At 75.1% G+C, this 54,980-nt stretch carries 55 protein-coding genes; 23 read left to right on the forward strand and 32 right to left on the reverse strand.

Annotation, left to right across the window (positions count from 1 at the left end; translation table 11 throughout):
* Positions 1-18 precede the first annotated feature (18 nt).
* Both ACIOFR_RS09625 and ACIOFR_RS09630 read right to left on the reverse strand, forming a co-directional pair.
* Complete coding sequence (locus ACIOFR_RS09625; RefSeq protein WP_400994157.1) at positions 19-942, reverse strand: DsbA family protein; 924 nt, start codon at positions 940-942, stop codon at positions 19-21.
* Entirely contained in the window at positions 939-1,412 is a 474-nt protein-coding gene (locus tag ACIOFR_RS09630; RefSeq protein ID WP_400994160.1) for an RrF2 family transcriptional regulator, read from the reverse strand. Before ACIOFR_RS09630 ends, ACIOFR_RS09625 begins: the two co-directional genes overlap by 4 nt.
* Positions 1,413-1,594: 182 nt before the next feature.
* Between ACIOFR_RS09630 and ACIOFR_RS09635 the strand changes: the two genes are divergently transcribed.
* Positions 1,595-2,146: a cupin domain-containing protein gene (locus tag ACIOFR_RS09635; protein WP_400994162.1), complete on the forward strand. Its 552-nt coding sequence runs from the start codon at positions 1,595-1,597 to the stop codon at positions 2,144-2,146.
* A 55-nt stretch (positions 2,147-2,201) separates the two neighbouring features.
* Here the strand turns inward: ACIOFR_RS09635 and ACIOFR_RS09640 are convergent, their stop codons facing one another.
* The 3 genes from ACIOFR_RS09640 to ACIOFR_RS09650 form a co-directional block, all read right to left on the reverse strand.
* Positions 2,202-3,320, reverse strand: a complete 1,119-nt coding sequence (locus ACIOFR_RS09640) for a chemotaxis protein (RefSeq protein WP_400994165.1) — start codon at positions 3,318-3,320, stop codon at positions 2,202-2,204.
* Between the two features lie 329 nt (positions 3,321-3,649).
* The gene (locus tag ACIOFR_RS09645) at positions 3,650-4,477 is read right to left on the reverse strand and encodes a tyrosinase family protein (RefSeq protein ID WP_400994167.1); all 828 of its coding nucleotides are present in this window, start codon (positions 4,475-4,477) and stop codon (positions 3,650-3,652) included.
* A gap of 45 nt (positions 4,478-4,522) precedes the next feature.
* Positions 4,523-4,927, reverse strand: coding sequence for a tyrosinase cofactor (locus ACIOFR_RS09650; protein ID WP_400994170.1), 405 nt, complete (start codon positions 4,925-4,927; stop codon positions 4,523-4,525).
* A 389-nt stretch (positions 4,928-5,316) separates the two neighbouring features.
* On the opposite strand from ACIOFR_RS09650, the gene ACIOFR_RS09655 reads away from it, so the two are divergent.
* Positions 5,317-6,963, forward strand: coding sequence for a phospholipase (locus ACIOFR_RS09655; RefSeq protein ID WP_400994173.1), 1,647 nt, complete (start codon positions 5,317-5,319; stop codon positions 6,961-6,963).
* A gap of 146 nt (positions 6,964-7,109) precedes the next feature.
* Complete coding sequence (locus tag ACIOFR_RS09660) at positions 7,110-7,298, forward strand: hypothetical protein (protein WP_400994175.1); 189 nt, start codon at positions 7,110-7,112, stop codon at positions 7,296-7,298.
* 79 nt (positions 7,299-7,377) lie between these two features.
* On the opposite strand, the gene ACIOFR_RS09665 is transcribed toward ACIOFR_RS09660, so the two are convergent.
* Entirely contained in the window at positions 7,378-8,007 is a 630-nt protein-coding gene (locus ACIOFR_RS09665) for a MarC family protein (RefSeq protein WP_400994177.1), read from the reverse strand.
* A gap of 91 nt (positions 8,008-8,098) precedes the next feature.
* Between ACIOFR_RS09665 and ACIOFR_RS09670 the strand changes: the two genes are divergently transcribed.
* Positions 8,099-8,737 carry a LysE family translocator gene (locus ACIOFR_RS09670; RefSeq protein WP_400994179.1) on the forward strand — a complete coding sequence of 213 codons (639 nt, stop codon included), beginning with the start codon at positions 8,099-8,101 and terminating at the stop codon, positions 8,735-8,737.
* 80 nt (positions 8,738-8,817) lie between these two features.
* Positions 8,818-9,264: a YchJ family protein gene (locus ACIOFR_RS09675; RefSeq protein WP_400994181.1), complete on the forward strand. Its 447-nt coding sequence runs from the start codon at positions 8,818-8,820 to the stop codon at positions 9,262-9,264.
* A 45-nt stretch (positions 9,265-9,309) separates the two neighbouring features.
* On the opposite strand, the gene ACIOFR_RS09680 is transcribed toward ACIOFR_RS09675, so the two are convergent.
* The 4 genes from ACIOFR_RS09680 to ACIOFR_RS09695 form a co-directional block, all read right to left on the reverse strand.
* Positions 9,310-9,546, reverse strand: coding sequence for a hypothetical protein (locus tag ACIOFR_RS09680; protein ID WP_400994184.1), 237 nt, complete (start codon positions 9,544-9,546; stop codon positions 9,310-9,312).
* 267 nt (positions 9,547-9,813) lie between these two features.
* Positions 9,814-11,232, reverse strand: coding sequence for an aldehyde dehydrogenase family protein (locus tag ACIOFR_RS09685; protein WP_400994711.1), 1,419 nt, complete (start codon positions 11,230-11,232; stop codon positions 9,814-9,816).
* A 130-nt stretch (positions 11,233-11,362) separates the two neighbouring features.
* Positions 11,363-11,965 carry a hypothetical protein gene (locus ACIOFR_RS09690; protein WP_400994186.1) on the reverse strand — a complete coding sequence of 201 codons (603 nt, stop codon included), beginning with the start codon at positions 11,963-11,965 and terminating at the stop codon, positions 11,363-11,365.
* A 118-nt stretch (positions 11,966-12,083) separates the two neighbouring features.
* Positions 12,084-12,836 carry an SDR family NAD(P)-dependent oxidoreductase gene (locus tag ACIOFR_RS09695; protein ID WP_400994189.1) on the reverse strand — a complete coding sequence of 251 codons (753 nt, stop codon included), beginning with the start codon at positions 12,834-12,836 and terminating at the stop codon, positions 12,084-12,086.
* Positions 12,837-12,886: 50 nt separating this feature from the next.
* Here ACIOFR_RS09695 and ACIOFR_RS09700 point away from each other — a divergent pair, with 50 nt between their 5' ends.
* From ACIOFR_RS09700 to ACIOFR_RS09710, 3 genes are all read left to right on the forward strand, one after another.
* Positions 12,887-13,801 (forward strand): helix-turn-helix transcriptional regulator, encoded by a 915-nt coding sequence (locus ACIOFR_RS09700; RefSeq protein ID WP_400994191.1) that lies wholly within the window; start codon positions 12,887-12,889, stop codon positions 13,799-13,801.
* A 344-nt stretch (positions 13,802-14,145) separates the two neighbouring features.
* Complete coding sequence (locus ACIOFR_RS09705; protein WP_400994194.1) at positions 14,146-15,789, forward strand: M4 family metallopeptidase; 1,644 nt, start codon at positions 14,146-14,148, stop codon at positions 15,787-15,789.
* 163 nt (positions 15,790-15,952) lie between these two features.
* Positions 15,953-17,251, forward strand: a complete 1,299-nt coding sequence (locus ACIOFR_RS09710) for a VWA domain-containing protein (protein WP_400994196.1) — start codon at positions 15,953-15,955, stop codon at positions 17,249-17,251.
* A gap of 60 nt (positions 17,252-17,311) precedes the next feature.
* Here ACIOFR_RS09710 and ACIOFR_RS09715 read toward each other — a convergent pair whose 3' ends face one another.
* Positions 17,312-17,713, reverse strand: coding sequence for a TIGR03618 family F420-dependent PPOX class oxidoreductase (locus ACIOFR_RS09715; protein ID WP_400994198.1), 402 nt, complete (start codon positions 17,711-17,713; stop codon positions 17,312-17,314).
* A 143-nt stretch (positions 17,714-17,856) separates the two neighbouring features.
* On the opposite strand from ACIOFR_RS09715, the gene ACIOFR_RS09720 reads away from it, so the two are divergent.
* The 3 genes from ACIOFR_RS09720 to ACIOFR_RS09730 all read left to right on the forward strand — a co-directional run bounded on the left by ACIOFR_RS09720 (position 17,857) and on the right by ACIOFR_RS09730 (position 20,904).
* Positions 17,857-19,287, forward strand: coding sequence for a DUF2252 domain-containing protein (locus ACIOFR_RS09720; RefSeq protein WP_400994200.1), 1,431 nt, complete (start codon positions 17,857-17,859; stop codon positions 19,285-19,287).
* A 178-nt stretch (positions 19,288-19,465) separates the two neighbouring features.
* The gene (locus ACIOFR_RS09725; RefSeq protein ID WP_400994203.1) at positions 19,466-20,668 is read left to right on the forward strand and encodes a cytochrome P450; all 1,203 of its coding nucleotides are present in this window, start codon (positions 19,466-19,468) and stop codon (positions 20,666-20,668) included.
* A complete protein-coding gene (locus ACIOFR_RS09730; protein ID WP_400994205.1) occupies positions 20,665-20,904 on the forward strand; it encodes a ferredoxin in 240 nt (79 codons plus the stop codon). Before ACIOFR_RS09725 ends, ACIOFR_RS09730 begins: the two co-directional genes overlap by 4 nt.
* 32 nt (positions 20,905-20,936) lie before the next feature.
* Here the strand turns inward: ACIOFR_RS09730 and ACIOFR_RS09735 are convergent, their stop codons facing one another.
* Positions 20,937-21,521 carry a helix-turn-helix domain-containing protein gene (locus ACIOFR_RS09735; protein ID WP_400994713.1) on the reverse strand — a complete coding sequence of 195 codons (585 nt, stop codon included), beginning with the start codon at positions 21,519-21,521 and terminating at the stop codon, positions 20,937-20,939.
* A gap of 67 nt (positions 21,522-21,588) precedes the next feature.
* Here ACIOFR_RS09735 and ACIOFR_RS09740 point away from each other — a divergent pair, with 67 nt between their 5' ends.
* The 3 genes from ACIOFR_RS09740 (at position 21,589) to ACIOFR_RS09750 (ending at position 23,171) form a co-directional block, all read left to right on the forward strand.
* Positions 21,589-22,293 (forward strand): AzlC family ABC transporter permease, encoded by a 705-nt coding sequence (locus ACIOFR_RS09740; protein WP_400994208.1) that lies wholly within the window; start codon positions 21,589-21,591, stop codon positions 22,291-22,293.
* Complete coding sequence (locus tag ACIOFR_RS09745; RefSeq protein WP_400994210.1) at positions 22,293-22,601, forward strand: AzlD domain-containing protein; 309 nt, start codon at positions 22,293-22,295, stop codon at positions 22,599-22,601. The genes ACIOFR_RS09740 and ACIOFR_RS09745 overlap by 1 nt, the downstream gene beginning before the upstream one ends.
* 135 nt (positions 22,602-22,736) lie before the next feature.
* Positions 22,737-23,171, forward strand: coding sequence for a CBS domain-containing protein (locus tag ACIOFR_RS09750; protein WP_400994212.1), 435 nt, complete (start codon positions 22,737-22,739; stop codon positions 23,169-23,171).
* 50 nt (positions 23,172-23,221) lie between these two features.
* Here ACIOFR_RS09750 and ACIOFR_RS09755 read toward each other — a convergent pair whose 3' ends face one another.
* The 6 genes from ACIOFR_RS09755 to ACIOFR_RS09780 form a co-directional block, all read right to left on the reverse strand.
* The gene (locus ACIOFR_RS09755; RefSeq protein WP_400994214.1) at positions 23,222-24,469 is read right to left on the reverse strand and encodes an MFS transporter; all 1,248 of its coding nucleotides are present in this window, start codon (positions 24,467-24,469) and stop codon (positions 23,222-23,224) included.
* 222 nt (positions 24,470-24,691) lie between these two features.
* Entirely contained in the window at positions 24,692-26,593 is a 1,902-nt protein-coding gene (locus tag ACIOFR_RS09760) for an FUSC family protein (protein WP_400994217.1), read from the reverse strand.
* Positions 26,594-26,701: 108 nt separating this feature from the next.
* Positions 26,702-28,177 (reverse strand): glutamate synthase subunit beta, encoded by a 1,476-nt coding sequence (locus ACIOFR_RS09765; RefSeq protein WP_400994220.1) that lies wholly within the window; start codon positions 28,175-28,177, stop codon positions 26,702-26,704.
* Between the two features lie 235 nt (positions 28,178-28,412).
* Positions 28,413-29,429, reverse strand: a complete 1,017-nt coding sequence (locus ACIOFR_RS09770; protein ID WP_400994223.1) for a DUF2278 family protein — start codon at positions 29,427-29,429, stop codon at positions 28,413-28,415.
* 77 nt (positions 29,430-29,506) lie between these two features.
* The gene (locus ACIOFR_RS09775; RefSeq protein ID WP_400994225.1) at positions 29,507-30,337 is read right to left on the reverse strand and encodes a RimK family alpha-L-glutamate ligase; all 831 of its coding nucleotides are present in this window, start codon (positions 30,335-30,337) and stop codon (positions 29,507-29,509) included.
* Positions 30,334-31,212, reverse strand: coding sequence for a RimK family alpha-L-glutamate ligase (locus tag ACIOFR_RS09780; RefSeq protein WP_400994228.1), 879 nt, complete (start codon positions 31,210-31,212; stop codon positions 30,334-30,336). Before ACIOFR_RS09780 ends, ACIOFR_RS09775 begins: the two co-directional genes overlap by 4 nt.
* A gap of 397 nt (positions 31,213-31,609) precedes the next feature.
* Here ACIOFR_RS09780 and ACIOFR_RS09785 point away from each other — a divergent pair, with 397 nt between their 5' ends.
* The gene (locus tag ACIOFR_RS09785; protein ID WP_400994231.1) at positions 31,610-32,257 is read left to right on the forward strand and encodes an AAA family ATPase; all 648 of its coding nucleotides are present in this window, start codon (positions 31,610-31,612) and stop codon (positions 32,255-32,257) included.
* Positions 32,258-32,380: 123 nt separating this feature from the next.
* Positions 32,381-33,142 (forward strand): hypothetical protein, encoded by a 762-nt coding sequence (locus tag ACIOFR_RS09790; protein ID WP_400994233.1) that lies wholly within the window; start codon positions 32,381-32,383, stop codon positions 33,140-33,142.
* A gap of 19 nt (positions 33,143-33,161) precedes the next feature.
* Here ACIOFR_RS09790 and ACIOFR_RS09795 read toward each other — a convergent pair whose 3' ends face one another.
* The 4 genes from ACIOFR_RS09795 to ACIOFR_RS09810 all read right to left on the reverse strand — a co-directional run bounded on the left by ACIOFR_RS09795 (position 33,162) and on the right by ACIOFR_RS09810 (position 39,010).
* On the reverse strand, positions 33,162-33,809 hold the full coding sequence (locus tag ACIOFR_RS09795) for a response regulator (protein WP_400994236.1): 648 nt from the start codon (positions 33,807-33,809) through the stop codon (positions 33,162-33,164).
* A 48-nt stretch (positions 33,810-33,857) separates the two neighbouring features.
* Positions 33,858-35,501, reverse strand: coding sequence for a sensor histidine kinase (locus ACIOFR_RS09800; RefSeq protein ID WP_400994239.1), 1,644 nt, complete (start codon positions 35,499-35,501; stop codon positions 33,858-33,860).
* 129 nt (positions 35,502-35,630) lie between these two features.
* On the reverse strand, positions 35,631-38,099 hold the full coding sequence (locus ACIOFR_RS09805) for a SpoIIE family protein phosphatase (RefSeq protein ID WP_400994242.1): 2,469 nt from the start codon (positions 38,097-38,099) through the stop codon (positions 35,631-35,633).
* Positions 38,100-38,185: 86 nt separating this feature from the next.
* Entirely contained in the window at positions 38,186-39,010 is an 825-nt protein-coding gene (locus ACIOFR_RS09810; RefSeq protein ID WP_400994245.1) for an SDR family oxidoreductase, read from the reverse strand.
* A 355-nt stretch (positions 39,011-39,365) separates the two neighbouring features.
* Here ACIOFR_RS09810 and ACIOFR_RS09815 point away from each other — a divergent pair, with 355 nt between their 5' ends.
* The 6 genes from ACIOFR_RS09815 (at position 39,366) to ACIOFR_RS09840 (ending at position 44,141) form a co-directional block, all read left to right on the forward strand.
* Positions 39,366-40,289: a polysaccharide deacetylase family protein gene (locus tag ACIOFR_RS09815; protein ID WP_400994248.1), complete on the forward strand. Its 924-nt coding sequence runs from the start codon at positions 39,366-39,368 to the stop codon at positions 40,287-40,289.
* A 105-nt stretch (positions 40,290-40,394) separates the two neighbouring features.
* Positions 40,395-40,778 carry a hypothetical protein gene (locus tag ACIOFR_RS09820; RefSeq protein ID WP_400994250.1) on the forward strand — a complete coding sequence of 128 codons (384 nt, stop codon included), beginning with the start codon at positions 40,395-40,397 and terminating at the stop codon, positions 40,776-40,778.
* Positions 40,779-40,880: 102 nt separating this feature from the next.
* On the forward strand, positions 40,881-42,713 hold the full coding sequence (locus ACIOFR_RS09825; RefSeq protein WP_400994252.1) for a xanthine dehydrogenase family protein molybdopterin-binding subunit: 1,833 nt from the start codon (positions 40,881-40,883) through the stop codon (positions 42,711-42,713).
* Complete coding sequence (locus tag ACIOFR_RS09830; protein ID WP_400994716.1) at positions 42,710-43,033, forward strand: hypothetical protein; 324 nt, start codon at positions 42,710-42,712, stop codon at positions 43,031-43,033. Before ACIOFR_RS09825 ends, ACIOFR_RS09830 begins: the two co-directional genes overlap by 4 nt.
* Positions 43,034-43,047: 14 nt before the next feature.
* Positions 43,048-43,518: a (2Fe-2S)-binding protein gene (locus tag ACIOFR_RS09835; protein ID WP_400994254.1), complete on the forward strand. Its 471-nt coding sequence runs from the start codon at positions 43,048-43,050 to the stop codon at positions 43,516-43,518.
* Between the two features lie 38 nt (positions 43,519-43,556).
* Positions 43,557-44,141 carry an RBBP9/YdeN family alpha/beta hydrolase gene (locus ACIOFR_RS09840; RefSeq protein WP_400994256.1) on the forward strand — a complete coding sequence of 195 codons (585 nt, stop codon included), beginning with the start codon at positions 43,557-43,559 and terminating at the stop codon, positions 44,139-44,141.
* Between the two features lie 22 nt (positions 44,142-44,163).
* Here the strand turns inward: ACIOFR_RS09840 and ACIOFR_RS09845 are convergent, their stop codons facing one another.
* On the reverse strand, positions 44,164-44,670 hold the full coding sequence (locus ACIOFR_RS09845) for a nuclear transport factor 2 family protein (protein WP_400994258.1): 507 nt from the start codon (positions 44,668-44,670) through the stop codon (positions 44,164-44,166).
* 189 nt (positions 44,671-44,859) lie between these two features.
* On the opposite strand from ACIOFR_RS09845, the gene ACIOFR_RS09850 reads away from it, so the two are divergent.
* Complete coding sequence (locus ACIOFR_RS09850) at positions 44,860-45,591, forward strand: class I SAM-dependent methyltransferase (protein ID WP_400994261.1); 732 nt, start codon at positions 44,860-44,862, stop codon at positions 45,589-45,591.
* Here the strand turns inward: ACIOFR_RS09850 and ACIOFR_RS09855 are convergent.
* The 9 genes from ACIOFR_RS09855 to ACIOFR_RS09895 all read right to left on the reverse strand — a co-directional run bounded on the left by ACIOFR_RS09855 (position 45,569) and on the right by ACIOFR_RS09895 (position 54,746).
* Positions 45,569-45,856: a hypothetical protein gene (locus ACIOFR_RS09855; protein ID WP_400994264.1), complete on the reverse strand. Its 288-nt coding sequence runs from the start codon at positions 45,854-45,856 to the stop codon at positions 45,569-45,571. The two genes, ACIOFR_RS09850 and ACIOFR_RS09855, sit on opposite strands and share 23 nt — an antisense overlap.
* Positions 45,857-46,151: 295 nt before the next feature.
* Entirely contained in the window at positions 46,152-46,985 is an 834-nt protein-coding gene (locus ACIOFR_RS09860; protein WP_400994267.1) for an RNA polymerase sigma factor, read from the reverse strand.
* Positions 46,986-47,554: 569 nt separating this feature from the next.
* Positions 47,555-48,028: a hypothetical protein gene (locus ACIOFR_RS09865; protein ID WP_400994269.1), complete on the reverse strand. Its 474-nt coding sequence runs from the start codon at positions 48,026-48,028 to the stop codon at positions 47,555-47,557.
* The gene (locus tag ACIOFR_RS09870; RefSeq protein WP_400994272.1) at positions 48,025-49,056 is read right to left on the reverse strand and encodes an SCO0930 family lipoprotein; all 1,032 of its coding nucleotides are present in this window, start codon (positions 49,054-49,056) and stop codon (positions 48,025-48,027) included. The genes ACIOFR_RS09865 and ACIOFR_RS09870 overlap by 4 nt, the downstream gene beginning before the upstream one ends.
* Positions 49,057-49,173: 117 nt before the next feature.
* Positions 49,174-50,610 (reverse strand): NADH-ubiquinone oxidoreductase-F iron-sulfur binding region domain-containing protein, encoded by a 1,437-nt coding sequence (locus ACIOFR_RS09875; protein WP_400994275.1) that lies wholly within the window; start codon positions 50,608-50,610, stop codon positions 49,174-49,176.
* The gene (locus ACIOFR_RS09880) at positions 50,607-51,410 is read right to left on the reverse strand and encodes a hypothetical protein (protein ID WP_400994277.1); all 804 of its coding nucleotides are present in this window, start codon (positions 51,408-51,410) and stop codon (positions 50,607-50,609) included. Before ACIOFR_RS09880 ends, ACIOFR_RS09875 begins: the two co-directional genes overlap by 4 nt.
* Positions 51,411-51,503: 93 nt before the next feature.
* Positions 51,504-52,892 (reverse strand): DUF1996 domain-containing protein, encoded by a 1,389-nt coding sequence (locus ACIOFR_RS09885; RefSeq protein ID WP_400994280.1) that lies wholly within the window; start codon positions 52,890-52,892, stop codon positions 51,504-51,506.
* A gap of 83 nt (positions 52,893-52,975) precedes the next feature.
* Positions 52,976-53,596, reverse strand: a complete 621-nt coding sequence (locus ACIOFR_RS09890; protein ID WP_400994719.1) for a DUF4142 domain-containing protein — start codon at positions 53,594-53,596, stop codon at positions 52,976-52,978.
* Positions 53,597-53,927: 331 nt separating this feature from the next.
* A complete protein-coding gene (locus ACIOFR_RS09895; protein ID WP_400994283.1) occupies positions 53,928-54,746 on the reverse strand; it encodes a PucR family transcriptional regulator in 819 nt (272 codons plus the stop codon).
* Positions 54,747-54,980 lie beyond the last annotated feature (234 nt).

Consider the following 54,980-nt stretch of genomic DNA (forward strand, 5'->3'; position numbering starts at 1 on the left):
ACGCACGATCCTTGCTGCTCAGGAACGGTCCGGCGGCCCCGCCGGGGAAACCGGCGGCGCGCACCGGGAGACCAGCGGCGAGCCCGACCGCTCGGTCGGGTGCAGCAGCAGCGTCCCGTTCCCGGTCCCCACCCGCAGGGTGCCCTCGGGCAGTTCGCCCGGCACCCCGGCCAACTCGCTCTCGAACAGGCTCCGGTGGCGCTCCAGCAGCCCGGCCGCCGTCGACGGCGGCCGGCCCTGCGGCACCAGCCCCGGGCACACCGCGCGGGCCGCCGCCAGGTACTCCCGCAGCGGACGCCAGCCCGGCACCGCGCGCCGCCCGGCCGGGCCGCCGAACAGCAGCGTCGGCAGCGCGTAGCGGTGGCCGTCCTCGGTCTCCTTCGCCGCTCCCGGGTGCGGCCCGTCGGCCCGCAGGCCCACCACCTCGGGAACCGGCCGGCGGGTCTCGGCCCGGTCCCGGTCGATCCGGTCCCGCACCGCGGCCGAGCCGAGGTCGGCGCGCAGCCGTCCGAGGTCCAGCCCCGGGACACCGTGCAGTGCGGCCAGCACCCGTTCCGGGGTGTCGGCGGGATCCCCCAGCACGAAGGCGGTCTCCCGCAGCCTGCGCAGCACCCGCTCGGCCGGCCCGGGGCCCTGGGCCTCGGCGGCGGCCGAGGCGAGCGAGGCGGGCAGGCTGCCGGCGGCCACCCTGCGCAGCTCGGCGGCGCGCGGAGCACCGGTGTGGGCGGTGATGCCCTCCACGTACCGGGCGTACCAGGCGGCCTCGGCGCGGGGGTCGGGGGCGGGGTCGTCGTCCTCGTCGAAGAGCATCCCGAAGACCCGGCGGTGGCGCGCGACGCCCCGCAACTCCTCGCGCAGCAGCCGGAGTTTGGGTTCGGACCCCCAGGCCCAGGGACAGAGCGGGTCGGTGTACTCGACGACCTCCAGCCACGCACCGGTCATGCCGGCACCCCGACGGCCGCGGCCGCCCGCGCGGTCGCGCCCGCCCCGGCCTGCGGCGCGGGCGGCATCGGCGACGCGGCCAGCAGGGCGGCGACCGTGGTCCCGGCGAGCACCGCCGTCGCCCGGTCCTCGATCTCCCGCCAGACCGCCGGCAGCCCGTCGGCCGGCCCCGGGTAGTCCAGGCCGTCCAGCGGCTCCCCCCGCAGGGTGATCACGTCGCCGTCCACCGCCCGCACCACGTCCAGCAGGGTGATCTCCACCGCGGCCCGGCCCAGCCAGTAGCCGCCCTCGCAGCCCCGCTGGCTGCGCACCAGGCCGGCCCGCCGGAGGTCGCCGACCACGGACTTGAGGAACCGGAACGGGATCCCCTGGGAGGAGGCGATGGCCTCACAGGTGAGCGGACGGGCCGTGTCACAGGCGAGTTCGACCAACGCGCGCGCGGCGTAGTCCGCCTTCGCGGAAATATGCATGGGGACGAGTATCCCCGTGCCGCCGCGCGCTTCAAGTCCCCACCCCGGGGCGCCCGTCGGAAAGGACACCTCTTGACATCCTTTCCGGCCGGGCCCTAGCGTCCAGTCACATCCACCGGGCCGCGCCGGGCTGCCACGCCCCGGTCCGGGCCCCTCCGTCCGACCCCGTACCGGGAGCCGCCATGTCCACCGCCCTCAGCCACACTCCCCCGGCCGACGGCGAGCCCGGCGCCGGCTGCACCGAGGCCGGGACGGGCTTCCACCCCCACCTGCCCGACCACGACCACGGGCCCGCCGCCAGCACCCCGCTGCGCGCCCGCCTGCACCACGTGCGGGCCGGGACGCTGGACGGCGGCACCGCGCAGACCGCCGGCATGCGGCGCTTCGCCGCGATCAGCGGCGGCACCGTCGGCTCGGAGAAGCTCTGGATGGGCCAGACCCACGTCGCCCCCGCGACCGCGTCCTCCGACCACCACCACGGCGAGTCCGAGACCGCCATCCACGTGGTCAGCGGTCACCCCGAGTTCGTCTTCGTCGACGACTCCTCCGGGCAGCCGCAGGAGGTACGGCTGCGCACCGGGCCGGGCGACTACGTCTTCGTCCCGCCGTTCGTCCCGCACCGCGAGGAGAACCCGGACCCGGACGAGGAGGCCGTGGTGGTGATCGCCCGCTCCACCCAGGAGGCCGTCGTGGTCAACCTGCCGGGGCTGTACGCGCTCGGCGCCGGGAACTGACGACGGGCCGCCCCGGACCGTCGACCCGGTCCGGGGCGGCCCGTCGGGCGGCGGGTCAGTACCGCAGCACCGCGGCGATCCGGTCGTGCTGGGCGAGGCTGTCGGCCGGCAGGAAGACCACCTCGGACCGGCTGTCCAGCGCGGCCTCGACCAGCTCGTCGACGATGTCCTCGCGCACCCCCTGCTCCCAGGACCCCGGGCCCGGCTCGCCCTGCACCGGGGCGAGGTGCCCGTCCGCCAGCCGAACGGTGGCCTGGAACTGCTCCTCCACCGCGACCAGTTCGACCCGGCCCTCGCGGACCGCCTCCCACACCTCGTCCAGGCCGGCCGCGAAGAGCCTGCGGCCGCGCGCCTCGTCGAACAGCTTGCCGACCCGCAGCCGCTGCTCCGACCGCAGGGCCTCGGCCGTCGGCGCCAGTTCCTGGAGCAGCACCCGCGCCGGCCCGTCCACCAGGCCGCCCTTGCGGACGGTGGCCGAGGCGCCGGCGACCGCGGTGCCGACCTCCTCCAGCAGGCTGACGGCCTGGGCGAGGCCGACCAGGCGGAACGGCCGGGGCTCGGCGGCCAGCACGGCGGCCAGCGCGGTGTCGACGGTCCGCAGGAACCGCCGGGTCTCCTCGTCGCTGAAGGTACTGGGCTGGTCCCCGACCCGCTCCTGGCGCTCCGGGTCGAAGTCCAGCGGCTCGGGCTCCAGCGGGAAGCCGTGCGTGCGGTCCTCCCGGAGCGACTCGCCGACCCCGCTCCACAGGGTGGCGCGGTCGGCGGCGACCGCCAGCACCCAGTACGGGCGGGCCTGGGCCTTGGCCGCCACCAGGTTCCGGGTGAGGTAGGTGTCGCTCAGCACCACCCGCTCGGGCACCGGCCGGGCCAGTGACCAGAGCTGGTGGTCCCTGGTGGTCGCCAGGATGACCAGCCCGTCCAGCGAGTGGCGCAGGTCCACCTCACCCGCGGCACGCTCCAGCCGGGCCTTGAGGTCGATCCGGTCCTGCCGGGAGACCTGCGGGTCCTCCTCGATCCGGCGGACCGCCTCGGCCAGCACGTTCCGCAGCCGCACCGCGTCCTGGGCGTTGTCGGGTTCGCGACGGTGGGTGGGCAGGGTGAGGGACACCGCCGGATAGGGCCGCGGCGCCCGGAGGTCGCGGAGGACGGAGACGGTCAGAGCGTCGGTTTCCATGGGGCCTTCCTGGTCGGTCACCTGGGGTGCGGGGCGGAGGCCGCCGACACCCAGGGGCCGGGCCCCGGCCGGCGGGTCCGTCCACCCCGTCGAGCCAAGCACAGCGGCGCGGACCTTGCCCGTCGGCCGCGCCCGGGCGGCCCGGAGCGTACCCGGCCGGGCGCCCGGCGCGCGCCGGAGACGGCCGGCACCCGGTGCCCGCGGCGGAGCGCGGGCACCGGGTGCCGGCCTGGACGGGCGGGACGGCGGGACGGCGGGACGGCGGGACGGCGGGACGGGCGACCGGTCCGGTCACGCAGGACGACCGGTCGGCCCGGCCGGCTGAGGGGCTAGAAGCCGGTGTCGTACGTGTAAAGCCCGCTGTGGTCGAGCATGTCCGCCGGGGTGGTGTCGTTCCACGGCTTCATGCTGTCGTTGAGGTCGATGACGTCCGGGGTCCCGCCGGTCGGCAGGTAGCTCTGGGTGGGGTGGCGGCGCTGCCACTCCGACCAGAGTTTGTCGATGAAACAGTGGTGCAGCCAGAACACCGGATCGTTCGGCGACATGCCGGTGCTCATCATGCCGCCGACCCAGACGTGCACCCGGTTGTGCAGGTTGACGCCGCGCCAGCCCTCCAGCTGGTTGCGGAAGCCGTCCGAGGAGCTGTTCCAGGGGGCGGCGTCGTAGACGGCGACGTTGAGCACCGACTCGACCTCGCTGCGGGTCGGCAGCTGGGCGACGCCGGCGCCGAGGGCCCGGCGCAGGAAGTCGCGGCTGTCGGGCCGCACGGAGAGCGTCCAGCGGCCGGTGCCGCCGGCGAACGGGCCGGTGGTGACCTGGCCGTCACGGGAGCGGCCGTTGCCGCCCATCAGGTCCGAGCCCCACAGGCTCGCGGTGGTGGTGCGGTCGGCGGTCCAGTCCCAGTAGGGCAGGTTGACGGCGGGGTTGATGCTCTGCAGGTCGCGCTCGAACTGCAGCAGGTAGCGCCGGTGCCAGGGCAGGAAGGACGGCGAGCGGTGGCCGGTGCGCTCGCCGCGGTCGGTGTCCGAGATGATGAACTGGTTGTGCGTGCTGACGTAGGCGTCGTAGCGGCCCAGCCGCTTGAGCTCCAGCACGGCGTCGACGAAGTCGCGCTTCTCGGCTGCGGTCAGGGTCGCCTGGTTCTTGCGTATCGCCATGGGTCGTCCTCCGGTTCGGTCCAGGGTGGTGGGGTCGGTGGCAGGTCAGCCGAGGGCGAGCGGGACGAGCTGGGCGCCCTGCAGGTCGTCGACGGCGGCCCGGGCGAGCGCCCGCGGGGTCTGGTGGGTCTGGTAGTGGTTGATGACGCTGATCCAGGTGCCGTCGGCGTTGCGCATCATGTGCAGCTCCTGGCCGTCGATCCGGACCTGGTAGCCGACGTCGTGGTGGTGGTGCCCGGTGCCGGCGGTCGGGCCGCCCTGGATCCGGCGGCCGCGGTACTGCTCGTCGAAGCGGTCCCCGGCGCCCGGGTCGGCGGCCACGGCCGCGCTGTCGCCGGGGCCGGTGGCCCCGAGGACGACGACGCCGACGGCCGCGGTCAGCGCGACGCCCGCGCCCTGCAGCATCCGGCGCCGGGTCAGTTCGGTCGCGTTGGGCCTGTTTTCGGACATGGCTGAGTACCCCCTGAGTGAGAAGTGAGGAATGAGTGAGCGGTCGCCACACCGCCGCCTCATGCTTTCAAGATCACCAGAGGATCCGGAACGGCCGATCGGCGGGGGTCGGACGGATGATCGACTTTCCGGACACCGCGCGCTCGATGTTGCACCTTGAACCAGTCAAGGAACCACAGTTTCTGTGGCCACATGCGCCACCCACCTAAAGATCCTTCGTCGCGCGACCGGGAATCCCGAAAGATCTTCGGCCGACGGGCGGATCCTGTGATCGGCTTCACGGCCGCAGGTTGGCGCATTGCAGTGGCCTGATCTGGCGTCATATTACTTTCGGGTAATCTCATGCCGTCCCGCAGGTGAACCCCGACCATTCCTTGAAGGAACGCCCAGTGATCCCTCACCGGACCAGCCGCCCCGGCCGTCTCACCCGCTCCGCGGTGGCCGTATCCGCCCTCACCGCACTGCTCTCCGCGCTGCCGGCCGCGCCCGCCCTCGCGGCCCCCGCGGCCGGCACCGGCGCGACCCCGCACCTGGACGCGATCGAGCAGACCCTGCGTCAGGTCTCCCCCGGCCTGGAGGGATCGGTCTGGCAGCGGACCGAGGGCAACAGCTTCACCACCCCGGCCGACGACCCGGCCGGCTGGCTGCTGCAGACCCCCGGCTGCTGGGGCGACGCCGCCTGCACCGACCGGCCCGGCACCCGCAAGCTCCTCGACCGGATGACCGCCGACATCGCCGGGGCCACCCGCACCGTCGACATCTCCACCCTCGCCCCCTTCCCCAACGGCGGCTTCGAGGAGGCGGTGGTGGCCGGGCTCAAGGCCTCCGTCGCGGCCGGCAACCGTCTCCAGGTCCGCATCCTGGTCGGCGCGGCCCCGCTCTACAACGCCAACGTGCTCCCCTCCAGCTACCGCGACGAGCTCGTCGCCAAGCTCGGCAGCGCCGCCGGCGGCGTCACCCTGACCGTGGCCTCCATGACCACCTCCCGGACGGCCTTCTCCTGGAACCACTCCAAGATCGTGCTGGTGGACGGGCGCAGCGTCATCACCGGCGGCATCAACGGGTGGAAGGACGACTACCTCGACACCAAGCACCCGGTGACCGACGTCGACCTCGCGCTGAACGGCCCCGCCGCCGCCTCCGCGGGCCGCTACCTGGACACCCTCTGGGGCTGGACCTGCCAGAACACCGGCGTGTTCGCCAACGCCTGGTTCGCGTCCTCCAACGGCGCCGCCTGCCGGCCGTCGCTGGAGCGGGAGCTCAACCCCGCCACCGTCCCGGCCACCGGCAACGTGCCGGTCATCGCCGTCGGCGGCCTGGGCGTCGGCATCAAGGACAAGGACCCGTCCTCGGCCTACCGCCCCGCTCCGGCGACCGCCCCCGACACCAAGTGCGGTCCGGTCAACCTGCACGACAACACCAACGCCGACCGGGACTACGAGACGGTCAACCCCGAGGAGAATGCGCTGCGCGCGCTGATCGCCGGCGCCGACAGCCACATCGAGATCTCCCAGCAGGACGTCAACGGCACCTGCCCGCCGCTGCCCCGCTACGACATCCGGCTGTACGACCTGCTGGCCGGGAAGCTCGCGGCCGGCGTCAAGGTCCGCATCGTGGTCAGCGACCCGGCCAACCGGGGCACCGTCGGCAGCGGCGGCTACTCGCAGATCAAGTCGCTCGCCGAGGTCAGCGACACCCTCAAGTCCCGGCTCACCGCGCTCAACGGCGGTGACGCGGCGAAGGCCCGCGCCGTGATGTGCCAGAACCTCCAGCTGGCCCCGTTCCGTTCCTCCTCCGCCGCCACCTGGGCCGACGGCCACCCCTACGCCCTGCACCACAAGCTGGTCTCGGTGGACGGCTCCGCCTTCTACATCGGCTCCAAGAACCTCTACCCGGCCTGGCTGCAGGACTTCGGCTACATCGTCGAGGACCGGACCGCCGCCGCCCAGCTGGACCGCGACCTGCTGGCGCCGCAGTGGCGCTACTCGCAGGCCGCCGCGACCGTCGACTGGAACACGGGCACCTGCCCAGCGTGATCCGGCCGGCCGGGTCCGCCTCCCCGGGCGGATCCGGCCGACCACCACCCCCGCGCGGCCGGGCCGCGGCGTCCCCGTACACCCGGACGGCCGAGTATCCGGCCCGGGACCAGCGCTCTTCGAGCAGTCGGCGGCAGCATGGGGTCATGACACCTGACACCGCTCCCAGCGAGATCAAGACGTATACACACGGCCGTCACCTCCAGGTCTCGGACCGCGGCTCCGGGCCGGACGGATCGGTCGAGGACCACGTCGGCGCCACCCCCGTCGACCCCGACACCGGGCTCCTCGACGACAGTGCGTACGACGACGTCATCACCAGATCCGTGAACTGACCGCCCACCCCGCCGCCTCCGGCCCCCGGAGGCGGCCACCCCGCCCGGGCCACCCACGCCGGGCGACCGCCGCGTCGGCTCAGTGGGCTTCGCCGATCGGGACGCCGAGACTGACCAGGCCGGCCAGGAACAGCTCCACGCCGACCGCGGCGAGCAGCAGGCCGAGCAGCCGGGAGAGGACCTCCAGCGAGGTCTGGTGGGTGCGGCCCAGCACCGGGGCGAGCAGGATCACACAGACCAGGTCGATCGCGACCACGGCGGTGTAGGCGACGGCGATGGTGGTGTTCCAGCCCCAACCGTTCTCACCGATGGTCTCGACCAGCACCGCGGTCATGGCGAGCGGGCTCGCCACGAACGGCAGCAGCAGTTCGCGGACGCCCTCGGCGAGCTGGTTCGGCAGCGCCCCGCCGTCCTGCGAGGCACCCAGGTGCAGTCCGAGGACCAGGGCGATCGCGTAGACGGTGAAGATCAGACCGCCCGCGAGCTTCAGCGACTCGTCGCCGATGTGGAAGAAGTCGGTGAGGAAGTCCGAGGAGTACGCCACGACCACGCCGAGCACCGCGGCGATGGCCGAACTGACCGCCGCGACCCGGATCAGCTCCTGAGGGGTGCGCTCCTTGGCCACGTGGGCGAAGGAGAGCAGCACCTTCGGCGGGCCGACCACGGCGAAGAAGGTGATGAAGGCCGAGCTCAGGTTGAAGGGGGACACCACCCCATACTGCGCGGAGCACCCGCACCGGCCCGGGATGCCACACGGGGGGCCGCCCCGCCGACCGACCCGAACGCTAGTGTTGTGCCCCATGGCACTCGGCACCGCACTGTGGTCCTTCACCCTGGTCGTCGGACTCCTCACGCTCACCCCCGGTCTGGACACCGCGCTGATCCTGCGCACGGCCGCGCTCGGCCGGCGGCGGCAGGCCTGGGGCGTGGTGCTGGGCATCCAGACCGGCACGCTGATCTGGGGCACCCTCACCTCCCTCGGCGTCACCGCGCTGCTGACCGCCTCCCACCTGGCGTACGAGGCGCTGCGCTGGGCCGGAGCCGGGTACCTGCTGTGGATGGGCGCGCGGATGCTGTACGACACCTGGCGCCACCGGCCCGGTCCCGTTCCGGACGACGCCGAGCTGCTGACCGGGCGGGGCCGGGTCGGCGACGGCTGGCGGCGGGGCACGCTGACCAACCTGCTCAACCCCAAGGTGGGGGTGTTCTACGTCGCCGTGCTGCCGCAGTTCATCCCGGCGGGCGCGCCGCACCTCACCACGGGTGTGCTGCTCACCTGCGTCCACATCCTGCTCGGCCTGCTCTGGTCGGCGGTGCTGGTCGGCTTCGCGCAGGCGCTGTCCGGCTGGCTGCGGCGGCCGTCCGCGCGCCGCACGCTGGACCGGGTCACCGGCACGGTGATCGCCGGCTTCGGGCTGCGGCTGGCCCTCGAGGGCTGAGCGCCGGACGCCGGCGGCGCGCGACCCCTGCGGGCCCGACGTGGACGGACGGGCTCCCCGCGTCCGGGACAATGGCGGGCATGAGTCGACGTACCGCCAAGCGCCCGAAGACCCCCGCCCGGCCCGGGCCCGCACCGGTCACCGGGGCCTCGCCCTGCCCGTGCGGGCTGCCCGCGGCGTACCGCGAGTGCTGCGGGCGGCTGCACCGCGGCGAGGCCGAGGCGGTGACGGCCGAACAGCTGATGAGGTCGCGGTTCAGCGCCTTCGCCGTCCACGACGCCGCCTACCTGATGCGCAGCTGGGATCCGGAGACCCGGCCGCCGGAGGTCGAGCTGGACGGCCGGCTCCGGTGGGTGCGTCTGGAGATCCTGGGCCGGACCGACGGCGGGGCGTTCCACGTCGAGGGCACCGTGTCGTTCCGTGCGCACTTCACGGACCGGGGCGAGACGGGTTCGATGGAGGAGAACAGCCGCTTCCGCCGGTACGAGGGCCGCTGGGTCTACCTGGACGCCCTGCCCGAGTCCTGAGCTGCTCCCGCCCGGTCGCCCCGGCCACCGTCGGCCGGACAGGCCCTACAGGCCGCCGTTGAGGACCGCGCTGGTGACGGCACCGGTCTGGACGTTCCACTTGGCGAGCAGCCTGTCGTACTCGCCGTTGCGGATCAACTGTTCGAGCGCCTTGGCCAGGGCGTACTGCAGCCCGGTACCGGCCTTGTTCAGCGTGATGCCGTACGGGCCGGGCTGGAGGTAGCCGCCGGCCGGCTGGAACCTGCCGCCGCGGTCGGGGGACTTGGTGTTGTACTCGGCCACCGGGTAGTCGTTCAGGTCGGCGGCGGCCGTGCCGGCGGCGACCTCCGCCAGCGCCTTGTCGAACTGTGGTTATCCACCAACGGCGCACCGCCCGCCCGGGCGCCGGACGTCGGAACCGACGGTCCGGCCGGCCGGTCCCCGGGGCGGCCGGCGGACTCCCGGCGGACTCTACGCGTGAAGCGCTCTCGCGGCCGCGAGCTGCGGCGACGCACGCGCGCGGCGCGGCCCGGGACCTGCCGGGGCCGCGCCGCGCGACCTGCTCAGAACTCAGAACTGCAGCGACTTCGTCTGGAGGAACTCGGCGAGCCCGTGCCGGCCGAGCTCGCGGCCGACCCCCGAGGACTTGTAGCCGCCGAACGGGGCCGCCGGGTTGAACCGGGCGCCGTTGATGTCCACCTGCCCGGTGTCCATCCGGCGGGCGAAGGCGGCGGCGGTCTCGCTGTCGGCGGCCCAGACGCCGCCGGCCAGGCCGTAGTCGGTCCCGTTGGCGATCTCCAGGGCCTCTTCCTCGTCGCGGTAGGCGAGGATCGAGAGCACCGGCCCGAACACCTCCTCCTGCGCCACCGTCATCCCGGGTGTGACGTCGGCCAGCACCGTCGCCCGGACGTAGTACCCGCGCTCCAGGCCCTCCGGCGCCTGCGCGCCGCCCGCGACCAGGCGGGCGCCCTGCGCCACCGCACCGGTGATGTAGGCCCGGACGCGATCGCGCTGGCTCGCGCTCGCCACCGGACCGAGGCGGGTGGTGGGGAGGGTCGGGTCGCCCGGCAGGTACCCGGCGGCGGCCTCGGCCGCGATCGCGACGGCCTCCTCGTACTGGTCCCGGTGGACCAGCAGCCTGGTCCAGGCGGTGCAGGTCTGGCCGGAGTTGGCGAGGACGTTAGCGACGTTCGCCTTCACCGCGCGGGCCAGGTCGGCGCCGGGCAGGACGACGTTGGCGGACTTGCCGCCGAGCTCCAGGGCGACCCGCTTGACGCCACGGCCGGCCGCGGCGCCGATCGCCCGGCCGACGGCGGTCGACCCGGTGAACGACACCAGGTCGACGTCCGGGTGCTCGACGAGCGCCGCGCCGGCCTCGGTGCCGACGCCGGTGACCAGGTTGAACACCCCGGGCGGGAAGCCCGCGTCGTGCACCAGCTCGGCGAACAGCCGGGCCACCAGCGGGGTGTACTCGGCGGGCTTGAGGACGACGGTGCAGCCGGCCGCGAGGGCGGGCACCACCTTGGCGACGATCTGGTGCAGCGGGTAGTTCCACGGCGTCACGGCCGCCACCACACCGGCCGGCTCGGCGTACACCGTGGAGTTGCCGACCTGCTCCTCGAACTCGTACTTGGCGAGGACGTCCAGGTAGGAACGGGCCACCGTGAGCGGCAGCGTGGCCTGCACGGCGGTGGCGAACCTGATCGGGCTGCCCAGCTCCGCGACCACCGTCTCGGCGATCTCCTGACGGCGGGCGGCCAGCCCGTCGCACAGCCGGCCCAGCGGCGCCAGCCGCTCCTCCCTGGTGGTCCGGCCCCAGCTCCGGGCCGCCGCCCGGGCCGCCGCGACGGCGGCGTCGACGTCCGCCGCGCCACCGGCCGGGACGGTGGCCACCAGCTCCTCGGTGGCCGGGTTGAGCACCTCGATCCGCGCCTCGGCGAGCGAGGGCCGCCAGGCCCCGTCGATGTACTGGTCGGTGTGCTGCTGCACCACGGACGTGGTCCTCTCCTCCGGTCGGGCCCCCGCCCTGCGCGCGGGCACCCCGTCTACTGGCACTGCGAGTTAACGGGCCGTCGGACAGCGGCACAAGGGGGCCACCGCGTGCCGCGCCCCACACCGGTCACAGCCGTTCCAGCTCCGCAGCGCGCCGCAGGTCCTTGGGACGGCCGATCGCCCGGCGCATCAGGATCAGGTCCTCGCGGCGGAGGTAGTGGACCCGGGTGCCGTCGGGGGCGGTCGCGGTCAGCGCGCGGGCGAGGAAGTCCTCGACCGGCAGGATCCCCCAGGGCAGGCGCGTGGTGCAGCAGTCACCGCCCGCGGCGGGCGAGGAGAAGTCGAGCTTGCGCAGCCGGAAGGCGTCCGCGCCGGTGGGCAGTTCGACCCCGTCCTCGTCGTGGACCCGGGCGCCGACCTCGGCGAACGCCGTGGCGAACGCGTCCGCCTGCGCGGCGTCCCCGTCCCAGAGCAGGTCCAGGTCACCGGTGAGCTCGGTGGAGCCGTGCAGGATTCCGGCCACCTGCCCGATCACCACCGCCCGGGCGCCCGCCCGGTGCAGGGCGCCCAGCAGCGGGAGCGGGTCGAATCCGTGCGCGCCGTCGGTGGCGAAGGTCCCGAGGGTGTCGTCGGCGGCCTGGTGGCCCAGGCCGGTGGCGGCCCGGCCCGCCGTGAGCTCCCGGGTCCGTCGTACGGCGTGGTGCAGGCGAGCGAGGGCGGCATCCGTCATCCGTCCATCCAACACCGCGGGGCCGGCCGCCGCACCCCCGATTCGGCCGAAGGCCGGTGCGGCGGCGGCCCGTTCGGCGGCATCGGGTGCGGCAGCACCGGCTCCGGCGCCGGCCCGTTCAGCCGTCGCGCAGGATCCGCCGGGCCACACCGGGAGCCACCCGCAGCAGGGCGAGCAGCGGCCGGGCCGCGCCGACCGGCACGACCGGGCGACCGCGCCGGATCCCGTTCAGGACGGCCTCGGCGGCCTGCTCCGGACTGAGCTTGCGGGCCGGCCCCTCACGGCCGGCGGTCATCGCGGTGTCCACCAGCGGCAGGACCACCTCCTGCACCAGGACACCGGGGGTCTCGACGGCGGCCTGGTGGCGCAGCGCCTCCAGCAGGACGCGCAGGCCCGCCTTGGTCGCGCAGTAGACCGGCGCGCTGCGCTTGGGCACGTAGCCGAGGCCGGAGCCGACCGCCACGAAGGCGGCCCGCGGGGAGGCCGCGAGGTGCGGCCAGCAGGCGGCGGCCAGTTCGACCACCGAGGCGAGGTTGACCTCGATCTCCGTACGGGCCCGGTCCAGCACCTGCGGCCCGGGTCCCGCGGTGAGCGGACTCGGGTACTGGACACCGGCGTTGGCGATGACCAGGTCGAGGCCGCCGAGCCGATCGGCGGCCTCGGCGACGACCCGGGCGGCCTCGCCGGGTACCGCCAGGTCGGCCGCGATCTCCAGCGGGCCGCGACCGGAGGCGCCGGCGCTGCGGGTGGGGTCGGCGCTGCGGCCGCAGACGGCGACCCGGGCGCCGCGGGCGGTCAGGGCGGTGGCGAGGGCCAGGCCGACTCCGGCGGTACCGCCGGTGATGAGGGTGCGTCGTGCGTTGAAGTCCACGCGTCCGATGGTGGCGGGGCTCGGGTGCGGTGCGCTTGTACGATCACGCCATGCGGCGAGACAGCACCGACCGGGGCCGGAGCGTTCACCCGGCGATGGTCCGCGCCGTGCTGTCGGCGCCGGGGCGGCCGGGCGGCCGGTCCGCGGCCGGCACCGAGGCCGAACGGCTGCTCGACCGGGGCGCCCCGGTGCCGGAGCGGCTGCACGCCCGGCTGCTGGGCGAGCTCTGGGCCGCGGGGCCGGCCGCTCTGACGGGCGCGGCCGAGCGGCTGCTCGCGGACGCCCCACCGCCGCTGGCCGAGCTCGCGACCGCCGACGGCCTCGCCGAACTGACCGCCCGGGCGGCCCTGGTGGAGCCCTGGTTCCACGTCGGCCACCGGACCGGCGCGGTGCTCGACGACCGGGGGCTGACCGTCCGGCACACGGGCCGGTTCGGCGGCGCGCCGCAGCTGCCGGAGTCACTGTTCGTCTGCGCGCTGTACGCGGCGGGCGCGGCGGCGGTGGTCGGGCGGCCCCCGGAGGTCCGGCTGCTGTCCGCCGACGGCGGCGACCTGCCGCCGGCCGCGGCCCGCACCCGTCCGCCGGTCCCGGTGGTGGGCTGGCGGCTGCTCTGGACCCGGGGCGCGCCGGTCGCGGAGGTCGGTCCGGCGACGGCGGTCCGCGGGTGGATCGCCCAGGACCCCGGCCGGGCCTGGCGGCTGGCCCAGGCGGCCGAGCGGCTCGGCTGCTCGTCGCGCTCGCTGCAGCGCGAGCTCGCCCGGGCGGGCACCGGCTTCCAGGCCGAGCTGCTGGCGGTCCGGCTCGGGGTGGCGGCCCAGCTGATCAGCCGGACGTCGCTGCCGCTCGCCGAGGTGGCCGCGTCGGCCGGATTCACCGACCACGCGCACCTGGCCCACCGGTTCAGGGCCGCGTACGGCTGCGCGCCCTCGCAGTACCGGGCGGCGGCCCGGCCCGGCGTGCGGTGAGTCGGCGGCTCGGCAGAACTCCTCCAGGTGGAGCAGGGTCGGGCCGTCGGCCGAGACGCACTGGTGGGCCTGCCGGTTCACGGGGGGGGCGGAGTGATCCCGGAGCCCGTGCTTGATCTCGCGCCGGAGAGCGGTGCGTTTCCCGGCCGCCGCGTCATCCTCGCACCGTACGAGGCCCCCTGGACGGATCCTGTCCTGAACATGTAAAAAAGCGTCACTCCCCGTGCGACCCGCCGGCTCACGGCCCCGCGCGCCCTCAGGTACAGCGCCACCCCCTCCCGGGACCCGGTGCGCGCTGCTGCCCGCCCGGCCCCCGGACTCCCCCCACGCACCCGAGGAGCCCGATGCTCATCAGGACCCGCACCACCGCCCTCGCCACCACCGTCGCCCTCGCGGCCGGCACCCTGCTCGCCGTCACGGCACAGGCCGCGCCCGCCGCCGAGCGTGCGGGCCGGCCGACCCCGGCCACCGCCGTCTCCCGCGCCGAGGCCGCGCTCACCGCCCACGCGGGCGAACTCGGCGTCACCGACCGGCAGTCGCGTGCCGTCCGGGACGTGGTGATCGACGCCGACGGCAGCCAGCACGTCCGGTACGACCGCAGCTTCGCCGGCCTCCCCGTGCTCGGCGGCGACGTGGTCGTGCACCTCGCGCCGAACGGCGCCTACCGCGGCGCGGACCGGGCCAGCACCGCCGCGCTCACGGTGCGCAGCACCACCCCGGCCGTCGGCGCCGAGGTCGCCGCCGAGCAGGCGGGCGCGGCGCTGCGCGAGGCGAACGCCGCACCGGCCGCCGCCGCACCGGCGTCGGCGGCCCCGCAGCTGGTGGTCGACGCCGGGCACGGCACGCCCCGGCTGGCCTGGCAGACCACCGCCGCCGGCCTCGACTACCTGGGCAACCCGGTGGCCCGCACCGTGCTGACCGACGCCACCACCGGCCGGTCGATCACCTCCTGGGACGCCCTGGAGACCGCCGCCGGCGACGGCGCCTCGCTCTACAGCGGCACGGTGCCGCTGGAGTCGACCGTCTCCGGCAGCACCTACCAGCTCAAGGACCCGACCCGCGGCAACACCTACACCGGCGACGCCGCCAACAAGACCGACCTGTGCTTCGGCTCGATCTGCCTCAGCCGGGCCCCCGCCACCCTGTTCACCGACGCCGACAACCACTGGGGCACCGGCACCTCCGCGGACCGTGCCACCGCCGCCGTCGACGCGCAGTACGGCACCAACACCACCTGGGACTACTACAAGAACGTCCACGGCCGCAGCGGGATCGCCGGCGACGGCAAGGGCTCGTACAACCGGGTGCACTACGGGAGCAACTACAACAACGCCTTCTGGCAGGACAGTTGCTTCTGCATGACGTACGGCGACGGGGACGGCACCATCTTCGGCCCGCTGGTCGCGCTGGACGTCGCCGGGCACGAGATGTCCCACGGCGTCACCTCGCGCACCGCCAGGCTCAACTACTCGGGCGAGTCCGGCGGCCTGAACGAGGCCACCTCCGACATCATGGGCACCCTGGTCGAGTGGTACGCGGCCAACCCCTCCGACCCGGGCGACTACCTGATCGGCGAGGAGATCGTGAAGCCCGGCTTCGGCAAGGCCGCACTGCGCTTCATGGACCAGCCCTCCAAGGACACCAAGTCCGCCGACTGCTGGAGTTCGGGGGTCGGCAACCTCGACGTGCACTACTCCTCGGGCGTGGCCAACCACTTCGCGTACCTGCTCGCCGAGGGCAGCGGCGCCAAGGTCATCAACGGGGTGAACTACAACAGCCCCACCTGCAACAACTCCACCGTCGGCGGCATCGGCCGGGACAAGCTCGGCAAGGTCTGGTACCGGGCGCTGAGCACGTACATGACCTCCACCACCAACTACGCGGGCGCCCGGACCGCCACCCTCAAGGCGGCCACCGACCTGTACGGCGCGGGCAGCGCCGAGTACGCGGCGGTGGCGGCGGCCTGGTCGGCGGTCGCGGTCAACTGACCGGGGCGGCCCCGGGGACCGGCAGCGCGGCCGGTCCCCCTCCGGGGGCTCGACGGTTACGGCGACCGTCCGGCGCGGCCGGCCGGGAGCGGGGAGAATGCTGTGCCTCGGCCGCCCGCCGCCCCGCCCGTTCGCCCGTCCGTCCGTCCACCGGAGATGCCCTGTGACCGTCGTGCTCGCCAAGGGGGCCAACGCCCAACTGCCCTCCGGGGACTGCCGGGTGGTGGTCACGGTCGCGGGACCCGCCTTCGACCTGTTCGCGGTGCTGCTCGGCAAGGACGGAAGGGTCCGGGGCGATCACGACCTGGTCTTCTACAACCACCCCGCGCAGGACGGGATCGCGGTGGCCGGCGACACGGTCACCGCGGACCTGCGCCGGCTGCCGGGATCGGTCGCGCGGGTCGTCGTCGCGGCCGCCGCCGCGTTCGGCCCGGCGACCGCGGTCGGCACGGCGGTGCGCGGCGGGGCGGACGTGATCGAGTTCCCGCTGCCGGGGCTGTCCGACGGCGAGACCTGCGTCGTACTGGTCGAGTTCTACCGGCGGGGCGACGGCTGGAAGGTCCGGGCGGTCGGCCAGGGCTGGGCTTCGGGGGCGGCCGGCATGGCCACCGCGTACGGGCTGGAGGTCGACGAGGAACCGGCGCCCGTCGAACCGCCGGTGCAGGCGGTGCAGGCGCCGCAGACGGCACGGCCCGTGCGGCCGGCCGAGCCGCCGGTGCTCCCCGCACCCGCCTCAGCGCCCCCGACGGCGCCCGCGGCCGCACCCGCCATCAGCCTCGACAAGGTGCGGCGGACCGCGCCGGGCCTGGTCGACCTCTACAAGGCGGCCGGCGTCTCGCTGGCCAAGACCGGCCTGGGCCCGTTGCGGGCCGCCGTCTACCTGGTGCTCGACCACTCCGCGAGCATGACCTGGTTCTACGAGAACGGCACCATGCAGCACCTCGCCGAGCAGGCGCTCGGCCTGTCGGCCAACCTGGACGACGACGGCACCGTCCCCGTCGTGTTCTTCGCCAACGGCGTCCTGCTGGTCGCCGACCTGTCCCTGGACGCCTACCAGGGCCGGATCGACCGGCTGCACGAGCGGCTGGAGTGGGGCGGCACCCGCTTCGCGCCCGCGATGCAGGCCGTGATCGACCACTACGAGGGCAGCGGGGCCACCGATCCGGCCTTCGTCATCTTCCAGACCGACGGCGAGCCCTTCGACCGCCGGGCGACCCGCGAACTCCTGCGCCGGTCCAGCTCGCTGCCGATCTTCTGGCAGTTCGTCGGCTTCGGCCACAGCCGTCACCTGCGGTTCCTGCGCAGCCTGGACACCCTCGGCGGGCGGACCATCGACAACGCCGGCTACTTCGGCGCGGGCCAGAACCCGCGGGCGCGCTCCAACCCCGACGTCTACGACCGGCTGATGAAGGAGTTCCCCGACTGGATCCGGCTGGCCCGGGCGGCCGGCATCGTCCGCTGACGGCCACCCGTCCGCCGGGCCGATCCGCCCCGGCCCGTTGTGACGGGGAGCCGGCCCGCCTCAGGCCCGGCCGAGCGCCCGGTCGACGGTGATCTCGATCACCACGCGGTCCGGGTTCACCCGGGGCTCCCGGTACCGCTCGGTGTAGCGGCGGACCCCCTCGGCGACCGCCTCGGCGTCCTCGCGGACCACCGCGATCCCCTCCAGAGTGGCCCAACGCGCCCAGTCCACCTGGCAGATCGCCACCCGCATGCCGCCCTCACCGGCCGCGCGCACGTTCCGCGCCTTGTGGCTGGCCCGGTTGGTGATCACCCGGGCGATGCCGGTGGCCGGGTCGAAGGTGGCGCCGACCGGCACGACGTGCGGGGTGCCGTCCGGGCGCAGCGTGGTCAGGGTGCACAGGAGGCGCTCGCGCCAGAACGCGAGGTAGCCCTCGTCGAGGGCGCGGATGTCGTGAGCCATGCGGCCATGCTGTCACAGCCGCCGGGGGTGGCGGTGGGCCCGGCGGGCGGGTGGGGCGGTACGGTTCGACGCTGCGGGAACCGGCAGGGCCTGCGGGAACGTCAGCTGAGGGCATGGAAGCGGAACGGAGTCCGGTGGTGGGGATGCGCGAGCACAGGGTGGACGGCGGGGAACCGGCGGCGAGAGCCGAGCGGAGGCTCGCGGCGTCGGGCTTCGCGCCGTGGCCTCCGCAGGGCAGCGGCAAGGAGCGCGGGAAGGCGCTGCGCGAGAAGACCCCCCGGGGTTCGCACGCGGGCTTCGCCCCGGCCCCGGACCGGCCGAGCGTGGTGGCCGCGGTCGAGGAGGCGAACCTCGGGCGGCTCCAGCACCTGGTCCCGATACGGGTCGGCCGGATGGCGGCCTCACCGTTCGCCTTCCTGCGCGGCTCGGCCGGGCTGATGGCGTACGACCTGGCCGGCACGCCGGCGTCCGGTCCCGTGGCGCAGCTGTGCGGCGACGCCCACGCCGCCAACTTCGGCCTGTACGGCGACGCCAGGGGCCACCTGGTGATGGACATCAACGACTTCGACGAGACCGTCCCCGGCCCGTGGGAGTGGGACCTCAAGCGGCTCGCCGCCAGCCTGGTGCTGGCCGGCCGGCAGGCGGGCGCGAGCGAGGAGGTCTGCCGCGAGGCGGCGGCCGACGCGTCCGCGTCGTACCGGCGGACCATGCGGCGGCTCGCGAAGCTTCCGGCGCTGGACGCCTGGAACGCGGCGACGGACGAGCAGTTGGTCGACTTCACCGACGCGCACGAACTGCGCGAGGTGCTCGACGGGGTCTCGGCCAAGGCCCTGCGCAACACCAGCGCGCGGTTCGCCGCCAAGGCCACCGTGCGCCAGGAGGACGGCCGCTGGCGGTTCACCGCAGCGCCGCCGGTGCTCAGCGAGGTGTCCGACGGCCGGGCCGCCGCGGTGGCGGCCTCGCTCGGCGACTACCTGGCGACCGTGCCGGCGGAGCTCCACCCGCTGCTGGCCCGCTACAGCGTGCAGGACGTGGCGTTCCGGATCGTCGGCACCGGCAGCGTCGGCACCCGGTCGTACGTGGTGCTGCTGACCGACCGGCGCGAGGAGCCGCTGGTGCTCCAGGTGAAGGAGGCCCGCCCGTCGGTGCTGCTCCCGCACCTGGTCCGGGCCGGCTTCGACCCGGGCACGCCGGTGACCCACGAGGGGCGCCGGGTGGTGCTCGGCCAGAAGCGCATGCAGGTGGTCAGCGACGTCCTGATGGGCTGGACGACCGTGGACGGACTCCCGTACCAGGTACGGCAGTTCCGCAACCGTAAGGGCAGTGTGGACCCGGCGGCGCTGAAGCCCGCGCAGCTGGACGACTACGCCCGGATCACCGGGGCACTGCTGGCCCGCGCCCACGCGCACACCGCCGAGGCGGCCGTCATCGCCGGCTACTGCGGCAAGGGCGAGGAGCTGGACGAGGCGCTCGCGGCCTTCTCGGTGCGCTACGCGGACCGCAGCGAGGCGGACCACGCGGAGTTGGAAGCCGCCGTGCGCTCCGGCCGGCTGGCCGCGGAGACCGGGGTCTGACCGAGCCCGGTCCGAACCCGGCCGCAGCCGCAACCGGCCGGCCGTCGCGGGGCGCTGTTCGCGCCACCTCGCCCCGCGATGGCCGGTTCGCGTCCTGTCCGCCCGCGCCCTGCGCCCGTACGGTCGGAAAACGCGTGCTGCCCCCGCAGTTCGCGCACGGCCGACGCCAGGAGGACGGATGACCACCGAGCACCGCCAGGCACCCGAGGCACCGCTCGTCCCACTGCACTGCCTGCGCCACGCCGAACCCGGCCCACCCCGGCTGGCGGCCCTGCCGACCGGTACCCCGGTCTGGCTCTGCACCCGGCACGCGGACGTCCGCCAGGTGCTCACGGACCCGCGGATCGGCCGCGCACCGCTGTACGCCCCGGACGCGCCGCCGATCACGGTGACCCCGAACATCCTGGACGACCCCGACTCCATGCTGAACAGCGACGGCCCCGAGCACCAGAGAGTGCGCCGGACCGTCCAGCGGGCGTTCACCCCGCGCGCCATCGCCCGCTGGCGGCCCTGGGTCGCCTCCGCCGTCGAGGAGCTGATCGACCGGCTGGAGGACGCGGGCTCCCCCGTCGAGATCATCGGGTCCTACAGCCGCCCGCTGCCGGTCGCCGTGATCAGCCGCCTGATGGACCTGGACGGGCTGGACCTGGACCGACTCGGCCACTGGAGCGACCACGCGCTCTCCGCCACCGCGTACTCCGCCGAGGAGATCGCCACCGCGATGCGGGAGTTCGGGCGGTTCGGCCACCAGCTGGTCACCGCCCGCCGCAAGGAGCCCGGCGACGACCTGGTCAGCAGTCTGGTCCGGGCCGCCGACCAGACCGGCGGGGTGACCGAGGAGCAGCTCACCTCGCTGGTCTGCGGACTGGTGGTGGCCGGGCACGAGACCACCATGACCACCCTCGGCAACGCGCTGGTGTACCTGCTCGGCGAGGACCGCGCCGCCTGGCAGCGGATCGGTGCCGACCCGGAGGCGGTCACCCTGGCCACCGAGCAGATCCTGCGGACCATCCCGCTCGGGGACGCCGACACCTCCCCCGGGCTGCTGCGCCGCACCCTGGCGGAGGTGGAGATCGGCGGGGTGACCATCCCGGCGGGCGCCGTGGTGGCCGCCGACGCCACCGCCGCCAACCACGACCCGGCCGTCTACCCGGCGGGCCCCGCCGACCTGTTCGCGCCGGTCGGCACGCCGAGCCTGACCTTCGGCGCCGGCCCGCACCACTGCCTGGGCGCCTGGCTGGCCCGGATGGAACTGGAGCTCGCCCTGCACACCCTGGCCCGCCGGCTGCCCGGGCTGCGGCTGGCCGAGCCGGTCGAGGCGATCCGCTGGCGCCAGGGCCTGCTCACCCGCAGCCCGCTGGCGCTGGAGGTCGCCTGGTGAGCGCCGCCGGACCGCTGGAGGTCGCGGTGGACCGGGCGCGGTGCGTCGGCACCGGCCTGTGCGCGGCCACCGCCCCGGCCGACCTCGCGCTCGGCCCGGACGGCCGGGCACTGGCCCGGCAGGGCACGGCCGCCGCGCTCTCCGCGGAGCTGGCCGAGGCCGCCGAGATGTGCCCGGTGGAGGCGATCACGGTACGGCGCCCGGCCACCGGCGAGCAGGTCGCCCCGGCGTACTGACGGTCGGGCCCCCGGCCCCTCGGGCCGGCCGGTCAGACGTGCTCCATCACGATCAGCGCGGTGGTGTCGGGCTCCAGGGCCCGGAAGACGTGTGCCGCGTCGCCCGGGTACGCGATGTAGTCCCCCGGGCCGAGTTCGACCGGCTCCTCGGCCGGGCCCACCAGGGCCCGGCCGGTGCCGACCACGAGGTGCTCGGTGGTGCCGGCCATGTGCGGGTCGGAGACCCGCGAGCCGCCCGGCTGCGCCTCGATCCGGTAGAGGTCGCGCCGGGCGTTGGGCGGGCAGGAGGCCAGCAGGGTCGCCGCGTAGTCGGCCCGTTCCGAGTAGGTGACCGGCCCCTCGCCGACCCGGATCACCCGGACGGCCGGACGGGGCGGGTCCACCAGCCGGCTGAACGGGACGCCGAGCGCGACGCCGAGCGCCCAGAGGGTCTCCACGCTCGGGTTGCCGGCGCCCGACTCCAGCTGGGACAGCGTGGACTTGGCGATGCCCGCCCGCTTGGCCAGCTCGGTCAGCGAGAGGCCGACCCGGGTGCGCTCGCGGCGGATCGAGGCCGCGATCAGGGCGATCAGGTCGAGGCGGGGCGGCTCGGCCGCACCCGGCGACGGGGTTCCCATGTCGTTCGCTCCAGACGTCCACTCGTTCGGCTTGACGAACGCCGACCAGGCGTTCACTCTAATGGACATGAGTTCATCATGGCGAACGCTCGACCGCGCCATCCTTCACGACATCGCCCTGGTCTGCCTCGCCGACGCGGTAGTCGGTGCCTCCTTCGGCGCGATCTCCGTGGGCGGCGGGCTGCCCGCCTGGGTCCCGATCACGCTGTCCGTGCTGGTCTTCGCCGGCGGCTCCCAGTTCGCCGCGGTCGGCGTGCTGCTGGCCGGCGGCGGGCCGCTCGCCGCGGTCGCCACCGGGCTGGTACTCAACACCCGGCTGCTCCCGCTCGGCTTCGCCGTCGGCGACGTCCTGGGCGGAGCCCCCCGGTGGAAGCGGATGCTCGGGGCGCACCTGCTGACCGACGAGTCCGCGGCCTTCGCGCTGCAGCACCGGGACCCGCGCCGGCGCCGCACCGTGTACTGGCTCTGCGGCATCGCCCTGTTCCTCTGCTGGAACCTCGCGGTCGTCCTCGGGGCCGTGGCCGGCAGCGCGATCGGCGACACCGCCGCACTCGGCCTGGACGCCGCCTTCCCCGCCGTCCTGCTGGCCCTGCTGCTGCCGCTGCTCGACCGGCGCAGCACCCGCGACGCCGCCCTGATCGGCGCCGCAGCCGCCCTGCTGGCCACTCCGTTCCTGCCGCCGGGCCTGCCCGTCCTGCTGGCCCTGATCGGCCTGGCGCCGGCCGTCCGCACCGCGGCCACCGCCGCCACCGCCGCCAAGGAGGCGCGCTGATGCCCCTGTTCACCGTCCTCGCCCTCGCGGCCGGCACCTTCGCCCTGCGCCTGGCCGGCCCCGCCTTCCGCGACCGGCTGCGGCTGCCGGCCCACCTCCAGGAGCTGCTGTCGGTGGCCGCCCCCGTCCTGCTGGTCGCCCTGCTGGCCACCGCGACGCTCACCGAGGGCCACGGATTCGCCGGCTGGGCCAGGCCGGCGGGCGTGCTGGTCGCCGGCGTCCTGGCCCTGCGCCGGCTGCCGTTCCCGGTGGTCGTGGTCGCGGCGGCCGCCACCACCGCACTGCTGCGGCTGTGCGGGGTGGCCTGAGCCGTCGACGGTGAGGGCCGCGCGGGGCCGCTCCCGGGGCCGGGCCGTCCGCCCGAGCGATCATTCACGCGGGAACATATGGTGATCACACCATCACCCTCCGCACTTCGGTGCGGCACGAGGAGAGGACCTCACGTGATCACTGCCCGTGACATCATGCACAGCGGCGCCCAGTGCATCGACGGCAACCAGACCCTGATGGACGCGGCCCGGCTGATGCGCGAGATGGGCGTCGGTGCCCTGCCCATCTGCGGCCAGGACAAGATGCTGAAGGGCATCATCACCGACCGCGACATCGTGGTCCGATGTCTCGCCGAGGGCAAGGACCCGATGACGATGAAGGCCATGGAACTGGCCGGGCACCTGCACTGCGTACGGGCCGACGACGACATCGAAGCCGTGCTGAAGAAGATGGAGCAGCACCAGATCCGCCGGATCCCGGTGATCGACGACGGCAAGCTGATCGGCATGATCAGCGAGTCCGACCTCGCCAGCGGTCACCGCGAGGGGAACCTGCTGACCGACCGGCAGATCATCGAGTTCATGGACAGCATCTACCTCAGCCACTGAACCGGCACGGCGACGGCGCGGGAGCCCGGCTCCCGCGCCGTCGCCGTGGCTCAGGCTCCGGCGGGCACCGGCTCGGCGACGGTGGGCCCGGCCCCGGCCGGACCGGCCACCACCGGACCGGCCACGGTCGGCGCGGCCGCGGCCGGATCGGCGGAGCCACGCCGGTCGACGGCCCAGGAGACCGCGGCGACGACGCAGCCGACGGCCGCGAGCGCGGCCCCGACCAGGGTGGGCGAGGTCCAGCCGAGGCCCGCGCCGAGCGCGACGCCCCCGAGGTAGGCGCCCTGCGCGTTGGCCAGGTTGAAGGCGCCCTGGACGGTGGCGGACGCCAGGGTGGGCGCCTTGCGGGCCTTCTGCAGCACCAGGGTCTGCACGGTGGGCACGGTCGCGAAGCCGAACATCCCGATCAGCACCACCGTGAGCGCCGCCGACCAGCGGGCGTGCGCCGTCAGTGCGAACAGCGCCAGCGCCCCCGCCATCAGGAGGAAGGCCGCGCAGATGCTCGGCCGCAGCGCCCGGTCCGCCGCGTACCCGCCGATCGCGTTGCCGAGCGTCATGCCGACCCCGAACAGGGCGAGGACCAGCGTCACCGATCCCCGGCCGAAGCCGGCCACCTCGGTCAGCGTCGGGGTGATGTAGGTGTAGCAGGAGAACAGCCCGGCGCAGCCGAACACGACGGTGGCGAGCGCCGCCCAGAGCTGGCCGCTGCGGAAGGTGGAGAGCTCGGTGCGCAGACCGGCCTGCGGGTGGGCGGGCAGCCGCGGGACGAGCCGGGCCGTCGCGGCCACCCCGAGCGCGCCGATCGCGACCACCACCAGCATCGCGGCGCGCCAGCCGAGGTGCTGGCCGAGCAGGGTCGCGGCGGGGACGCCGAGGATGTTGGCGACCGTCAGGCCGGAGAACATCACCGACACCGCGCGGGCCCGCAGGTGCGGCGCGGCGAGCTCGGCGGCGGCGACCGCCCCGGCACCGAAGAACGCGCCGTGCGGCAGGCCGGTGATCAGTCGGGCGACGGCCAGCAGCGCGAAGTTCGGGGCCAGCGCGCAGAGCAGGTTGCCGGCGGTGAACAGCCCGGCCAGTCCGATCAGCACGGCCTTGCGGGGCAGCCGGGCACAGGCGGCGGTGAGCAGCGGGGCACCGATCACGACGCCCACGGCGTAGAGCGAGATCAGCCAGCCCGCCTGCGGGATCGTCACCTCCAGGTCGTCGGCGACCTGGGGCAGCAACCCCATCGCGGCGAACTCGGTGGTGCCGATGGCGAAGGCGGTGATGGCGAGGGCGACGAGCGCCAGTGGCATGAGGGGGCTCCGGGATCGCCCTGCGGCGGTACGGGGGTGGTGGGCGATCGCCGGTGACCACCGCTGGGGAGGCGGCGGCTGCCGGGCGGGGCTCGTCGGGCACCCGGCGCACCCGGTGCACCGCCGGGCGGCAGTCTACCGGGCGGCGGTCGGTCGCCCGGTGAACGGAGCAGGTGGGGAAGGTGTCGGGAGCGGTCCCGTGGAGGCGCCGCGAAGGGGCCGTCACGGAGCGGCCGGTGCCGCCTCGGTGGTGAGGGCCCGGATGCGCCCGAGCTCGCGGAGGATGTCGTCCAGGGTCCGGCAGTCCGTGGGGGCCGCTCCGGTCGACGGCCCGGGCCCGGTCGGGGCCGGGTCACGGCCGTCCAGGGCGTCCGCCAGGGCGTCGAGCGCGGCGGTGACCTGACGGGCCGCCGGCCCGCCGGGCCGGGGCGATCCGTGCTCGATGCGGACGGCGCACGCGGTGGCGGCGTCCGCGATGCGCTCGGCGCCGGTGGTGACCCGGATCCAGTCCAGGTCGGGGCCGGTGGTGAGTTCCGCGGCCGCGCCCTCGGCGGCGGTCCGGGCCTCGGCGAGCGCCCGGTACGCGGAGCGGCGCAGGTCGGCGCGGTGCTGCTGGCCGGGGGCGCCGGTGAGGACGTGGTCCAGGTAGCGGCGGGTGGTGCGCAGCGCGTGGGCGGAGCGGTGGCCGACCCGGGCCCGGGTGTCGGCGAGCCTCGGCAGGTGCCCGGCGAGCAGGACGACCACGCAGGCCAGAGCGGTGTCGGCGAGCCGGGAGGGGGCGGCCTGGCGGTCGCCGGCGGCCGAGACGAAGGCGAGCACGGTGAGCGTGACCACGGTGGTCTGGAGCGCGAAGTGCCGGGCCGCCACCGGGATCAGCGCGCCGGTGAGCACCACGGTCGCGACCGGCAGCCACGGCCGGTCGCTGGCGGCCGTGAGGGCGGCGAACAGCAGCACGCCGAGGGCGGTGCCGGTGAACCGGTTGACCACCCGGGAGAACAGCGGGCCGAAGTCGGGCTTGACCAGGAAGGCCGCGGTGACCGGCAGCCAGTACCAGTGCTCGGTGTGCAGCAGCAGGGCGGCCACCGTGCTGACGGTGACGCAGACCGCCACCCGCAGGCCGTACTCCCGGCCGGCCGGGCTCGCCGGGTGGACGCCGCGCGGTCCCTTCGGGGCGGGCGGCCGGACGGGGGCGGGGCCGCCGGCGAAGACCAGGCCCGCGTCGAGGACGGCCCGGTCGAAGGCGGTCCGGGCGGGGGTGTCGGACCGCGGGGCGGGCAGCGCTCCGGGGGTGCCGCCGGCACGGACGGCCCCGGCGAGGCGCCGGGGGCCGGCGGAGATCCTGGCCGGCAGCCGGGCGCCCTCCCAGAGCAGGGCGACGGCGGCCTCGCACAGCGCGGCCGCGGCGGCCAGGCGGCCGGCGAGTTCGGCCTGCTCGGGCCGGTCCCGGCCGGGCATCCTGATCAGCCGGTGCAGCCGCAGGGCCTGGTCGGCACGGTCGAGGGCGGCGGTCAGCCGGCGGCGGGCGGGCTCGGCGCCGGGGGTGCCGACTGCCTCCAGGGCGTCCGCGAGCGCGTCGAAGACGGCGGCGACGGCGAGCCGTTCGCCGTGGTGGCGGGGCCGCCTGCGGACGGGGCTCGGCGCGAGCCGCAGCAGGAGCAGCCAGCCGGCGCCGGTCAGGAAGGCGCCGGCCCGGGCCCAGCCGGGCAGGGCGAGTGCCATGCCGCCGCCGACGGCGGTGAGGACCAGGAGTTGGAGGGCGGCCGCGGAGCAGACCGGCCCGGCGACGCTGACCGCCCCCGAGAGCAGACCCACCGTCAGCAGGACCGGCACCGCCCACCAGCCGGCGGCGACGCCGAGCAGCAGGCCGAGGGCGCCGCCCAGGGCGGGGACACCGATCTGCACCAGGGCCGCCCGGCGGGTGCCGGGGCGGTCGTTGATGCCGGCGAAGAGGGCGCCCAGTCCGGCGAGCAGTCCCAGCGCGGGCCGGCCGGCGGCGATCCCGGCGCCGAGCAGCGGGCCCATGCCGCAGGCGCCGCGCAGCACGGCGGGCCAGGGCACGGGGGCGCGCTGCCAGCGCAGCGGGTGCGCCAGCCAGTCGGGTGGGCGGCGGGCGGTCCGGGGCACGGGTCTCCTCGGGCGGATGGCCTGGTCGGCGGTGTTCCCGAGCCTAGCGGTGCGGCTGGTCGGGGCTGCTGCGGGCCGGTTACGCGGGTGTGACGGCCCGGTCGCGGCTCACAGGGACACCGGGCGGTCGCCGGCGCCGATCGGGGCGGGCAGCTCGGTGGATCCGGTCAGGTAGCGGTCGACCGCGGCGGCCGCCGAGCGGCCCTCGGCGATCGCCCAGACGATCAGCGACTGGCCGCGGCCCGCGTCGCCGGCCACGAAGACGCCGTCGGCGGTGGTGGCGAAGTCCGCGTCCCGGCTGAGGGTGCCGGCCGGGTCGAGGCCGATCCCGAGCTGCGCCATCAGGCGGCTGTCCGGTTCGGGCCCGCGGAAGCCGAGGGCGAGCAGGACGAGCTCGGCCGGGAGGGTGTGGTCGGTGCCCGGGCGGGGGCTGCGCCCGGCCTGCTCGGCGTCCGCCAGCCGGACGCCGCCGACCCCGCCGCGGCCGTCGTCCTGGAAGCTCAGGGTGACCGCGGCGAACCGGCGCGGGTCGGCGGCCCGGGCCGACTCCCTGGCCTCCTCGTGCGAGGCGCTGACCCGGTAGACCTTGGGGTGGACCGGCCACGGCTCGGCGTCGGAGCGGGTCTCGCCGGGGCGCGGGTTGATGTCCAGCTGGGTGACGTCCGCGGCCTGCTGCCGCAGTGCGGTGCCCAGACAGTCGGCGGCGGTGTCACCGCCGCCGACGATCACGACGTGCCGGCCGGCGGCGCTGACCGGGGGCCGGTCGAGGTCGCCCTCGCCCACCCGGTTGGCGAGGGTGAGGTAGTCGACGGCCTGGTGGATCCCGGCCAGCTCCCGGCCCGGCACCGGCAGCTCGCGGCAGGCGGTGGCGCCGACGGCGACCACGACGGCGTCGTGCCGGGCGCGCAGCTGGTCGGCCGGCAGGTCGGTGCCGATGTCGACGCCGGTGCGGAAGCGGGTGCCCTCGGCGCGGAGCTGCTCGATCCGGCGGTCCAGGTGGCGCTTCTCCAGGCGGAAGGAGGGGATCCCGTAGCGGAGCAGCCCGCCGATCCGGTCGGCGCGCTCGTAGACGACCACGGTGTGGCCGGCCCGGGTGAGCTGCTGGGCGGCGGCCAGCCCGGCGGGGCCGGAGCCGACGACGGCGACGGTGCGGCCGGACAGCCGCTCGGGGGGCCGGGGTTCGGCCAGGCCGAGGTCCCAGGCGTGGTCGGCGACGGCGGCCTCGATGTTCTTGATCGTCACGGCGTCGCCGCCGTCGACGGCGAGCACGCAGGCGCTCTCGCAGGGGGCGGGGCAGAGCCGTCCGGTGAACTCGGGGAAGTTGTTGGTGGCGTGCAGGTGCTCGGCGGCCTGGCCCCAGTCGCCGCAGGAGACCAGGAAGTTCCAGTCCGGGATGAGGTTGCCGAGCGGGCAGCCGCTGTGGCAGAACGGGATGCCGCAGCCCATGCAGCGGCCGGCCTGGGAGCCGACCAGGGGCAGCGGCTGCCGGACGTACACCTCGTCCCAGTCCCGTACGCGTTCCCCGGTGGCCCGGCGTTCGCGCTGGACTCGCGGGGTGGTCAGGAAGCCCTTCGGATCGGCCATCGGCCGCCTCCGTCGTCCGCACCGGTCGCGCGCCCTGCACCTGTGGCCGGACGGTGGGCGTGGACGCGCGTCGGGCCGGTCCCGTGCCGCACGGGCCGACGGTCGGACCGCGCGCGGCGTGTCTGGCCACTGTACGTCCGTTCCGGCCGGTATTCGATCGGTCGCGAGCCGGCGCCGGGGGCGGGCGGCGCCGGCCCGGCGCCGGCCGTCGGGGTCAGGGTGCCCGCCGTCGGGGTCAGAAGGTGATCGACGCCCCCTCCCGGGCCGCCTGCCCCGCGGTGTAGCTGACGTCGTGCACGGTCCGGCCGGCCGGGTCGAGCAGGGTGATCCGGCCGCCGCCGTCGCCGAGCGTCAGGCCCTCGCCGGTCGCCACGGTGAGGGTCGCACCCGGTTCGAGGCGCTGGGCGGGCAGCGCGAGGCGTCGCCGCCGGGCGTCGGCGAGCTGCCAGTGCGCGAGGTCCACCGGGGCCGGGGAGGCGTTCACCAGGGTGACGGACTCGGCCTGCCGGTCGGGGCCCGGCGGGTTGACCAGGGCCGCCAGGATCCGCGGCGCCCGGGCCTGCTCGCGCTGGCCGGCGGGGCCGGCGGGCGCCTCGTCCAGGGCGTGGCCGGTGACGTCGTCGGTGTGCCAGGACTGCGACTGGAAGGCCAGGAAGACCGCCACCCAGCGGTCCTGCGACGGGATCCGCAGGAGCAGCGCGCCGTCCTGCCGGACGCCGTCGTCCCGCCGGTGGGCCGCCGCGTTGCCCTGGTTCATGTGCACGTCGTGGACGCCGTTGCCGGGCAGGAAGCCGAAGACCTTGTCCGGCAGGTGCGGCTCGCTCGGCCAGCGCTGCCCGAAGACGTACACGGTCGCGGCGGTGTCGGCGAGCACCCGCAGCACGTGGCGGTCCAGCAGGTCGGCCAGGTCGTTGTCGGCGCCCGGCAGGTCGGGGGGCAGCCGGCGCAGCGCGGCCGGGTCGAACAGCCCGTCACGGACGAAGTCGAGGCCGCCGCCGTCCGGCCGGGAGGGCAGCGGCGTCCAGCCGGAGGCGGGCGGCGGGAGCTGCTCCAGCAGCGGGTGTCGGAAGTCCTCGTCGACCAGGTGCAGCAGCTCCGAGGGCGCCTGGTCGGAGAGCACGTTGACGGCGGCCCGGAAGTCGGTGCCGCCCGCGTCGCGCAGGTGGAGCTGGTAGTGCGGGGTGTCGCGCCCGCCTTCGCGGCGCCGCGCGACCACGCGGGCGGCCAGCACGCCGTAGTGCTGCAGAGGCATCAGTCGTCCTCGCTGGTGGGAGGGCCGGGCGCGGGCCCGGTTCGGTCCTCGGGGACCTTCCCGTTGAACGAAGGCGGCTACCTTGCGGCTGCGCGGCGTTCGGGTGACAGCTCGGCGGCGCCCGGGAGTCGGCGCGGGGCGCGGCGGCCCGCGCCGGCCTCGACCGCCAGCGCGGCCAGCGCCCGCGGCGCGCCCGCCTGGCCCCGGATCCCCGGGAAGGCGTTGATGTCGACGATCAGCGGCCGGCCCGCCACGTCCAGCACGTCGACCCCGTACACGTCCAGCCCGAACGCCTCGCCCACCGCGCGTGCCAGCGCGGCCCAGCCCGCCGGCAGCCGGGCGATCCGCTGGTGCGGCAGCGGTGGGCCGTCGGCCAGTTCGGAGCGGCGCAGCTCGGCGAAGACCTGCCCGTCCACCACCCACAGCTTGTGGTCCCAGCCGTCGCCCGGGGCGAGGTCCTGGACGACGAGCGGCTCGTGCGGGTGGCTCGCGGCCAGCCGGGCCACCTGGGCCGGGGTCGTGACGCGGGCGACCAGGTCGCCCTTGCGGCTGTGCCGGCTCTTGACCACCAGCGGCCGGTCGACCGGCAGGCGGTCCGCGGTGGCCGTCCTGGTCGGGGCGAACGGCAGTCCGGCCTGCCGGGCGCGGTCGGCCATCAGCAGCCGGTCCTGGCAGAACGCCGTGGCGACGGCCGAGTTGAGCACCGGGACGCCGGCCGCCTCCAGCCCGGACGCCAGGGCGAGTGCCGCGGGGGTGCGCGCCTTGAGCAGGTAGACCGCGGCCGGATCGGCGGGCGGGCCGGCCTCGGGTGCCAGTGCCTCGACCGTGTGCCCGGCCGCCCGCAGCAGGTCGGCCGTACCGGCGAGCAGCGGGTGGCCGGGGTCGGGCGTGATCAGCCCGACCCTCACAGCGCGCCGCCGATGCCCAGCGGGGACGCCACCAGCCGAGGGGTCGGGACGGACGGCCAGGACGAGCCGGTGCCGGCCAGCCGGACCACCGCGTCGGCCACCGTGTCCACGGCGTCCGGCACCTGGCGGAAGCTCGGGAAGTCGTTGACGTCGACGACCACCGGACCGTCCGGGCCGAGCAGCACGTCCACCCCGTACAGGTCGAGCCCGAACACCTCGCCGACCTGCGCGGCCACCGCCGCGACCTCAGCACTGAGCGCCACCGGCCGTTCCCGGTGCGGGTGGTGCGGGTGCAGCGGCGAGGTCCGTTCGGTGGCGAACAGCTCACCGCCCGCGCAGTAGACCTTGAGGTCGACGCCGGGATTGGCGACGTACGGCTGCGCGATCAGCAGCCCCTCCCCGGCGAGTTCGGCGGCCAGCGCGGGCAGTTGGTCGGGCCGCTCGACCAGGTGCACGGCCCGGCCGGAGCTGCCGTCGGCGGGCTTGACCACCAGCGGGTAGTGCTCGTCGGGTATCCGGGCGAACTCGGCCGGGTCGGCGGCGGCCCAGGTCTGCGGCACGGGCAGGCCGTGGTGGGCGGCGATGATCGCGGCCTGGGCCTTGTCCCGGACCGGCCGGATCGCCCGGGCGTCGTTGACGGTGGTCAGGCCGAACCCGGCCGCGGCCTCCAGCAGGCCGAGACCCGGCCCGCCGGACACCGTCTTGAGCACCCAGGCGTCGTGCTGCCCGGAGCGGATCAGGGTGCCGAGGTCGAGCAGCGATCCGCCCGGCCGCAGGACGTCGACGCGGTGGCCCCACTCGGTCAGTCTGCGCACCACGTCCAGTGGCATGCCGTCGTTCCGGTAGTGCTCCTCGACCAGGAAGCAGAACCTCATCCCGTACAACTCCTGTCCCCCCGCGAAGACCGCGGCGCTGGTGTAGCGCCTCAGGATGCCACGGATCGGTCGGCCAAGATCGCGCGGTGGGTCCCGGAACGGCCACAGCCCGGTCACAGCTGAGGGTGGCCGCTTCCTGACGGAGTGTTTGCGCCCGGCGCGCGCGGCCCCGGTGGCTTCGTGCACCAACGGCCCCCGTCCCCGGGCCCGGCCGGCCCCCGCGCGGTCCGCGTCCGACGCCGGGGGACGGCCCCCGACCGGCCCGGGCCCCGGCGTGGAGCGGTCCCCGCAGGCCACAGCCCTGTCACAGGCCTCGGAACGACGGCCGCAGCCCATTACCCTCTCTTGGGAAAGCCTTTCCCCGCGGGGAGGGGACCCGGGTACCGAAGGAGGGGCGGTGCGCGAAATCCTCGGACCCGCTCCGGCGCCGGGCGCCGCGACCGGGCGGTCCGGACCGCGCGGCACGCTCCGCCCGGCCGGGCTGCACGATCTCAGGAAGCGGCCCGCACCGGTCGCGCTGCGCTACCCGCCGGCCGACCTGGTGGTGGTCTCCGGCCTGCCCGGCAGCGGCAAGAGCACCCTGCTGCGCCGGTGCGCCCGGGCCCGGGTGATCGACTCCCAGCACGTCCGCGAGCACTACCAGGCCCGGCTGCCCGCCCGGCTCCCGTACGCGCTCTACCGGCCGCTGGTGCGGCTCAGCCACTACCTGCGGCTGCGCCGGGCCCTGCGCGCCGGCGGCCCGCTGCTGGTGCACGACTGCGGGACGCTGCCCTGGGTACGCGGCTGGCTGGCCCGCACCGCCGCCCGGCAGGGCCGCGCGCTGCACCTGGTCCTGCTGGACGTCAGCCCCGCCGAGGCCGCCGAGGGCCAGGCCGCCCGCGGCCGGCGGGTCTCCGCGTACGCCTTCGGCCGGCACCGCCGCGCCACCGCCGGGCTGCGCGAGCGGCTGGCCGGGTCGGGCGGTCCGCCGGCGGGCTGCGCCTCGGCGGTGGTGCTGGACCGGGCCGGGGCGCTGGACCTCCAGGACATCGAGTTCACCGCCTGAGCCCCGGCGCTCCGGCCGCTCGGGACGGCGCACCGGCCGGATGTCACCCGGCCGGGCGCGGCGGACAGGGTGAGGTGCGCGCGTCGCCCGGCACCGCCGCCGGCGCTCGCTACTGTGCTGCCCATGCCCACCCCCCACCCCGAGCGCGGCCCCCGCGCGCGTCGGCTCGCCGACCGCCTGACCGCGCAGTACCGCACCCCGATCGAGCCGCAGTACGACCAGGGCCGGCGATGCTGGACGCTGCGCTGGTACGACGGGCCGCCGCTGGCCGCCGTACGGGCCGCCCTCGGGCAGCTCGGGCCGGACGCCGAACGGGTCCTGGTCCGCCGCGACCTGACCACCCGTGCCCTGGTGCTGGCCGCCGTCCGGGAGACCAGGGCCGGCGCCATGCACCGCTGGGTCGGCAGCTGGGGCCAGCGCTACCACCTGGAGCAGATCCTGGCCGACCGGCCCCACCCCGACCGGACCGACGGGCCCCGCGAGGCCGCGATGCTGGAACGCCTGCTGGCCGCCGCCACCGCCGAGCACGGGCGCTGGACCCACCCCGACGAGAACAAGGCCTTCGAACTGATCGCCCGGAACGGCATCGCCTGGCTGCTGCCCGAGGACCGGCTGGCCGGCCCGCACGACCGCGACGGCCTCGCGCTGGACCCGCTGGAGTACCTGACGGCCCGCTACGCCACCGGCGTGCACCGCGCCGCGTGGGAGACCGCGCTCGCCACCATGCCGCTGCGGGCCGCCGTCACCGCCGCCCGCGACGACGCCGAACCGACCCCGGACGCGGCGCGGGCCGCGCTCGCGCTGCTGCCCGCGCTGCGCTCCCAGCTCACCGCGGACCTCGACCGCACCCAGGACCGGCTGAGCCGGGCGGCCGCGCCGGTGTGACCGGCCCTCAGGACCCCTCCTACAGACCCGCGTCGCGGGCCAGCAGCGCGGCCTGGACCCGGTTGTCGCAGTGCAGCTTGGCCAGGATCCGGCTGACGTACGTCTTCACGGTCGCCTCGCTCATGTGCAGCCGGGCCCCCGCGTCCGCGTTCGACAGGCCCTCCCCGAGCAGCTCCACCACCTGGCGCTCGCGTTCGGTCAGCACCGCCAGCCGGGCCCGGGCCGCCTCGCCGCGGGCGCCGGCCGGCCCGGCCGCCAGGCTGTCGACGATGTGCCGGGTCGCGGCGGGCGACAGGAAGGCGTGGCCGGTGGCGGCGGCCCGGACGGCCTGGATCAGCTCGGCGGGGGCGGTGTCCTTCAGCAGGAACCCGGCGCCCCCGGCGCTGACCGCGCGCAGCACGTTCTCGCGCTCGCCGAAGGTGGTGAGGATCAGCGCGCGGGTGCCGGGGGCGGCCCGCGGCAGTTCGGCGAGCGCGCTGAGACCGTCGAGCACCGGCATCTGGATGTCCAGCAGCACCACGTCCACCGCGTGGGTGCGGGCGAGTTCGAGCGCCTGGCGGCCGTCGGCGGCCTCGGCCACCACCTCGATGTCCTCGGCGGAACCGAGGATGAGCCGGATGCCGGCCCGGATGAGCGGCTCGTCGTCGGCCACGAGGACCCTGATCACTGCGGTCTCCTGTTACTGCCGGATCTGTCCTGCCGCGGTGGCCGACCCCTACACCTTCGCACGATAGTGCTGCTTGTCGATCAGCAGACCGCCCCGGAAGCAGAACCGGACCACGTCCTGGGTGTCGATGCCGGAGTCGTCGTCGGTGGCGAACCAGCGGCAGGAGGCGTCCGGCGGCAGGTCGGGGCCGGTGCCCTCGAACCCGTTGGTCAGGAAGTCGCTGGCGACGGGCAGCACCGCGAGCACCTCGGACTCGGGACTGCCCACCGCGATCTCGTCGTACTGCGCCACCGTGACGGTCGAATTCTCCACCGCGTCCACCAGCTTGATGCCGCCCCAGGTCACCACCCCGGCCGAGACCAGCAGCACGACCGCCGCACCCACCGCGCACCCCACCACCGGCCCGCGGCGGGCCACCGGCAGCGGTTCGGGCTGCGGCAGCCACAGCCCGTCCTCCTCGGCCGGCGCGCGGCCGGTGCTGTCGTACGGGAGCAGACCGGCCAGCCGGTAGCCGCCGTCCGCGGTGGGGCCGGCGTGCACGATGCCGCCGAGCAGCCTGGCCCGCTCGCGCAGGCCGGTCAGACCCTGGCCACCGCTGACCGCCGACGGCGGCTCACCGGCCGGGCCGTTGACCACCTCGACGACCAGGGTGTCCGGCTCGTACCGCAGCGACACCGCGATCGGGGCGCCCGGCGCGTGCTTGTGCGCGTTGGTGAGCCCCTCCTGGACGATCCGGTACGCGCCGTGGCCGGTGGCGACGGCGAGCGGGCGGGGCTCGCCGTCCCGGCGCAGCGCCACGTCGGTACCGGCGGCCCGGGACGCGTCGGCCAGCCGCTCCAGCGCGTCCACCCCGCCGGCCTCGGGGACGGTGTCGTCGCGCAGCAGGCCGACCACCTCGCGCAGCTCGCGCATCGCGCCGGTGGCGGCCTGCCGCAGCACGCCGACCGCCTCCCGCTGCCCGGCGCTGAGGGTGCGGTCGACCTCCAGGGCGCCGGTGTGCACGGCGATCAGGGCGAGCTGGTGGCCGAGGCTGTCGTGCATGTCCTGGGCGATCCGGTGGCGTTCGCGCAGCCGCGCCTGGTGGGCGACCATGCTGCGTTCGCGCAGCAGCTGCTCGTTGCGTTCGCGCAACGCCCCCAGCAGGGTGCGGCGCTGCGCCAGGTAGCGGCTGACCACGGCGGGCAGGACCGCCAGCATCATGAAGGTGACCAGCACGATGGCCAGCTTGGCGGGCGGCGGAAGGGTCGCGGTGTCCGCGCCGAGCACCGTCGCGGCCATGGCCAGGAAGGCCGCCGCGAAGAACGACGTCAGCGGCGCCGGGCGCAGGATCCGGCGGCCGCCCGACCAGCCGGCGACCACCAGCACCGGCACGAAGCCGCCCAGCCAGCCGGCACCGCCCGCGGCCAGCACCACGACCGGTCCGGGCAGGCCCCGGCGCAGCAGGAACAGGACGGCGGTGACGGCGCCGACGGCGACGCCGCGCGCGGAGCCGGCGTCGTCGACGCTCTCCAGACCGGCCGCCAGCACGCCCAGGGCGAGCGCGCAGACGCCCTCGCGGACCAGCACCCTGCGGGACCAGGGGCCGGGCAGGGCGCGGCGCAGCAGGGCGCGCGGGGTCGGCGGGGTCAGGGCCCGCAGGGCCCGCTTCGGCAGGGCGCGGATCTCGGACGCGGTCGGGCTGGTCGGTGTCACGGGGACAGAGGGTAACGGGGTCGCCGGTGCGGCCGCTGTCGCGGTTGGTCGTCGGCGGGCGCGACGAAAGTCGACGGCGGCCGGTGCGGGGTGCCGGGCGCGGGGTGCGGGTGTCGTCCCGGTCGGGTGTCAGTCGCGGCCGGCGAGCAGCAGGGCGACGTCGTCGGCCCGGTGGGAGGACCCGCTGGCGTCGCCCACCAGCCGGTCGGCGAGCGCGTCCAGGCTGCCGGTCAGGTCGTGCGCGAGCGAGGTGCGCAGGCGGTCGATGCCGAGTTCGATCGGGCTGCCGGGATCCTCGACCAGGCCGTCGGTGTACAGCGCGAGGACCGCGCCGGACGGGATCCAGAACTCGGTGACCGGGAACTGCACCGCCCCGTCGATGCCGAGCAGCGGCCCGCCCTCCAGCGCGAGGACCTCGGTCCGGCCGCCCGGGTGGCGCAGCAGCGGGGGGAGGTGGCCGGCCCGGACGCCCTCGGCCCTGCCGGTCGCGGGGTCGATGCGCAGCAGGCAGCAGCTGGCGAGCAGCCCGGCGTCGAGATCGAGCAGCAGCTGGTTGGTCCGGGCGAGGACCTCGTCCGGCGCGGCGCCGCCGCTGGCGAAGGCCCGTACGGCGCTGCGCAGCTGGCCCATGGTGGCGGCCGCGCCGACGTTGTGGCCCTCCACGTCGCCGATCACCAGGCACAGGCCCATCGGGGTGGTGACGGCGTCGTACCAGTCCCCGCCGATCTCCATGCCCTGGGTGCCCGGCAGGTAGCGGGCGGCCGTGGTCAGGCCGGGGACGGCGGGCAGGCGGTGCGGCAGCAGGGCCTGCTGGAGGCCGCGGGCGAGGGCGAACTCGGCGTCGTACAGGCGGGCCCGCTCCAGCGCCTGGGCGATCAGGCCGCCGAGGGCGGTGAGCACGGACCGTTCCTCGGCGGTGAAGGCGCGGGGGTGGTCGAAGCCGAGGATGCAGCTTCCGACGGGGTGGCCGGAGGCGACCAGCGGGAGGAAGGCCCAGGCGCACATCTCGTCCCGGGGGATGCCCGGGTAGGCGGCGAGCAGCTCGCGGGGGGACTCGAAGAAGATCGGGGCGCCGCTGCTGAACACCTCGGTGCCGGGCAACCGGGAGCGGATCGGTATGCCCTCGAAGGAGTCCAGGAAACCGGTCGGGTAGCCGCTCTGCGACACCAGGTGCATCCGGCCGTCGCGGGCCAGGTAGAGGGCCAGTTCCTGGCCGCCGAAGCCGGGGAGGATCTGCTCGATCACGCACGCCGACACCTCGCGCACGGTGACGGCCTCGGTGAGCGCGCTGGCCAGTTGCAGCAGGTGGTAGAACGCGCCGGGGCGCGGCGGGGTGGCGGGCGGTGCCTCGGGCAGCGCGTCCAGGTGCTCGCCGCTGGGCGCCGCGGGCACCACCCGGCCGGTGACGCCGTACGAGTCGGGGTAGAGCGAGAAGGCCAGCCAGTGGTCGGGCGGGCGGCGGGCCAGGAAGGCGGTCGGCTGCTGGGAGACCATCGCCGCCCGGTAGCGGTCCTCGTACACCGGGTCGGTGAGCCAGGGCAGGGTCTCCCACGGGTGGCGGCCGATGAGCTGGGACCGCCGGGCGCCCAGGTGCAGTTCGGCGCTGCGGTTGACGTACGCCACCCGGCCGTCCGGGTGCAGGGCGAAGACCCCGTCGCGCAGGCGTTCCACGGCGGCCGCGGCGGCGGAGCCGGCCGTGCTGTCCAGCACGGTGACCACGAGGTGGCCGGAGCCCAGCGGGACCCGGCCGCGCAACTCGACCGTCCGGTAGCCGCCGCTGTGGTCGCGGACCTGCACCTGGCGGCTGAACGGCCGGCCGTCCCGGAGGGCGGCCCGGGCGGCCGCCCGCAGCGAGCGGACGTCGTCCGGGGCGAGCCGGGCGACCAGCGTCGCCCACCGGCCGTCGAACTCCTCCGGACCGAGCCCGAGGATCCGGGAGAGCTCCTCGTCCGCGCTGAGCCGGCCGGTGGCGGGTTCCCAGTCCAGGCTCCCGATCAGGGTCGCCTGGTCGGTGGGCGGGGGCAGCCGCAGGACCTTCGGCTCCGGCCCGGCCACGATTTCCTCCCCGAACGCCGCCAGGCCGCCCGCCAGCCGGTTGGCGACCGTGCGCAGCTGCCGGCGGATCCCCGGTGGCGGGCCGCCGGCCGCGCCGGGCCACAGCAGCATCAGCGCGCCGTACCCGTGGTCGGCGGACGCCAGGGGGACGGAGGCGCTGGCGTAGGAGTACGGCAGCCCGACGGCCATCCGGGGAAAGCGCCGCATCGTCTCCTCGGCGTCGGCCAGGATCACGGTGCGGCCGGTGCGGTGCGCCTCGGCGGCGGGCAGCGGTGCGGCGACCGGGATCCGCCGGAAGCCGTCGATCACGTGCAGCGGGATGCCGACGACGGTGCTCAGCACCAGCGAGCGCCGGTCGGGCGAGCGGAGGTAGACCACGCCGCCGTACGCCGAGGTGCCCCGGACGGCGCGCAGCAGGGAGTCCGCGAGCAGCCGGTCGACAGCCTCCCGGGACGGCGCTCGGGCACCGGCGGCCCGTGTCGCTCCGGTCTGAGCGGTGGAAGCCGGCGGGCCGTGCTGGTCCGCCGGCACACCCTGTCGCATGCTCTTCTCTGTACGCCGGGCCGGTGGGGGGTGTCAAACCGGGACGGCGTCCGGCGCGGACCGCACGGCCCGCGCCGGCCGGCGGCTCAGCCGCCCAGGGTGAAGGCCTTCGCCTCGGCGAGCTCCGCCCCGGCCAGACCGTGGACGGCCTCCAGGTACTGGTAGGCGTCGGCGCCGACCGGCACCCGCAGCGGGCCGCCCGGTGCCGCGACGAGCCGCAGGACCAGGGCGGCGAAGTCCTCGGGCCGCCCGAGCCCGGGGTTGTGGGCCATGCCGCGGACGCCGTCGCGGGTCTCGTCGACCGCCGCGCCGCGGTAGGCGGGGACGCGGGTGGCGGGCTCGGCGGCGGAGCTGCCGTAGCGGGTGCTGAAACCACCCGGTTCGAGCACGGTGACGCGGATCCCGAACGGCTCGACCTCCGCGGCCAGGGCCTGGCTCATGCCCTCCAGGGCGTGCTTGCCGGCCACGTAGGCGCCCATCCCGGGGAAGGAGAACCGGCCGGCGATGGAGGAGACGTTGACGATGTGGCCGCCGCCCCGCGCCCGCATGCCGGGCAGCACCAGGCGGGACAGCCGCCAGGGCGCCACCGCCAGGATCTCCAGCTGCTCGCGCAGCTCCTCGTCGGAGACCTCCTCCACCGCGCCGAGCAGCCCGCTGGCCGCGTTGTTGACCAGGACGTCGATGCCGCCGAGCCGGTCCTCGGCGATCCGCACGGCCTCGGCGCACTGGTCGGGGTCGCGGATGTCGAGCGCCGCGACGGTGACCCGGTCGGGGTGGGCGGCCGCGAGGTCGTCCAGGGCGGCGGGCTTGCGGGCGGTGGCGAGGAGGGTGTCGCCGGAGGCGGCCACCGCCTCGGCCAGTGCGGCCCCGAGTCCGGACGAGCATCCCGTCACCAGCCAGCGGCGTGCCATGGTGTCCCCTACGTGTCGTCCTGCGGTGATCAGGCCTCCACGGTAGAGAGGCCGCGCCCCACGTGCCCAGGGTCCGGCACGGACGGCGGGGGCGCGCGGTCGCACGACGGCGCTCGCCCCGTACGGCTCGTGCGCCCCACCGTTCGCGTACGCCCCTGCCCTCCCGTCCGAGGGGGGCTTGACGGCGCATCACCCGAGCGCCTCAGCAGAGCGCGTCACCCGAACGCGTCAGCCGAGCGCATCACCCGAACGCTCCGCCGTCCGGGCCACTCGGGGGCTGCCCCGGGTTCGCGGAGCCACCCCGTGGGGATCATCGGCCGGTATGACTATCCGATCATCATTCAGACCTCGTCGGGTGCTCATCCCCTGCACCGCCGCCCTCCTGCTCACCGCCACCGCCTGCACCGGACAGTCCCCCGGCGACCGGACCACCGCCGCAACGCCCGCGCGCACCCCGCACTCCGGCGACCCGGTGCCGCCCGCCCAACGGCCCGCCGCCCTGCCCGGCCGCGCCGGTCAGGAGGAGGACAACGCCCAGGCCGCCGTCGCCCGCCAGGCGTCGGCCCGCGACCAGGCCCTGGCGGCCGCCGGGCGCTGGGGCCTGGCCGCCCGGCCGCTCACGGCCCCACCGCCGCCCGCGACCCGGCCGGAACTGGTCGCGAGCACCAACGTGCTGCTCCACGACGGAGTACCGCCGGTGGTCTACCGGGTGCCCACCGACTGGCCGGTGGTCTTCCTCACCATCGACGACGGGGCCGCCAAGGATCCGGAGCTGGTCCGGATGCTGGGCGACCTGAAGGTCCCGGTCAGCATCTTCCTCTCCGACTACCTCGCCCGGACCGACTACGGCTACTTCCGCCAACTCCAGGCACAGGGCGCGGGCGTCAACAACCACACGATCAACCACCCCGACCTGCGCCGACTCGACGCCGCCCAGCAGCGGCAGGAGATCTGCGGCCAGCGGGACCGCCTGGAACAGGAACTGCACACCCGGCCGGCGCTGTTCCGCCCGCCGTACGGCGAGTACACCGACACCACCCTGCAGACCGCCGCGGCCTGCGACGTGCGGGCGATCCCGCTGTGGACCGAGGAGGCCTTCCCCGACCGCATCGAGTGGCGCTACGACGACCAGCGGCTGCACCCCGGCGACATCATCCTCACCCACTTCCGGGACCCGGGCACGGACTGGCAGGGCACCATGGCCCAGATGCTCCGCCGCGTGATCGACACCGCCACCGCCCAGGGCTTCGCCCTCGCCCGGCTCGACGACTACCTCTGACCCCGCCACCGGCCACCAACCGCGCGGGTCCAGCATCCGAACCACCCCTCCCCCGCGGCAGCCCGCCGTGATCGACTGGTGCCTCCCCTACCGAAGGAGGCACCGGTGCTGCCCTCTGTCGACGGCCTGGTCTTCGCCCCGGTCGCCCGCGCCGAGCACGGCGAGGTGGACGGCTCGACCCGCTTCGCGTACCACGAGCAGGACGGCATGGTGCGGGCCTCCTACAGCGGCGGGGAGATCGTGCACGGCCGGCTGGTCGGCACCCGCGCCGGCGACGTCCTCGACTTCCGCTACGTCCAGCTCAACCGCAGCGGCGAGACCAGCACCGGGCACTGCGTCAGCCGGCTCTCCCGGCTGCCGGACGGACGCCTGCGCCTGGACGAGACCTGGCGCTGGGAATCCCGCGAGGGACACGGCACCAGCGCCGTCGAGGAGGTGCTGCCGGGCCCGCGCCGGGGCACCCAGGACACCGTGTTGACCCGTCAGTAACACCTCCCTATGCTCGGCTGACGCCGTTCGGGGCCGTCCCCGCGGCACCGGCCGTTCCGGCCCGTCCGGGCCCAGGAAGGACTCCCGATCAGCGTTCCTCCCGTGCCCCGGAGCATCACCCGCCGCCGCCTGCTCACCTACCTGGTGGCCGCCCCCGCCCTCGCGGTCGGCGCGCAGCTCGCCGGCGACCCCCAGCCGGCCGGGGCGCTCCCGGGCGTCCCCGACCTGGTGGACCTCGGCGACGCGCTGATCCTGGCCGGGCTGCCCACTTCCCACCTGCTGGTGCTCCAGGTCACCACGGCCGGCCGGGTGGTGCTGGAACTCCCCCGCGCCGAGGTCGGCCAGGGGCTCACCACCGCGGTCGCGATGCTGGTCGCCGACGAACTGGACGCCCGGCTCACCGACGTCGACGTCCCGCTCTCCCGGGCCCGCCCGGAACTGGTCTTCAACCAGCTGACCGGCGCCTCCAACTCGGTCCGCTCGCTCTACGACCCGGTCCGCGCCGCCGCCGCGGCCGCCCGCGCCCGCCTGGTCACCGCCGCCGCCCGGAGCTGGGGCCTGCCGGCCGCCTCGCTGCGCACCGAGAACAGCGCGGTCATCGCCCCGGACGGCCGCACCGCGCCCTACTCCTCGCTGGCCGTCGCCGCCGCGGCCGTCACGGTGCCGGAGGTGTCCACCGCGCCGAAGACCGCGGAGCGCCGCCGGCTGGTCGGGCGCCCGACCGGACGCATCGACGCCCGGGACCTGGTCACCGGGAAGGCGAAGTACACGGGCGACCTGGCCGTGCCCGGCGCGGTGCCGACCGTCATCGCCCGCCCTCCGACGATCAACGGCACGCTCCGCTCGTACGACGCCACCGCCGCGCTCGCGATGCCCGGGGTGCTCGCCGCCGTCCGGGTGCCGAGCGGCGTCGCGGTGCTCGCCGAGACCTTCGACCAGGCGCTCAGGGCGAAGGCCGCACTGACGGTCGACTGGCGGCCCGGCCCGCTCGCCGCCCTCTCCGACCAGGACATCAGGGCCCGGCTGCGGGCCGCCCAGCCGCCGTTCGTGGTGCCGCCGCTGCTCAGCCTCACCGTCGACGCCGAGTTCGACTTCGCCTTCGTCAGCCACGCCCCGATGGAGGTGCTGACGGCGATCGCCGACGTCCGGCCCGACCGCGCCGAGCTCTGGTTCGCCTCGCAGTCCCCGATCGTCGCCCAGCAGACCATCGCCGCCGAACTCGGCCTGCCCCAGGACGCGGTGACCGTCAACGTGGTGCGGGCCGGCGGCTCGTTCGGCCGGCGGCTGTTCTTCGACTGCGCCCTGGAGGCCGCCCAGGTCTCCCGGGCCGCCGGCCGGCCCGTCAAGCTGATGTGGACCCGCAACGACGACACCCGGCACGGCCGGATGCGCCCCGCCAGCCACCACCGGATCCGCGCCACCCACGCGCTCGGCCAGGTCCTCACCTACGAACACCGGGTCGCCACCGTGCAGACCGACTTCCGGCACGGCCTCGGCGAGGCGCTCACCGCCGCCGGATTCGCCCTCCAGGCCGGCGGCCTGAGCCTGTCCCAGGCTTTCTTCCTGCTCACCGAGAAACTCCCCTACGAGCTCGGGGTCTCCACCCAACTGCTCGCCGAGGTCCCGCTGGAGATGCACACCGGCAGCTGGCGCTCGGTCTACTCCGGGCTCGTCAGGGTGGCCGACGAGATCATGGTCGACGAGATCGCCCGCACCCTCGGACAGGACCCGGTCGCCTTCCGGCGGGCCCGGCTGGGCAGCGCCCGCGGCCGGGCCGTCCTCGACAAGGCGGCCCAGGCCGGGCAGTGGGGACGCCCGATGCCCGCCCGCCACGCCCAGGCGTCGCCTTCCACGACGAGCACGGCTCCAGCGCCGCCTGCCTGGTGGAGATCGACGCGACCGACCCGGCCGCGCCCCGCGTCACCAAAGCCGTGATGGTCGCCGACGTCGGACTGCCGGTCAACCCGCGCGGCCTGGAGGCGCAGCTGATGGGCGCCGTGACGGACGGCATCTCCGTCACCCTGCAGGCCGGCCTGCACATCGACGGCGGAGCCGTCCGCGAGGGCAGCTTCGCCGACTTCCACTACGCCCGCCAGCGGCACAGCCCCACCACGGTGGAGGTGCACCTGATGCCGCCCGGCGGCGCCCCCGGCGGGGCCGGCGAACTCGGTGTCCCGGCCGCGGCCGCCGCCGTCGCCAACGCGTACGCCCGGGCCACCGGCACCAGGCCCCGCAGCTTCCCGATCAACTTCTGAGGGGTCACCGCGCGATGCCCAGCCACACCTTCGTCCTCAACGGCGCGCCCGTCACCGTCGACGCCCCCGCCGACATGCCCCTGCTGTGGGTGCTGCGCGACAGACTCGGCGTCACCGGCCCCAAGTACGGCTGCGGGGTGGGCGTCTGCCGCGCCTGCACCAGCCACCTGGACGGTGCCGAGATCCAGCCCTGCGTCGTGCCCGTCGCCGACTGCGCCGGCCGCGAGGTCACCACCATCGAGGGCCTCGCCGACGGCGACACCCTGCACCCCGTCCAGCAGGCCTGGCTGGACTGCGACGTCGCCCAGTGCGGCTTCTGCCAGCCCGGCCAGATCATGACCACCGTCGCCCTGCTGCGCCGCACGCCCGAGCCGACCGACGCCGACATCGACCGGATCGAGAACGTCTGCCGTTGCGGCACCTACGTCCGCATCCGCGAGGCCGTCAAGAAGGCCGCCAACGGCGGGGGTGCGCACCGCGGATAGGATCCGCCCGACGTCCACCACCACAGGAGGTCCGACCCATGACCGCCCCCGTCGTCCTCGTCCTGCCCGGCTTCCAGGACTCCGGCCCCGAGCACTGGCAGAGCCACTGGGTCCGCGAGGACCCGGCCACCTTCCGACGGGTCGAACAGGCCGACTGGGACCGGCCGCGGCTGCGGGACTGGGTGACCGCCCTGGACGACGCCGTGACCGCCGCCGCCACCCCCGCCGGTGGCCCGGTCCTGCTGGCCGCGCACAGCCTCGGCTGCATCACGATCACCCACTGGGCCGCCGGCGCTCCGGCCGCCGCCCGGGCCGTCACGGGCGCCCTGCTGGTGGCACCCGCCGACGTCGACACCGCCGAGGTCCCGGAGCTGGTCGGCTTCCGGCCGATCCCGCTGCGGCCGCTGCCGTTCCCCAGCACCGTGGTCGCGAGCAGCGACGACCCGTGGTGCTCCCCCGGACGCGCCCGTGCCTTCGCCGCCGGCTGGGGCTCGCGCCACGTCGAGCTCGGACCGTACGGGCACCTCAACGCCGACTCCGGCCTCGGCTCCTGGCCCGAGGGCCGCACCCTGCTCGCCGCGTCGGGCGGCCACGACGCGGGCCACCGGGCCCGGACGCCGTGACCGCCCGAGCGGCCCGAGCGGTTCAGGAGGCCGGCGGCGCCCAGTCGGCGGGCAGGCCGGACTGCGCGAGGACGGCGTTGAGGCTGTAGAAGTCCTGGTCCGAGGTGATCCGCTGGTGGTCGTCGACGTCCAGCAGCGTGGCCATCGGCACGGCGAACGGCTTGGGTGCGCCCTTGAGGTGCCCGGAGTAGACGCTCTCCACGGTGATGTGGCAACCGTCGCGGTACGCCGCCCGGACGGTGACGCGGACGTTCTCGATCAGGCCGTCGGCGCGGGCCTTCCAGCCCGAGATCTCCCGCCGGCCGTGGAAGACCGCGCCCACGGCCTGGTCCGTGTAGGTGCCGTCGGTGCCGAACACGGCACCGAGCGCCTGCGGGTCGCTGCCGTTCCAGGCCGCGGCCCAGGCGGTGACGGCCTTCGGCAGGCGGCGTTCGGCGGGCTGGGCGACGAAGGCGGTGGCGCCGAGCGCGGCGCAGGTGGCCGCAGCGGCGACCAGCACGGTGACGATTCGGGGCGAGCTGAGCTTCATGGCGTGCTTCCTCGGATGGGCTGTCGGGGTTCGTGGGGCCCACTCTCGTGCGGGGCGGTGTCCACCCTCCAGACCCGGCGGGGGGCCACGGCCGTCCACCGCTGTCCGCCCCTGTCCACCCCGCCCCCCGAACGGGTCGGCGGGCGGACTCCCCTGACGGACCGTCGGCCACCGGGGGATACTGCCCGGATGCTGTCCGACGCCGACGCCGCCGCCCTCTACGACCTCCTCAACCCGTGGGAACCGGACCGCCACGCCGGCGACGCGTTCCATCACGCCCTGGTGATGGGCGCGGACAGCGTCCTCGACGTGGGCTGCGGCACCGGCGCCATGCTGCACCGGGCCCGCGAGGCCGGGCACCGAGGACGGCTGGTCGGCCTGGACCCGAACCGGGCGGCCCTCGACCGGGCCCGCCGGCGCACCGACGTCGAATGGGTGGCCGGTTCGGCTGCCGACGCGGCCTGGGACCGCGCGTTCGACCTGGCGGTCATGACCGGCCACGCCTTCCAGTGCCTGGTCTCCGACCAGGAGGTCCGGGCCTCGCTGACCGCGATCAGGACGGCCCTGCGGGACGGCGGACGCTTCGCCTTCGAGACCCGCCACCCGCAGGCCCGCGCCTGGGACCGGTGGAACGCGGCGGAGCCCACCGAGGTCGTCGACGCCTCCGGCCGTACGCTGCGCGTCCTGCACCGGGTCGAGTCCGTCCACGGCGACGTGGTGACCTTCACCGAGACGACCCACGGCCCGGACGGCGGCGTCCTGCGCACCGACCGCTGCCGCCTGCGCTTCCTCGACGTCCCGCCCCTCGACGACTTCCTCGCCTCGGCCGGCCTCACCGTCGAGGCCCGCTACGGCGATTGGCACCACGGCCCGGTCACCGCGGCCAGCCAGGAGATCGTCACCGTCGCCCGCCGCAGTTGAGCCACCGGCCCGCCGTTCTCCGCCGGTTGGCCCGGGGGGCGTCCTCGCGGGACGGCCGGGGCCGGAGTACGGCGGCGGCTGCGTCGGCCTCGTCCTGCGACGGCGAGACGTTCACGCTGACGTTCAGGTTCACGTTGACGTTCACGCTGGCGTTGACGTTCAGGTTCACGCTGGCGTTGACGTTCACGCCGGCGTTGACGTTGACCTTCGCGCCGGCGTTCACGTTCACGTCAACGTTGACATTCACGTCCACGTCGACGTTCACCGAGACGATGACGGTGGCCGGCCGATCCCACGCCTTCGTGACGGGCACCAACCACGGCGGGGGCCGCGGCGGCTTCGACGACACTGTCGAGGGCGCGGGGGTCACGGTGTACGACGCGGGTGTGCCGGTGGTCGGCAGGGACAGCCTGGCCAGGGGTTTCCTGGTGGGGCCCCGTGCCGCTTCGTCGGGGTGGCCGAGCGGGTCTCGGTCCGGCGGCCCGTGTCGGGGCGGCGGGTTGCTGCCCGGCCGGGCTGCTCGGGGGTGGCGCAAGCTGCCCGGCCGCTGGGGGGTGGCGTCAGCAGGAGGGGACGGGAGCGGGCGCGGGGGTCGGGAGGGCAGAGACCAGGGAGGTGGTCATGATGCGGCGGTTGGCGCGCCGGAACTCCTCGGCGACCCGGACGCAGCCGCCGCACTCCTCCAGGTGCCGGGCCAGCTCGCGACCCCGGCGGCGGCCCGGGCGGCGGACGGCGCCGGCCAGCAGGGCGGTGAAGTAGCGGCACTCCAGGCCGGTGCCCTCGTCGACGTGGGCGCGCAGGTAGGCCTCCCGGAGGCCCTCCCTGGCGCGGGTGGCGAGGGAGCGCACCCCGCTCGGGGTCATGCTCATCCGCTGGGCGACGGCGGCCGCGGACTCGCCCTCCACCACGAAGAACCACAGGAGCACCTGCCACCGCTCGGGGAGTGAGCGGTAGGCCCGGGCGACCAGGGCCGTCTCCTCGGCGGCCAGCAGGGCGCCCTCGGTCTCGGCGTCGTCGGCGAGGCGCTCGGCCCAGGTGTCGAAGTCCTCGGGCAGCACGACCCGGTCTGCGGTCTGGGTGCTCCACTCCATGGCCGTGCGGCGGACGCAGGCCATCAGGTAGGCCCGCCAGGCGTAGCGCGGGCCGCGGCCGCGGGCGACGGACAGGTAGGTGCTGGCGTAGGCCTCGGCGGCGAGGTCCTGGGCGGTCTGGGGGTCGCGGCAGTAGCCGCGGGCGTAGGCGAGCACGGCACTGTGGTGGCGGGTGAAGACCTCGGCCATCACCTCCCGGATGCGGGAGTTGCCGGTCGCGGTGGAGGTGGGGAGCGCCGCCGAGAGTTCGGCGTCGCTCAGCATGCTCAGACCCGACTCGTGGGTGCTGGTGAGAACGGTCATCTTGTTACTCCTCAGGTCTGGCCGTCTCGTGGCGGCGGATCGGCGCGTCTGGCGCGCATCGGCCGCACGGGCCGGGACGGGGATCTGCCCGGATGAATGGCATCGACGACGGTCTGCTGCTGGGCCGTCGGGGCGGAGTGGCAGGAAGAGCCACAGCACACCAGTCGCACGGGTTTCGGGGCAACCGCCTGAGGGGAGAGCGGGCTTCCGGTGATTCCGGATCCGAATGTGGGGAATCCGTGTGCCGGGGGGCGCGGCGGCGCACGGGGCGCCTGACCTGCGCGCTGCGGCAAGCCGGGGCGTTCACCGGAGCCGTGACAGGGTCGCGACGAGCCTGCGACACAGCCGTGACGGGACCGTGTCACGGCGGGCGGCTGTCGGATAACAACAAATCTGATACGGCATTCGAATTGCCCGAGCGTGCGTGTCCTGGGCGGCTCGTGAGGCAGCCGCGGCCGTCCGGAGCGGGGCGGATCCCGGGGGACGGGCCCTGCTTGACGGAACGGGACGAGGGTTCCCGCCGGCCCGAGCCGGCGGGAACCCTCGTCTGGTGTCGCTGTCGTAAACAGTCAGTTACCACTGTGGGCGTGCGACCCGCTGTGGTCGACCCCGTTCATCATCACCCCCCCGAGCAGCCCGTGCAGCATGTCCGCTGTCGCGTCGGACAGGACGACCACCCAGCCGTCGCCCACGAGGTACTTCCCTCCGTAGTCCTTCGCCTCGTCGGTCCAGGCGTCCCGGGCGCTCGTGGTGGGGAAGGTGGCGATCCAGATCTCGTCCCCTCCGGAGGTGCACATGCCCTGCCGGATGTCGGCCGCGTCGGTGGTGATGTCCGCCGTGCAGCCGATCCGCCGGGCCAGGTCCTCCACGGTGGTCCGGGCCGGGCCCGGTGCCGCCTGCGAGGATCCGACCAACCCTCCCGAACCACCGAGGAGTTCGACGACCCCGAGAACGAGCAGGAGGATCAGCGCGGCCCACTGGAGTGTGGTCCGGACGGTCCGTTGGGGGCCGCCCGGCGCCACGACGGCTTCCTGGGGCGTCACTTGCCCCCGGCGGCCTTGCCCGCCGGGTTGATGGCCGTCCAGAGCCCGTTGGCCATCCCGTGGCCCTTGGCGTCGCCGGCGGCCTGGTCACCCGTGAAGAGGTAGGCGGGCGTGCAGTTGATGCTCAGCTGCCAGGTACCGTCCGGGCGCTGCATCTTGCCGACGAGCTTCGGGTCGATGCCCTTGATCTTGTCGGCGTCCACCGGCGGCGCGGGGGTCCAGGTCTTCAGGCAGTCGCCCTCGCAGTTGGAGCGCATCGGCCAGGCGGTGTCCTTGCCGAAGTGGTACAGGGTGCGGCCGTTGGCGTCCACCATGATCGAGCCGAGCTGGGGGTTGGTCGCGATGGAGAGCTGCACCTTCGCCGTGGCCTGCTGGGTCGGCTGCGGCATGGGGGTGGCGGGGGCGGGGTTGGCCGGCGCCGGGGTGGCGGGGGCGGCGTCAGCGGCCTTGGCCTTCGAGCCGTCGGGGGCGAGGGCGTTCCAGGTACCGCCGACGCCCTGGCCCTTGGTGTCGCCGGGCGCGGTGTCCATGGAGTAGCGGTAGGCCGGCCAGCCGCCGACCGTCAGCTGGCGGGAGCCGTCCGCACGGGTGACCTCACCGAGCTTGGCCGAGTCGACGCCGGTGCCGGCGGTGGTGCCGTCCATGAGGACCGGCGGCCAGGTGGTGGCGCAGGCCCCGTTGCAGTTGGACGCCGGCGGCTTGGCGGTGTCCTTGTCGAACCGGTAGAGGGTGAAGCCCTGGCCGTCCGTCAGGACCGAGCCGAGCTTCTCGTCCGCCCGGACGGCCAGCGTCCCGCCGGACTGGCCACCGCCGCCGGCCGGGGCCGTGGCCGCGCCGGACGCGTCGCCGTAGGTGCCGTAGCCGCCTCCGGCCGGGGAGGGCGCCGTGCCCGAGCCGCCGACCAGGAGTCCGGAGGCGGGCGGGGCGGCGGGGCTGGCACTACTGTTGGCGCTTCCGAAGGCGGCCATGAGCACGAGGCCGGCCATCAGGAGGCAGACCGCCACGAGGCCGTATCGTTTCGTCGTCAAGGTGTTTCTTGCCTTTCCATCGGTGGAGCCTGGGCTTTCGAGGGATTCGGGTTCGTTACGGGCGGCCGGCGCGGTGCCCGGCCGGAGGTTGGGCGGCGGCCCGGAGGCCGGCGGCGCTCACTGCATCCGCAGGGCAAGTGCGGGGCAGCGGTCGACGGCCCGGGCCGCCTGCTGGAGGAGCTGGGGCGGGACCGGCATGACGGCGGCGGCGGGGAAGCCGTCCGCCCCGAGGCTGATCACGTCGGGCAGGACGCTGCTGCACAGCCCGTGGGCCTCGCACAGCGTCCAGTCCACGACGATGGTTCCGGCGCTCTCCATGACGGGCATGGGGAGCACGTCCTGGACCGGCCGGCCGCAGCCGTACTGGTAGGTGTGCATCTGCAGGTCGTCGTCGAAGGTGGACAGGGCCGAGGCCACGAACCGGGAGGCGGCGTCGGGGTGGCTGCACGCTCCCCGTTTCATGACCGCCTGCATCCGGGTCTCGACCAGCTCCATGGCGGGCCGGCCACCGCCCTTCAGCACCTCCTCCAACGCCTTGACCAGCGCCGGCAGGCCGAGGTAGCAGGGGCCGCACTGGCCGGCCGTCTCGTCGGCCATCCAGCGGGCCACCCGGAGGGCCTCGCCCAGTGGGCAGGTGGTCTCCGGCAGCGGCAGGATGGCGCCGGCGCCGAGGGCGCCGCCGAGGCTCTGGAAGGACTCGCGCGAGACGACGGCCTGGGCGGCCGCCTCGGGCGACAGCCACTTGCCGTGGTAGCCGCCGACCAGGACGCCCTGGCCGATGTCGAGGCCGAACATCGTCAGCAGTTCGCCGAGCGGTACGCCCGTGGGCCCCTCCACCACCTGACGGCCGGCCAGGGTCATCATGACCGTGCCCGGTTCCGACGGGAGCCCGACCTCGCGATAGGTCAGCGCCCCGAGTCGGGCCGCGACCGCGAGCTGCGCGTAGGTCTCGGTGTTGGACAGCAGGGTGGGCATACCCCCCACTCCGCTGTCGCTGGTCCGTACGCCCCCGCCGCGGGGGAGGGCGATCCCGCTGGTGATGCCGCGGGCCAGCGCGCTCCCCTCCCCCGAGACGAACCGCTCGGGCAGCCGGTTGACGGTCACCGGCAGGCTCGTCGACCTCCGTTCGTTCAGCGCCCGGCGCAGGGACTGCTCCACGTCGACCCGCGTGCACCCGATGACCACCTGCTCGGCGTCGAGGGCGGTGGCCGCGAGCAGCGCGCCGTCCAGCACGAGGTGGGGGGTCCGCAGCAGCAGTGCGGCGTCCTTGAGACAACTGGGTTCTCCTTCCGTTCCGTTGACCACCACCACCGGGCGGCCCTTGCGCCGGGCGGCCGACTTGACGACGGCCCGCAGCTTCGTGGCGAACGGGAAGCCTGCCCCGCCGCGCCCACGCAGGTTGACGTTCTCGGCCAGGTCGGCCAGCTCGTCGGCCGGCATCAGCGGCATTCCGCCGTGGACGACCAGGTGCGAGCGGTAGTCCAGCCGCTCCTCCTGTTCCAGGCCCGCCAGCAGGACCGGTCGGCCGAGCCAGGCGATGGGCGCGCCGCTCATCCGGCTTGCCGCCGTCGTCCGGTCCCGGTGCCGACGGGCAGCCGGGTCTCGGCCTCGGGCCGGATCGGGACGACCGTCCGGCGCTGGCTGCCGCGGTCCTGGAAGACCAGCCGCAGTGCCAGCGCGACGATCACGCCCACCACCGCCACGCTGTACAGGACTGAGACGTACTGGGCGGGCAGCCGGCCCGCCTTGAGCCCGTGGACCAGCCCGGCGCCCCACGCCGGGTAGGCGCAGATGTGGACGATCCGCCAGCGGGTCGCCTCGCCGGTCTTGGCCAGCAGGCCGCGGGCCGCACCGGCGGCGGCGACCGCCAGGAACACGTACCCGGCCGCGACCCCGAGGCCCAGGACCACCGGGCGGTTCGGGTCGGCGAACGGCACGAAGGCCGCCACGGAGCTGATCTGGTCCTGGATCAGGTTCATCCACACGTGCAGCACGAGGAAGACCACGCCGCTGATGCCCATCGCCCGGTGGATCGCCTGGGCGGCCAGGCGGTGCATCGGGTGCAGCAGCAGCCGGTCGGTGGCCGTGAGGCCCCACAGCACGGCGGCGGAGAAGGACACCAGCGCCATGACGCCGGCAGCCACTCCGAGGAAGGACTGCAGCGCGGCGTTGACGATCACGGCCGCCACACCGAGCCCGGCCGCCAGCAGCGGCAGGATCGGCCAGCGCGCGAGCGCGCCCTTCCCCTCGGCACCTTCGCCGGGTGCCCCGTTCCCCGCCTGCTCGCCGCGGCCCGCGGCCCTGGTCGGACCGTCGGCCGAACGCCTGGATCCGCGTCCTTGCCCTGTCAACATCGCTGAGCCCTCCGGCTTAGTGTCATGCGTCCGATCGAACGGGGACCGGGTCCCCGGGGTGGGCCGCCGGGGTCGTCCCGGCGGCCCGTGGGGTCATCCGCAGCGACGACCCTCGTTGATGCAACTGGCCATCTGTGCAAGCAGGTTGGGGTTCATGACGTTGATGAAGTCCCCGTGGTCGGTGATCGGGTTGTGGAGCTGCTCGGGGAAGCTGTCGACGGCGAACTTGACGCCGGCCGGCACGTCGTACGCCACGCGCTCGACCAGTTGCGGCATCGCCTTGAAGTTCTTCGGGCAGGCGCCGCTCGCGTTCGAGAAGGCGGTGTGGGTGCGGTGGTTGGCGCTGTCGATGTTCTTGCCGTCCCAGCAGTCCGGGAACTTCAGGGTCCGCACGACCCGGCTTCCGCCCGGGCAGACCGGGTACTTGTCGGCCAGCTGGCGGTCCTCGAACCCGGTGCAGCTCCATGAGGCGTGGGCGTTGGCCGGGCCGTTGGTGAGGGCCTTGGCGTCACCGGTGAGGACCCTCATGAAGCGGATCATCGGCACGACCTTGTTGCCTGCGGGGGACGTGTAGGTGAGGCCGACCTCGGCGGGCTGCAGGATCTTCCCCACGTTGCGGTCCTTGCCGCCACCCGCTGCCTTGAGGTCGCTCTCGTTGGTGCCGTCCAGGAGCCGCAGCACCGGCCAGTAGTACGCCGACTGGTCACCGTTGGTGCAGGTGGTGCCGGCCGCGCCGAGCTTGTTGTTGGAGGAGAACCCGTCGGTGATCTGGTTGCCGACGTAGTCGTGCATGTGGTGGGCACCGTTGCTCACCCCGGGGGCGACGATGACGTTGTCGGGGTTCAGGTGGCGGTTCTCGTTGCGCCCGCACCGCGAGGTGAAGCTGCCGGTGGCCGTCCCGGTCCTGGGGGGCTTGACGACGTTCGGGCGGACGGTCTTGATGTCGACGAATCCGCGTCCGAGCTTGGCCTTCGCGCCCGATGCCTTGCTCTTGTCGGCCGCAACGCCCTTGGCGTCGGGGGCGAAGTCCTTGGCCGAGGCGTCGACCACCAGGTCGCGCCGGACGGAGCAGTTGGCCAGGCCTCCCAGGTCCTTGGGCAGACCGGAGTCCGGTCCGGCGGTCGTGGCGAGCTTCTTCAGGGTGGCCGTGCGCTTCGCCGCCAGGTCGCCCATGACGCGCTTCTCGCCACTGCCGGAACCGGCCTCCGAGAGGCCACGGTAGGCGTCCGCCACCTGGGCGTCGAGGTCCGCGAGGCCCTTGTCGACCTCCGGCTGGGCGGCCTCGGGCACCGTGGCCAGGCTCGCACCGACGTCGCCGCAGGCGACCGTGCCGATCTGGGCGGCGCCCGCCTGCGACCGCCAGGGCACCTGCCCGGCGAAGGCTGCGGCGGCGAGAACGGACGCGCCACTGGTCGCCAGTACGCCGGCCACCAGCAGAGCCCCCATTCTCCGCTTGGACCTGTCGCGTTTGTGAATCCTCATGATTGCACCCTCGAAACGGGATCGGGCCTGTCGGACAGGCATTGGACAGCCTTGTTGCTGTTGGTCTCCAGCGCCGCGGATCGCTAGCGCTGGGAAGCCGCGGGAACCGGTACCGGACTCGCGGACGCCGTCGAACCGGACGGCAGGGCGGTGAGGTCGCCGAATTTCACCAGCTGGGTGGCCTCCAGGACCGTCATGTGGTCCAGGACCGTGGAATTGGCGACGGTCGCCAGATCGCGGACGGTGGAATTCTGCGTGCTCGCCCGTACCTGGGCGACGACGGCGAAGACCTGGCCGTGGGCGCTGCGCACGATGTTCGCGAACTGCCGGTCGAACTCCGGACCCTCGGCGTCGTTGAGCTGCTTGAGCCAGCCCTTCTGCTGGGCGTTGGGCTCGTTGGGCAGTTCCATGCCCAGGGTCTGGGCCGTCTCCAGGGCGGCCCGGTCCAGATCCGTGTGCCCGTCGACCAGGTGCTGGCCGGCCGTCTTGACCTCGGCGGTTCCGCCCTTGGCCAGTGCCATCCGCCCTGCCGGGATCTCCCACAGTCCGGCCAGCCGGACGCGCTTGACGAAGTCGCGGTCGAGCGGCGTCAGCGGTCCGGTCGGGGTCTGAACGGTACCCGGCACGTCAGAGGACTGCGGGTTGCGGTACGAACCCGCCGACTTCACGACGGGGACCACCAGGGCGGCCACCGTGGAGATCATGGCCACGATCACGAGAAGAGTGGCGAACGATGGCGGAAGGCGGCTCACCTTGGGAATACCATAGGCAGCGGTTCCGGGTCCGCGCTTCTTCCTCGAAGATGACATCGGTTTCCTCATCACGCCGGGATGTGCGATCGCACGGCCGTCGCCGGATTCCCGGTCCGACGCCTTCCGGCTGCCTCGGGGGGGGGGAATTCCGGGGAACGGCGGTCCGGCCGTCGCGAATTGCGCGGGATCGGTCGGTGTTCGGTGATCGCAGGTCCCGGTCGAAGGTCACGGGAATCTGGGCAGGCCGGGTCCGGGTACGGTCCTCGGCCGTTCGGTGGTGCGGTTACGAATGGGCGGGCGACTGACGCGGGGGCAGTTCCTCCGCCCTGCGGCGCAGCCGGGCGCACTCGGCGGCCATGCCGTGGATCTTCAGGGCGAGCAGGATCTCGAACCGCGCCTGCGTGGTGCGCAGGCTGCTGCCGAAGAGCTGCTCCAACCGCCGGAGTCGGTACCGGACGGTCTGCGGGTGGATGCGCAGCAGCAGCGCCGCCTTGGTCGCGCCGCCGCCCTCCAGCCAGGCGAGCAGGGTCTGCTCCATCCGTTCGCGCTGGCGCGGCGTCATGTCCCGCAGTCTGCCGAGCCACCGGGCCGACAGGTGGCCGGCCAGCAGCGGGTCCTGGAAGAGCACCACCTTGGCCAGGTGGTCGTCGACGAAGAGCAGTTCCCCGGCGGTGCCGGGCCACTGCGGCGCCAGGGCCAGCAGAGTGCGGGCCCAGCGCAGGGACGCTCCGGCGTCGGCGCGCGCCACCACCGGGCCGACCACCGCCGGCCGGCCTTCCAGCCAGCGCAGCAGCGTCCGGTGCAGCCCGGGCCCGGGGTCGGGGATCAGCAGGTAGGGCTCGGGTCCGTGGAGGTACGCGACGATCTTGGCGGCGGACAGTCCCGGCGGGGGCGGTCCCGGCGCCGTGGTGAGCGCCACGGCCTGGACCGTCCCGACCCCGTCCCGCAGGCCGGCATCGTCGGCCCGGTCGCCGCCGCCGATACGGTCGGTGCGGTCGGTACGGTCGGTGCGGTCGGAGCGGCGGGCTCCGCCGGCGGGTTCGGGCGGGCGGCGCAGGACGAGTTCGCCGCGTCCGCCGCCGGGCAGGGTCAGCGCGTCCATCGGACCTCCTTCCATGGTGTGCCGGGTTGGCGTGAGCGGAGACGGGTGCCGGATGTCCCGGCGGCGGCGCCGCCGGCGAGGGAGGGCCTCCACCGGGCGGGCGGACCGGACGGGGATTGTGCTGTCGGCCGACGGCCCGGACAGGGGTGCATCGGAATACCTCCCGGGTAACTGCCGGCTCAGGTCAGCCGGTTCACCATGGAAAGAGGGCCGATCCGAGGTTTCGTCCCGCGA

It is taken from the genome of Kitasatospora sp. NPDC088346, assembly GCF_044740765.1.
Taxonomy (GTDB): Bacteria; Actinomycetota; Actinomycetes; order Streptomycetales; family Streptomycetaceae; genus Kitasatospora.

Excerpts from the sequence above, each read along its gene's own strand:
- ACIOFR_RS09625 (WP_400994157.1), bottom strand. The coding sequence starts at position 942 with ATGACCGGTGCGTGGCTGGAGGTCGTCGAGTACACCGACCCGCTCTGT.
- ACIOFR_RS09630 (WP_400994160.1), bottom strand. The coding sequence starts at position 1,412 with ATGCATATTTCCGCGAAGGCGGACTACGCCGCGCGCGCGTTGGTCGAA.
- ACIOFR_RS09635 (WP_400994162.1), top strand. The coding sequence starts at position 1,595 with ATGTCCACCGCCCTCAGCCACACTCCCCCGGCCGACGGCGAGCCCGGC.
- ACIOFR_RS09640 (WP_400994165.1), bottom strand. The coding sequence starts at position 3,320 with ATGGAAACCGACGCTCTGACCGTCTCCGTCCTCCGCGACCTCCGGGCG.
- ACIOFR_RS09645 (WP_400994167.1), bottom strand. The coding sequence starts at position 4,477 with ATGGCGATACGCAAGAACCAGGCGACCCTGACCGCAGCCGAGAAGCGC.
- ACIOFR_RS09650 (WP_400994170.1), bottom strand. The coding sequence starts at position 4,927 with ATGTCCGAAAACAGGCCCAACGCGACCGAACTGACCCGGCGCCGGATG.
- ACIOFR_RS09660 (WP_400994175.1), top strand. The coding sequence starts at position 7,110 with ATGACACCTGACACCGCTCCCAGCGAGATCAAGACGTATACACACGGC.
- ACIOFR_RS09670 (WP_400994179.1), top strand. The coding sequence starts at position 8,099 with ATGGCACTCGGCACCGCACTGTGGTCCTTCACCCTGGTCGTCGGACTC.
- ACIOFR_RS09675 (WP_400994181.1), top strand. The coding sequence starts at position 8,818 with ATGAGTCGACGTACCGCCAAGCGCCCGAAGACCCCCGCCCGGCCCGGG.
- ACIOFR_RS09690 (WP_400994186.1), bottom strand. The coding sequence starts at position 11,965 with ATGACGGATGCCGCCCTCGCTCGCCTGCACCACGCCGTACGACGGACC.
- ACIOFR_RS09700 (WP_400994191.1), top strand. The coding sequence starts at position 12,887 with ATGCGGCGAGACAGCACCGACCGGGGCCGGAGCGTTCACCCGGCGATG.
- ACIOFR_RS09705 (WP_400994194.1), top strand. The coding sequence starts at position 14,146 with ATGCTCATCAGGACCCGCACCACCGCCCTCGCCACCACCGTCGCCCTC.
- ACIOFR_RS09715 (WP_400994198.1), bottom strand. The coding sequence starts at position 17,713 with ATGGCTCACGACATCCGCGCCCTCGACGAGGGCTACCTCGCGTTCTGG.
- ACIOFR_RS09720 (WP_400994200.1), top strand. The coding sequence starts at position 17,857 with ATGCGCGAGCACAGGGTGGACGGCGGGGAACCGGCGGCGAGAGCCGAG.
- ACIOFR_RS09725 (WP_400994203.1), top strand. The coding sequence starts at position 19,466 with ATGACCACCGAGCACCGCCAGGCACCCGAGGCACCGCTCGTCCCACTG.
- ACIOFR_RS09735 (WP_400994713.1), bottom strand. The coding sequence starts at position 21,521 with ATGGGAACCCCGTCGCCGGGTGCGGCCGAGCCGCCCCGCCTCGACCTG.
- ACIOFR_RS09740 (WP_400994208.1), top strand. The coding sequence starts at position 21,589 with ATGAGTTCATCATGGCGAACGCTCGACCGCGCCATCCTTCACGACATC.
- ACIOFR_RS09745 (WP_400994210.1), top strand. The coding sequence starts at position 22,293 with ATGCCCCTGTTCACCGTCCTCGCCCTCGCGGCCGGCACCTTCGCCCTG.
- ACIOFR_RS09755 (WP_400994214.1), bottom strand. The coding sequence starts at position 24,469 with ATGCCACTGGCGCTCGTCGCCCTCGCCATCACCGCCTTCGCCATCGGC.
- ACIOFR_RS09765 (WP_400994220.1), bottom strand. The coding sequence starts at position 28,177 with ATGGCCGATCCGAAGGGCTTCCTGACCACCCCGCGAGTCCAGCGCGAA.
- ACIOFR_RS09770 (WP_400994223.1), bottom strand. The coding sequence starts at position 29,429 with ATGCCTCTGCAGCACTACGGCGTGCTGGCCGCCCGCGTGGTCGCGCGG.
- ACIOFR_RS09780 (WP_400994228.1), bottom strand. The coding sequence starts at position 31,212 with ATGAGGTTCTGCTTCCTGGTCGAGGAGCACTACCGGAACGACGGCATG.
- ACIOFR_RS09790 (WP_400994233.1), top strand. The coding sequence starts at position 32,381 with ATGCCCACCCCCCACCCCGAGCGCGGCCCCCGCGCGCGTCGGCTCGCC.
- ACIOFR_RS09805 (WP_400994242.1), bottom strand. The coding sequence starts at position 38,099 with ATGCGACAGGGTGTGCCGGCGGACCAGCACGGCCCGCCGGCTTCCACC.
- ACIOFR_RS09810 (WP_400994245.1), bottom strand. The coding sequence starts at position 39,010 with ATGGCACGCCGCTGGCTGGTGACGGGATGCTCGTCCGGACTCGGGGCC.
- ACIOFR_RS09835 (WP_400994254.1), top strand. The coding sequence starts at position 43,048 with ATGCCCAGCCACACCTTCGTCCTCAACGGCGCGCCCGTCACCGTCGAC.
- ACIOFR_RS09840 (WP_400994256.1), top strand. The coding sequence starts at position 43,557 with ATGACCGCCCCCGTCGTCCTCGTCCTGCCCGGCTTCCAGGACTCCGGC.
- ACIOFR_RS09845 (WP_400994258.1), bottom strand. The coding sequence starts at position 44,670 with ATGAAGCTCAGCTCGCCCCGAATCGTCACCGTGCTGGTCGCCGCTGCG.
- ACIOFR_RS09850 (WP_400994261.1), top strand. The coding sequence starts at position 44,860 with ATGCTGTCCGACGCCGACGCCGCCGCCCTCTACGACCTCCTCAACCCG.
- ACIOFR_RS09860 (WP_400994267.1), bottom strand. The coding sequence starts at position 46,985 with ATGACCGTTCTCACCAGCACCCACGAGTCGGGTCTGAGCATGCTGAGC.
- ACIOFR_RS09875 (WP_400994275.1), bottom strand. The coding sequence starts at position 50,610 with ATGAGCGGCGCGCCCATCGCCTGGCTCGGCCGACCGGTCCTGCTGGCG.
- ACIOFR_RS09880 (WP_400994277.1), bottom strand. The coding sequence starts at position 51,410 with ATGTTGACAGGGCAAGGACGCGGATCCAGGCGTTCGGCCGACGGTCCG.
- ACIOFR_RS09885 (WP_400994280.1), bottom strand. The coding sequence starts at position 52,892 with ATGAGGATTCACAAACGCGACAGGTCCAAGCGGAGAATGGGGGCTCTG.
- ACIOFR_RS09890 (WP_400994719.1), bottom strand. The coding sequence starts at position 53,596 with ATGATCTCCACGGTGGCCGCCCTGGTGGTCCCCGTCGTGAAGTCGGCG.
- ACIOFR_RS09895 (WP_400994283.1), bottom strand. The coding sequence starts at position 54,746 with ATGGACGCGCTGACCCTGCCCGGCGGCGGACGCGGCGAACTCGTCCTG.